The sequence below is a fragment of the Bradyrhizobium sp. USDA3010 genome (assembly GCF_056429065.1).
The window spans coordinates 113,045-166,613 of the sequence record NZ_JBWJZD010000017.1; the positions used below are offsets into that span (position 1 = coordinate 113,045).

Here is a 53,569-nt window from a genome sequence, read left to right on the forward strand (position 1 = left end):
TCCGTCGCCGCACGGCTCGTACTGGAAGGAAGGCATGAAGCTCGGCTACCAGGACGTGGGTTCGGCGACGCTTCTGAAGTCGACCCCGGTTGACCGCCGCAAGGCGGCCTGGCTCTATCTGCAGTTCATCGTGTCCAAGACGACGAGCCTGAAGAAGAGCCATGTTGGTCTCACCTTCATCCGTGAATCCGACATCTGGGACAAGTCGTTCACCGAGCGCGCGCCGAAGCTCGGCGGCCTGATCGAGTTCTACCGCTCGCCCGCGCGCGTGCAGTGGACTCCGACCGGCAACAACGTGCCTGACTATCCGAAGCTCGCTCAGCTCTGGTGGCAGAACATCGGCGATGCGTCGTCCGGTGCGAAGACGCCGCAAGCTGCGATGGACGCGCTCGCCGCGGCCCAGGATTCGGTGATGGAGCGTCTTGAGAAGTCAGGTGTGCAGGGTGCCTGCGGACCGAAGCTGAACAAGAAGGAAACCGCCGAGTTCTGGTACAAGAAGGCCGAGAAGGACGGCACCATCGCTCCGCAGCGCAAGCTTGCGAACGAGAAGCCGAAGGGCGAAACGATCGACTACGACACGCTGATCAAGTCGTGGCCGGCGACCCCGCCCAAGCGCGCCGAAGCGAAGTAAGGCGGCAAGGCGTACCAGCCCGCCATCCGCAGACTGCAAAAGGCCGGGAGCAATCCCGGCCTTTTTTGCTGGATCTGTGGCTGTGGAGACCGGTTCAGGATTGTGCTCAAATGACGCGATGAGATCATCATGCGTCTCCTTGTCATCGCATCATGATCGGGGAGTTTCGTCATGCGCATGACTTTTCGCTGCGACCCGCGGCTTGCCGATCATCTGCCGCGGCCGTTCCCGGCCCGCACCGCGTTGCCCGATTGGCTGCGTGCGATGCCGGCGAAGGCGCATTCCGACATCCACGACCGCGAGATCCGCACGGTCAAGCAATGCCCGCCCTTCGTCGATGCGATGGCCCATGGGGTCATGATCCCGCTGCCTTGCGATGTCAGGGTCGAGCGCGGCGCCTTCGCCTGGGATTGGGACATTCCGGAGCCGGCAACGCAGGGCCATCCGCGCGCGCCGCTCAGCTTTCATCCCGTCGCGCAATTCGCCGGCGCGCCGTTCGCCAACGGGCAGGCTGCGCTGAAATTCAACAGCTTCTGGACCATCGAGCTCGAGCCCGGCTGGTCGCTGTTCGCGACCCATCCGGTCAATCGCGACGACCTGCCATTCCGCGTGATCTCGGGGCTAGTCGACGCCGACCGGTTTCACGACGGCGGGATCAATTTCCCGGCGGTCTGGACCCAGCCTGATTTCGCCGGCGTGTTGCCGAAAGGGACGCCGGTCGTGCAATGCTTCGCAGTGCCGCGCGCGGCTCCCGAACTGGTGTTCGAAGCGTTCGACGATGCGCACCGTGAAGCCTATTCCAAGGTCGTCGGCGAGGTGTTGGCCGCACCCAATGTCTATCGCAAGCATTTCCGCGCCAAGCGCGGCCGGCTAGTGACCTAGCGCCGCACGCAGCGCGCGCTCATCGAGCCACAGCCGGCCGTGCGGGGCCGAGGTCAGCGCCATCGCGATCGATCCGAACAGCTGTGGACGCAAGGCATAGGCGCGCGCGAAGGCCTGCATCGCGGCGTCGGGCTCGCCGATCTCCTGCAGCGTGATCCCCAGATTGAGCGCGGCTTCGGCGTAATCCGGCTTGATCTTGAGCGCCTTGCGATAGGCGCGTGCGGCGCCGTCATGATCGCGCAGATCCTGCTTTGCGACACCGAGATCGAACCACACCGAGGCCGGCGCCGCGCTCGCGACAGCGCGCTCGAGCAGGCTCACCGCATCGGCGAGATTGCCATCTTCCCAGGCAAGCCGGCCGAGCCTCGCATTGGCTTCCTGATGCTCGGGGATGGCCTTGAGGATCGCCTCCCAGGCCTCGCGGGCCTGCACCTTGCGGCCGGCCAGCTCCAGCGTGCGTGCCTTCTCGACGAAGGCCTCGCGCTGCGGCTTGAGCGCGATGGCGCGGTCGAGATGCGTCAGTGCCGCATCGAATTCGCCGCCGCTGCGGGCGAGGCGCCCCGCGAGCAACCGCGCCGCCGCATTGTCCGGGCGCCGCGCCAGGCTGGTCTCGATATGCCTGCGGGCCGGTGCGATCTCGCCTTTGGCGAACAACACGGCGGCGAGCAGATGGCTCAGCATCGGCTCGCCGGGCTGGCGCGCAAGGCCGCGCTCGCAGAGCTCGATCGCTTCGCCATGCCGGCCGCCGTTGAATGCGGCGGTGGCGCGTCGAACAATATCCTCGGCGTTGTCCTTGCTCATTCCGTGCGCGACCGTCTTCAGGCTTGCTCGATGCGGTCCATGCTATGCGGCGCCGGAACTCATGACCAGCGCTTACCGCGTGGCGCAGTCGCCGGCTGCGGCACGCATCTGCATGTACGCCTGGTGGTGTGCCAGCGTCAGTTCCTGGCTGATATGCGACAGCTCGGTCGCGGCGGCTTCGGCGGCCTCGCCCGCGGGCTGGGCGACGCGCACGAACATCCCGGCCTCGTAGGCGCGAACGGCCTCGCGCCAATCCTTTGATCCCACCAGATGCGCCGCCAGCTCTACCGCATCCAGCATCGCAGCGTTGACGCCCTCACCGCCGAACGGCGACATCAGGTGCGCGGCGTCGCCGAGCAGGGTGATGCCTGGGCGATTGGTCCAATGATGCCCGACCGGCAGCGCGTGGATCGGCCGGAGCGCGAATTGATCACTGCTGGCGCGGAGCAGGTCGAGCAGGGCATCGGCCCATCCGGCGAATGCGCCGAGCAGCGCGTGACGCACCGCGGCCGGCGACGTGACGTCGAACCGCCGCTCGGCCCATTCAACGGGCCCGCGGAAGATCGCATAGCCGCGCAGATGCGCGTTGCCGTTGCGCAGGACCATCAGGCTGCGGCCGGTGCTCTCTGCACCCATCTTGCCGCGGCCGACCAGCTCCGACAGAGCAGGGTGCTGCGTGTCGACATCGTCGATGCCGAACTCGATGAAGGTCAGCCCGCTGTATTGCGGCTGATAGCGCGACACCAGCGGCCGCACCCGGGACCAGGCGCCGTCGGCGCCGATCACGAGATCGAACGGCCCTTCGCGCGCATCGTCGAAGACGAGATCGTAACGGCCGTCATCGCGCGGCGCGACCTCGCGCAGGCCGCGGCCCCAGGCTATGGCATCCGGCGGCAGCGATTGCAGCAGCAGGTCGCGCAGCGCCGTGCGGTCGACCTCCGGACGGTCGCCGGTCATGTCGTCATCCGCGAGCAGCAGCCGGCCATCGCTGGTGTAGAGCCTGCTGCCCTGATCCTCGTAGCGTGCGATACGCAGGAAGCCGTCGGTGAGCCCGGCGCGCGCCAGCGCCAGCTGCCCGCTCTCGGCGTGCAGGTCGAGCGTTCCGCCCTGCGGCCGCTCGGTTGCCGAGCTGTCTTGCTCGAACAGACACGTCTTGATCCCGGCAACGTGCAGCAGGCGGGCGAGCGTCAGACCGCCGGGGCCGGCGCCGACGATGGCAATGCGAATTGGATTCGGACTCATGGACACCACGCTCACAACATGGTACATAGTGGCCTATATAATCTAGATAGGCGCCTATGTAAATGGTGAGATCGTGACCGACTGGGACCTGTTCGATCGTCCGGCGCCGCTGGTCAACATGGCCTCGCGCAGCTTCCTCAGGCTCGGCGAACGGCGCGTGAAGCCGCACGGCTTCAGCATCGGGCAATTGCCGGTGATCTATCTGCTGCGCGACGGCAAGGCGATGTCACAGCGCGATCTGGCCCGCGCCGCCAAGGTCGAGCAGCCGTCGATGGCGCAAATCCTGGCGCGGATGGAGCGCGATGGCCTGGTGCAGCGGAGGCCGATGCCGGGCGATGGCCGCAGCCAGCTGGTGTCGCTGACCAAGGCGGCCAGGGCCAAACTGCCGGCCGCGCGCAAGGCGTTGCACCGCGATCAGGACCGTGCGCTGGCCGGTTTCAGCGCGGCCGAAGCCGCGACCCTGCTCGATCTGCTGCGGCGGCTCAATCGAAACCTCGACCGCATGGTGGCGGAGGAGGTGGAGAGCGGCGAGGCTGCCGAGGCATAGGTATCCAAATGCGTGCGCTCAATGAAGAAAGGCCGGGAGCGATCCCGGCCGTTTCTGTTTTCTCCGTTGTCATCGCCGGGCTTGACCGGGCGATCCAGTACGCCGCGGCGTCTCGATCAATCGCTGGCGTCTCTGGAATACTGGATGCCCCGCCTTCGCGGGGCATGACAGGCTTTGGTGTACGTTACTCCGCCGCTTCGGTCGCCTTCAGCGTCGGATAATCGGTGTAGCCCTTGGCGCCACCGCCGTAGAAGGTTGCCTTGTCCCAGTCGTTGAGCGGGGCGCCGGCCTTGAGCCGCTCGACCAGGTCGGGGTTGGAGATGAACGGCTTGCCGAACGCGATCAGGTCGGCAGCACCCGCCTCCAGCACCTTCTCCGCCAGCGCGAAGTCGTAGCCGTTGTTGGCGACATAGGCCTGCTTGAAGCGCTTGCGCAGCGAGGCGTAGTCGAACGGTGCGATGTCGCGCGGGCCGCCGGTCGCGCCCTCGATGACGTGGATATAGGTCAGCTTCAGCGCATTGAGCTGGTCGACAATGTAGTCGAACAGCGGTTGCGGATTGCTGTCGGAGACGTCGTTGGCCGGCGTCACCGGCGAGATGCGGATGCCGGTACGGTCGGCGCCGGCCTCCTTGGCGACTACCTTGGAAACCTCCAGCATCAGCTGGGCGCGTTTCTCGATCGAACCGCCATAGGCGTCGGTGCGCTTGTTGGTGCCGTCCTTCGCGAACTGGTCGAGCAGATAGCCGTTGGCGCCATGGATCTCGACGCCGTCGAAGCCGGCCGCCAGCGCATTCGCGGTGCCGCGCTTGAAATCCTCGATGATGGCAGGGATTTCCGACAGCTCCAGCGCGCGCGGCTCGGACACGTCGGCGAAGGTGCCGTTCACGAAGGTCTTGGTCTTGGCGCGGATCGCGCTCGGCGCCACGGGCGCGCCGCCGTTCGGCTGCAGCGAGGTGTGCGAAATACGGCCGACATGCCAGAGCTGGATGAAGATGTGGCCGCCGCGCTCATGCACGCGATCGGTGACCTTGCGCCAGGCCGCGACCTGTTCCTTCGAATAGATGCCGGGGGTGTCCTGATAGCCCTGGCCCTGCTGCGAGACCTGGCTCGCCTCGGTGATCAGAAGGCCGGCGGAGGCGCGCTGGCCGTAATAGTCCACCGCGAGCGGGCTTGGCACGAAGCTTCCGGGTTCGGCGCGGTTGCGCGTCAGTGGCGCCATCACGAAGCGGTTCGGCAGCGTCAGCGGGCCAAGCTTGTAGGGCTCGAGAAGTTTGGTCGGTTGGCTCATGTGAAATGGTTCCAGACAATGACGGATGAGGAGAGATTTGTGCATTGCCGCGACGAGCGCAATGGCCGGGATATGCTCAGTTTGCAGGCTAGCCACGCACGATTCCGCCCATGTGGCCGGCATCGAGGAACAGGGTGTGCGCGTTCACATAGGAGGATTCATTCGAAATCAGGAACAGCGCAGCATAGGCGACCTCCCAGCCAGTGCCCTGGCGGCCGAAAGGCACTGTCACGGCGCGGTCCGATCGCCTGCGGCTGGCATCGCGGCCCATCGGCGTGTCCATGAAGCCGGGCGCGATCACATTGCAGCGAATGCCCTTGTCCTCGCCGGCCCGCGCGATCGCCCGCCCAAGCGCGATCTGCGCCGCCTTGGAGGATTCATAGGCCGGGTTGCGCCCACCGGCGCGCTGGCTCGCCATCGAGGAGATCAGGATGATCGCGCCGCCCGGCGCCATCACCTCGAGCGCCTGCTGCGCGAACAGCATGTGGCTGCGCACATTGACGGCGTAGTCGCGGTCCCAGGCTTCCGCCGTCATCTTGGGCAGCGACAGGCCAGAGGAAATGCCGACATTCAGCGCCAGCCCGTCGAGCCCGCCGAGCTTTTGCGCGCAGCGTTCGACCGCGGGCGCGATCGCCGCGACGTCGGAGACATCGACCACATCGGTGAAGGCCTTGCCGCCTTCGCTTGTGATCTGCGCGACGGTGTCGTCGGCGGCGTCCTTGTTGACGTCGAGGCAGGCGACCGAGGCGCCTTCGCGTGCGAACAGCACGCTCATCGCGCGGCCGTTGCCGATCGGCGGCGCTTCATCCACGGTTGTGCGCTGTCCCGCGCCGACCACGATGATGCGCCGTCCGGCGAGGCGGCCGTGATTTTTCGCAAGCCCCAGCGATTCCGCATGCAGCGAGGCTGCGGGATCGATGGCTTTCGGCGCATGGGTGGTCGACATGGCGTGCTCCCTGACGTCTTGTTGTTGTCAGGGAGCAGTAGCACGGCCGGGCGTGCGAGGCGACGTGTCGCGCCGAAGCCTTGGCGAGAGGTGAGAAAATCCCGCCGCGGGGAATATCGCGTCAGCTCACGCCGAGGAAATCGCGCTTGCCGATCTCGACGCCGTTGTGGCGCAGGATGCCGTGCGCGGTGACGGCGTGGAAGTAGAAGTTCGGGAACGAGAAGGCGCTGACGAATTGCTGGCCCTTCAGGGTCATGGTGCGCTCGGCGCCGATCGGGAAGGTGACGTCCTTGGCGTCGGCGCCGTCGAACTGCTCCGGCTTGAACGATTTCACATAGTCGATCGTCTTCGCCAGCCGCTGTTTCAGTTCGCCGAAGCTCTTCTCGGTGTCGGGCGTCGACGGCACCTCGCTATGGGTCAGCCGCGCGCAGCCGCGTGCGGCGTGATCGCAGACCAGCTGCACCTGCTTGGTCAGCGGCAGCATGTCCGCATAAAGCCGCGATCCCAGCAGCACCTCGGGCGCGATCTTCTTCGCTTCGCAATGCGCCTCGGCCTTGGTCAGCTCGCCGGTGAGGCTGTTGAGGATCTGCAAGTATGCGGGGACGACGGCGTCATAAAAGGACATGTGGATGCTCTTTGTTCTGATGAAATCCGGATCTGCCGAACGGCGATGCTGCACATGGGGCCGCGAAGGGAAGAATACAACTGCGGACGGCTGTAACACTTGGTCAAATATTCTGCGTATGGTGCCGGATATTGGTCCGTCATCCTGAGGTGCGAGCCTCTTCGGCGAGCCTCGAAGGATGCACGGCCCGGCTGGTGGCCGTCGATCCTTCGAGGCTCGCTGCGCTCGCACCTCAAGATGACGGACCAAGAGTGGGCAGGCCGTTCGGCACGACGCCCCCTACCGCGTCGGCGGCATCGCGGCGTCTGCGGCCGGCTGCGTGCGGCCACCGCCGCGCATCCGCGCCAAGAGCTCCGCGGTCGGCCAGGAATCCGCCGGCAGGCCGTATTTCATCTGCATCGCCTTCACCGCGCTGCGGCTCGCCTGGCCGAGCACGCCGTCGATCTTGCCGACGTCGTAGCCGGCGCGCGCGAGAAGAGATTGCAGCTCCTTGATCTCGCCAAACGGCAGTTGCGCGACCGGCGCGTGCGGCCGCTGCATCGGCGGTGCGCCTGCGATGCGGCCGGCGAGATAACCGGCGGTGGTCGAATAGATCAGCGAGTTATTCCACTCGGTGTAGGCGGCGAAGTTTGGATAAGCGAGGAAGGCTGGTCCCATCCGGCCCATCGGCAACAGCAGCGAGGCCGGCATCTCGTCATTCGGCAGAGCCTTACCGTCGGTCAAGCTGACGCCGAGGGCTGCCCATTTCGAGCGCGGCAGCTTGATGGTGAGGTCGGCCTGGTCCCACGGAAAGTTTGCGGCCTGCGGCACGCGCACCTCCTGCAGCCACGGTTCGCCGCGCCGCCACTTCAATCCGTTGGCGATGTAGTTCGCGGTCGAGCCGATCACGTCGGGGCCGCTGGCGAGCAGGTTGCGATGGCCGTCACCATCGTAATCGACGCCATAGTTGAAATAGTGCGTCGGCAGGAATTGCGTCTGGCCGAGCTCGCCGGCCCATGAGCCGATCATCTCGTCGGGCGTCAGGTCGCCGCGCTCGATGATCTTCAGCGCCGCGATGGTCTCGCCCTGGAACATCTCCGAGCGGCGGCAATCATAGGCCAGCGACACCAGCGATTTCAGCGTCGGCAGATTGCCCATCTGGACGCCGAAATCGCTCTCCAGTCCCCAGAACGCGGCGATCACCGCCGGCGGCACGCCATACTCCTTCTCGGCGCGCGCGAACGCGGCCGCGTAGGTCCGGATGTATTGCTGGCCCTGCTGCATCCGGTAGTTCGCGGCCATGCGGCCGGCGAACTGGGTGAAGATCTGCCCGAACACGCGCTGGCCGCGGTCGCGGTTGACGATGCCCTGGTCGTAAACCAGGTAGGGCGCGGCCTCCGCGATCGTGCGCTGCGAGACGCCGGCGGCGACCGCCTTCTGCTTCAGCTCGGCGAGGAAGCGATCGAAACTCTGCCCGTTGTGGCAGGACGCAGCCCTTGGCGAAGCCACCGCGGCCGGGCGCGGCCTGACCGGAGCGGAGCCTGCGGGATTGGGCAGTGGCTGCTGCGCCTGACCCAGCGAGGAGAGCGCCAGCGCCCCCGCGATCGCTGCGATCATGATCGGGGCGCGGAGGGAGGATGCTGGCATCGATGTCACCGGCTGGGATAGGGGGATCAAGGCGCATCCTGCATACACCAGGGCGACACCGGGCAACAACGGGGGTGCCGCTGTTAGACCAATTGGGCTTCGGCAGGTTGAAGAGCCGCCGCTATGATCCGCAGGTGATTCGCGGGCAGGGGTGTCGGCGGATCGATCACGCCCGGAGGGACCCATGTGGAGTTTTCTCGAGCGTCTGTTGGATTCGTCGACGTTTTCGCCACACGGCATCTGCCTGTTGTGGGAGCCGGAGCTGATCTGGCTGCACGTGATTTCAGACGCGATCATTGCCGCTTCGTATTTCTCGATTCCGTTTGCGCTGGCGATCCTCGTCTCCAAGCGGCGCGACTTCCAGTTCGGCTGGATGGCCTGGCCGTTCGCCGCGTTCATCCTTGCCTGCGGCCTCACCCATGTGTTCTCGATCTACACGCTGTGGGTGCCGATCTACGGCCTCGAAGGAATCGTCAAGGCGCTCACCGCTGTCGCCTCGATCTTCACCGCGGTGCTGCTCTGGCCGCTGATCCCGAAAATTCTGGCGATCCCGACCGAGCAACAGCTGCGCGAGGCGCATGTCGCGCTCGCCGAAGAGGGCCGGCAGCGCCAGCGGTCGGATTTGCTGCTCGAGCGTTTCCGCGAGGCCGAGGTCAATGAGAGCAAGATCCGCCAGGCGCAGAAGATGGAAGCGGTCGGCCAGCTCACCGGCGGCATCGCGCACGACTTCAACAACATCCTCACCGTCATCACCGGCACCATCGACATCCTGGCCGAGGCGGTCGCCCACAACCGCCAGCTCACCGAGATCACCAGTCTGATCCGCGACGCCGCCGAGCGCGGTGCGTCGCTGACGCGGCATCTGCTGGCCTTCGCGCGCAAGCAGCCGCTGCAGCCGAGCGATGTCGACGTCAATGCGCTGATGCTCGACACCATCGAGCTGCTGCGGCCGACCATCGGCGACCATGTCGATATCGATTTTCGCCCTATGCCGGATTTGCCGCGTGCGCTGGTCGATTCCAACCAGCTGGTTACCGCGATCATCAATCTGGCGCTGAACGCGCGCGATGCGATGCCGAAGGGCGGCCGACTGCGGATCGAGACCTGTACCGCCGAGCTGAAGCCATCAGACGTGCACGGCCATGACGGACTTGCCGCCGGCGACTACGTCGCGATCGCGCTGATCGACAACGGCCAGGGCATCGCGGAAGCCGATCTGGCAAAGGTGTTCGAGCCGTTCTTCACCACCAAGGACGTCGGCAAGGGCACCGGCCTCGGGCTTTCCATGGTCTACGGCTTTGTCAAGCAGTCCAACGGCCACATCGCGCTCGACAGCGAGGTCGGCCGTGGCACTAGGGTGATGCTCTATCTGCCGCGCGCGGCGGTGCTCTCGCCGGCCGTGTTACCCGAGCGGCGGCAGCCGGAGCTGCGCGGCGCGCAGGAAATCGTGCTTGTCGTCGAGGACGACAGGCTGGTGCGCTCCTACGTGCTGACCCAGATCGAGAGCCTCGGCTACACCACGCTGTCGGCCAACAATGGCGGCGAAGCGCTCGCCGTGCTCGACAGCGGCGCGCCGGTCGATCTGTTGTTTACCGACGTCATCATGCCCGGCGCGATGAACGGGCGCGACCTCGCCACCGAAGCGCAGAAGCGGCGCCCCGGCCTGCGCGTGCTGTTCACGTCGGGCTACACTGATGACGCCATCGACCAGGACGGCAAGCTCGAGCAGGGCATCCTGTTCCTGGCCAAGCCCTACAGCCGCGCCCAGCTCGCCCGGATGCTGCGGGTCGCGCTGCGCGAGCAGGAGACCGCGCGCGCGCAGGAGCCGGCGGAGTAGGCAGGCTTGCGTAGCCCGGATGAGTGAAGCGATATCCGGGGGCATTGTTCCCGCATGTCGCTTCGCTCATGCGGGCTACGGACTCATCCGGGCTACGGCAATCGACATGACCAATCGGTAATCCGCACCGCGTCGCTGCGACGCACGCCTTCCCCTTGCGGCTTCAGCGGCAAAATCCCTACCTCAGCGGCGTCAGTTGTGGCAGCATTCCGCTCGCCGTGAGGGAACCACGATGAATTATTTCCGCACCGCGCTCCTGCTTGCCGGCCTCACCGCGCTGTTCATGGGCGTCGGCTATCTGATCGGCGGCGGCACCGGCGCCGTGATCGCGCTGATCGTCGCGGCTGCGACAAACCTGTTCACCTACTGGAATTCCGACCGCATGGTGCTGTCGATGTACGGCGCCCATCAGGTCGATGCGCGTTCGGCGCCGGACCTTTACAATCTCGTCGCCGAACTCGCGCAGCGTGCCGCGCTGCCTATGCCGCGTGTGTTCGTGATGGACGAGGCGCAGCCGAACGCGTTCGCGACCGGCCGCAATCCGGAGAACGCCGCGGTTGCCGTCACCACTGGCTTGATGCAGCAGCTCAGCCGCGAGGAGCTCGCCGGCGTGATCGCGCACGAGCTTGCGCACATCAAGCACCACGACACACTGACCATGACGATCACCGCGACGATCGCCGGTGCGATCTCGATGCTGGCGCAGTTCGGCATGTTCTTCGGCGGCAACCGCAACAACAACGGCCCCGGCATCGTCGGCTCGATCGCGATGATGATCCTGGCGCCTCTCGGCGCCATGCTGGTGCAGATGGCGATCAGCCGCACCCGCGAATACGCCGCCGACAATTTTGGCGCGCGCATCGTCGGGCAACCGATGTGGCTGGCGTCCGCGCTCGCGAAGATCGAGAATTCAACGCATCAGGTGCCGAACATGGAAGCCGAGCGCAATCCGGCCACCGCGCACATGTTCATCGTCAACCCGCTATCGGGTCATGGCGTCGACAACCTGTTCGCGACCCACCCCTCGACCGCGAACCGCATCGCCGCGCTGCAGCAGCTCGCCGCCGAACTCGGCACCCAGACCGCGCCACGCCCGGCCGGCGCCAGCTATCCGCCGCGCAGCCCGTGGGGCGGTGCCTCGGGCCAGCGCGGGCCATGGGGCTAGGGCGAGATGAGGCTAGGCTGAATAGCAGCCGCAAGGCGGTGTGCTCCCTCGCCCCGTTCTTACGGGGAGAGGGTTGGGGTGAGGGGCTGTCTCCGCATATTCGGTGATAGCTATATTTGCGGAGACTCCCCCTCACCCGGACCGCATCTGACGATGCGTTCCGACCTCTCCCCGTACGCGGGGCGAGGTGAAGTGAATCGCGCCGCTACGCGCTCGCGGCGTCCAGCCGCTCGACCTGCCCCTTGCTCAGCTCGAGCCTCGCCGCAGCCACAAGCGTCGCGACCTGCTCGGGCTTGGTGGCGCTGGCAATCGGTGCGGTGATGCCGGGCTTGGCCATCAGCCAGGCGAGCGCGACGGCTGCGAGTTCGGCGCCGGTTTCCGCGGCGACCTCGTCGAGACCGGCGAGAATCCGCCTGCCGCGCGGGTTCATGTATTTCGGAATGCTGCGCGCGCCGCGCGGGCTCTTGGCGAAGTCGCTCTCCGAGCGGTACTTGCCGGTCAGGAATCCGGCGGCGAGGGAGAAGAACGTGATCACGCCGACGTCGTTCTCCACACAGATGCGTTGCAGCGCGCCTTCGTAGCTCGATCGCTCCGCCAGGCTGTATTCCGGCTGCATGCTCTCGTAGCGCGGCAGCCCGTTGGCTTTGGAAATATCCAGCGCGCTCTTGAGCCGCTCCGCCGAGAAATTCGAGGCGCCGATCGCCCTGATCTTGCCGGCCTTGATCAATTTGTCATAGGCCGCGAGCGTCTCTTCCTGCGGGGTGGTCTCATCGTCCTTGTGGGACTGGTAGAGGTCGATGGTGTCGGTCTGCAGCCGCCGCAGCGAGTCCTCGACGGCGCGCGCGATGCAGTCCGGCTTCAGCCCGACATTGCCGCCTCCCATGTCCATGCCGACCTTGGTGGCGAGGATGATGCGGTTGCGGTTGCCGCGCGCCTTCATCCATTTGCCGATGATCGTCTCGGACTCGCCGCCTTGATGGCCAGGCACCCAGCGCGAATAGACGTCGGCCGTATCGAGGAACGTCAGTCCATGCTCCAGCACGGTGTCGAGCAGGCGAAACGACGACGCCTCGTCCACCGTCCAGCCGAACACATTGCAGCCGAAGCAGAGGGGAGGGACGGTGAGGCCGGAGCGGCCGAGCGCGCGATGCTTCATGAGTGTTCTTTCTCTTGTTCTTGACGGGAGGCGCGGGACACTGAGGCAGAACGAGCTTGGTTGCAAGACGCCGGTCGGCATCAAGGGCATCGGGAACGGGCAGCGCTGCCGGCCGAGCCTGGCCGGCAGCGCTGTGTATCAATGTCGTGTGTCAATCCTTCAATTGACAGGCCGACGGATTGCCGCCGGGCTTCCGCTGGCGATTCCCCGCTACTTGCGTTCGACGAAGATCGCCTGGCAGTCGGCACTGCTGATGTTCTCGGCGGTATGGGAAACCACAATTGGCCCGGCAAACGCCGTGCCGGCCTTGCTGGGACTGTCGCGGGTGGACCCGTCGGCATTGTGCAGGCGAATGGTACAGTCGGTCAGCGGATAGACCACGAACGGCACCGGGTGAGAATGCGGCTTGTCCGTCGTGCCCTTCTTCCAGGTCGCGGCAATGACGCGGAAGTTCTGATCCTCGAAGATCACCTTGTAGGTTTCGGGATCGCCCTGATAGCTCGGCGGAGTATCCGCGGCCGCGCCCGCAGAGACTGCCGCAAACAATCCAACAATCGAGAAACCCAATGTACGAAAATTCATATCGGAAAGCTCCCTATTCCAATCAGGCTAAACGCTCGGCAATGAGCGCAGCGGAGCCTTAGCACGGGATTGGTATCGCGCCGAGACTCATTGCGTCCTCCCGCACCAGCGGGGCATTATTTTGCGAATTCGGGCGGCGTAACGCGAGGTCGCGCGGATATCGCGGGCGACGGCGCTTGGCCGAGGCCTGCGTCTGCTCAATCGCGCTCGGGACCGGCAGGCGATATGGCCCGCCGGCGAACATGCATTGGTCGGACGACACGGTTCTGATCGCAGCTCATGGCCGCAGCGGCAAGCTGGTCACCGCGCGCCATGGATGAACGCTTGCATCTCCTCCAGCGTCAACTTGCCGTCTTTGTTGGCGTCCATTGCCTTGAAGATCCGTTCGTGAGCGGCCTGGAACTCCTGCAGCGAAATGGTCCCGTCGCCGTCGGCGTCCATCAGCGCAAACATCATGCGCATCATGACAGGTGACGCCATCATGCCGTGCCCCATCATGTGTCCACCCATCATGCCTTCGTGCCCCATCATGCCCGCGCCGTCGTGGTCGATGGGATGCGATTGCATTTGTTGGATGTCCGGCCGGTGCATCTGATCCTGTGCCGAGGCAGCGACGGTACCGTAGGCCAGGATGAGCGCAGATGTTAGTCCCAAGATGTACCCGTGCATTGAAACCTCCGCGAAAGGGTGGCCGCCGTGCGATCATTGTGTCACGACGATGTAATTGTATCACTTGCTAGCAAAGTGACCGATCACAGTGTTTGCGATGGCTCAAATGATATGAACCGGCGCCATTGCGGTGTCCGGTTTGCGACAGGGGCAGCAGCTATCGGAAGCGGCGGCGTCCCCGAGCTCGTGCGGCCATCGATCGCGCTTGCTCTTGCTTCAGGTCAGGCAGGCTGTCCTTCGGTGCGCAACAAACCTTCGGGGTGACCGGCGCGCAGCTCAGGAACGCGATTTCATTTGTCCGGCATTTGATGTAGTTTGTGCGGCAAGCTGCCATCGGTCGCGCCGAAATCCGAAGAATGAGCGGCAGCGTTACTGGCCATCGGCAGGCCATTTCTCTTGCATTTTCATTCCGAAATCTTCTGCCCGGGCCGCGCCCGGGTGCATGCCCTTTTCATTCCAGCCAATCGGAGCAATTGCCATGCATTTCTGCTTCTCGGGTGAATATACGCCGCGCGCTCTCAACAGCATCATGGAGAATCCGACGACCAATCGATATGAGGCTGCGCGGAAGTTGATCGAGTCGGCCGGCGGCAAATTGATTTCGATGTACAGCACGGCGGCCGATGGCCCCGGCGTGATGGTGATCTTCGACGTGCCCGATCCGAGTGTCGCACCCGCGATCAGCGGCGTGGTCTTGGCGGCCGGCACCATGCAGAATGTGCGGCTGGTCCGGCTGTTCACCCAGGATGAGATCAAGGTGGTGCGCCAGCACGCGGGCAAGCTCAAGGCCGCCTACTCGCCTCCGGGAAGCTAGCAGGCACGGACGACGAAACGCGGCGCAGATCGATCTGACGACCGCGGTCACTCGCGCGCGGCGGCGCTTCGCAGCGTCCCGCGTGGAGACGAGGGCCGTTGAGTGCCGCCGATCCGGGGCGTTCAACGGATGGGCAGTCGCTCGGGCGGATGTCGCGCGCGCATGCCGGCTCGCAAGCCCCGGCCGGTTGTGCCGTCGCATGACGTCCGCCGCCTCGTTCAGCACGGCGCGCCTCATCCTGCGTCGAGTCCTCTTCATCCGCCTTTGAGTGCGGTGTATGTACAGACGTTGCCGGTGATTTGCGTGGCGGCGTCGAAGGGCGGGCTTGGGGTCTGCGGGGTTGGGGTCTGAAGGTGCATCACTTGGTTTCGATGTTGGGTGCGGCGTCGACGGCGCGCGCGAAATTGCCTGTACGCACGGTTCGGCTGGCTTGCGGTATTGCGATCGGCTGCGCCGTGATTGGCTTCACGCCGCAGTGGGCGGCGGCGCAGGTGCCATTCTCCCCGTTTCAACCGGTGCGACAGATGGAGGCTGCGAAGCCGCTGGCGCGTGATGTCACTGGTCCGCCGGCCGCCAGCCAGCGGCTCGACGGCACCGCATTCTTTGTCGACGATCTCGGCCACATGCTGACCGCGCGTCACGCGGTCGCGGATTGCGCCCGCATCGTCGTCAGCAAGGAGGGGCGGGCCGTCGCGGCGCGCGTGGTGGCGCTGGCCGCGAGCGACATCGCATTGATCAAGGTGCCGCGCACATTGGGTCTCGCAGCGGTCTTCCCGCGCGCCAATACGTCCGTCGCCAACGACATGGTGTTTGCCGAGGCCTATGACCGCCTGAAGCCGATGCTCGCGGATGGCGGATCGCTCGGCAATGCGTTCGTCGATACCACCCTGCGCGATCCCGAGCACCTTGTGCTGCGCTCGAATGTCACCTTCGGCACCAGCGGCGCGCCGGTGCTGGATTCCCGTGGCCTCGTCGAAGGGGTGGTGAGCCGCAGGACCACGATCGATCGCGTGCTGGCGGTCGATGCCGTGCACGCCAAATCCTTTCTTGCCGCGCATGGCGTACGCTTCCAGGAGGACGACCGGCCGCAGATGAGCGGCACCGCCTCCCGCGCGCATCGCGCCGCCAGCATCTCGGCACGCGTCACATGCCTGCAACAATGAACGATTAGTTGCTGCAAGCGCCAATACTCTGGCGTTGTCCTGTCAGCCGGCTGTCCGCGGTCAACCCTTGTCCAGAACCATTCTCATCTTGCGGGGCACGCTCGCGCTCTCGTTCGGCCTCTTGATCCTGTCCCCAGCGCCGGGCCACGCTCAAGACGCCAACTTTCGCAATCCGGAACAGGCGCCGCCGTCATGGGCGCAGTTTGCCAAGCTGGTCAAATACCGGTTCGAGGAATGGATCGCGGCCGACGAGACGGTTGCCAATCGCTTCCGCAACTGGGTCATCGAGCATTCCGGCAAGGAGAACGGGCCGCCGCCGACGCTCGTGGTGCGGGCCTGGCTCAATCCGGACGGCACCGTCGAGCGCGTCACGTTTCCGGCGCTCAATGACGCCGGCGCGACCGAGGACCTGCGCACCATCCTGAAGCGCGGCAATGTCGGCGAGGCGCCGCCGCCCGAAATGTTGCAGCCGCTCAACCTGCGCTTCTCGCTCAATCTGCGAAAGCCCTGAGCAACAAATTCGGTGTCGTCCCTGCGAAAGCAGGACCCATAACCACAAATGCCTGTTGTTGTGCGATACGTAATCCACGAGTCCCATTTACAATGCTTGCTGCGGAGTATGGGTCCCGGCCCCCGTGCGCAACCGCGCACCAGGCCGGGACGACGCATGGGGTGAACACCATGGCCAAACAACAGATCGGACGTTCACGGCGTGCCGTCATCGGCGCCGCCATCGCAGGAATTCCCGCGACACTTCTGCTGCGAACCGCGACGGCTTCCGACAAGATGACCAAACCGCAGGCCGAATATCGGGACACGCCGAACGGCATCTACTCCTGCGGGCTGTGCACGCTGTTCGTCGCGCCCGACGGCTGCAAGGTGGTGGAGGGTGCCATCAGCAAGGACGGCTGGTGCAAGGCCTTTGCAGCGGTGGATTGAGTCTTGCGCCTGCAGGGAACGTAGCGTCGCGTCACAGCTCCCGTGCATTCGAGAATGCGAACGACGACACCCGCCGCGTGGTCTCGTCCAGGATCAGGCTGCGCGTGATCGGCGGCTCGGCACGCTGGCTGCAGTTTTCGCGCTCGCAGAGCCGGCAGTTGACGCCGATCGGCGTGCCCTCGACCTTCTCCAGATCCATGCCGGTCGCATAGACGAGCTTGGCCGCATGACGGATCTCGCAGCCGAGCCCGATCGCAAAACGCGGCTGCGGCTGCGGATAGGGCGCCACCGGCCGCCGCACCGTCTGCGCGATCGAGAAGTAGCGCGTGCCGTCCGGCAGCTCGATCACCTGGCTCAGCAGGCGGTCGGGCATGTCGAAGGTCGAATGCACGTTCCAGAGCGGGCAGGTGCCGCCGAATTTGGAGAACGGGAAGGTGCCGGAGGAAAACCGCTTCGACACGTTGCCGGCATTGTCGACGCGCAGCAGGAAGAACGGCACGCCGCGCGCGTTCGGCCGCTGCAGCGTGGTGAGGCGGTGGCAGACCTGCTCGAAGCCGGCATTGAAGCGCTGCGCCAGCACGTGGACGTCGTAGCTCAAGGCCTCGGCCGCGGAATGAAATGCCTGATAGGGCATCATCGCGGCCGCCGCGAAATAATTGGCGAGCGTGATGCGGTACAGCCGGCGCGCGGTGTCGTCGAGCGGACCGGCGCGGCTGACGATCGCGTCGATCGCGGCGCCGCATTCGACAAAGCCGATCTGCAGCGCGAGCTGGAAGCTGCGGCCGGCACTGTCGACCAGTTCGGAGATCAAGAGCTGACGGCGATGGCGGTCGAAACGGCGCAGCGTCTCGCGCATCACGTCGACCGGCATGACGCGGGTGACGATCGAATGTTTTTCGCGCAAGCGCGTGGCGAGTGCCGTGAACAGGCCTTCGGTCGGCACGTTGAGCTCGTCGCGCAGATTTTCCGCCGCGGTCTCGAGCTCCGGGAAATAGTTGCGGTTGGCCTCGATCAGGTCGCGTACCCGCTCGATCGGGTTGGCGTCGAACTGCGAGCCTTCGCGATCGGCCATCTGCGCCGCCACCAGCGTCTCGCCGCGGCGCGCCTCGGTATAGGCGGCGTAAAGCCGCTGCAACGCATGCGTCACGCCGGGGCACAGCTCGGCGAGGTCGCGCAGTTCCTGCTTCGGCAGGTCGATCTGGCGGAACAGGGGATCGGAGAAGATCTCGTTGAGTTCCGCGAAGAAGCGGTCCTCGTCTGCGGTGGCGAGGTCACGCAGATCGAGGTCGTAGGTCTCGGCCAGCCGCAGCAGGATCTGCGCCGTCACCGGGCGCTGGTTGCGCTCGATCAGGTTGATGTAGGAGGGCGAGATGCCGAGCCCCTCGGCGATCTGGGTCTGCGACAGCCCCAATTGCTGGCGGATCCGCCGAAAGCGCGGACCGACGAACAGTTTCTTTCCGGACTCGCCCGGCATGACAGCTTTCCTGACCCATTTTGTGACAAAATTTACAAATCGACATTTATTACAAGTTCAGATGTTACATGGCATCACAAATAAAAAACAAGGCACTGTACGAACTTCCGGTTTTCGCGTTTATCTCCTGACACGCGCTTCGCGATGCTCTGTCAAGAATGTCGATATGACGAGCAGGTCGCGGGGAACAGAATTCAGGCGGCTGAGCAAGGGCAGCAGGATTTTTTAGAGGAGACTGACGATGAGCAAGGGCAGCAATTTCTGGGTGATCGGCGGCGAGTTCGGCTCGATGAACTTCCACAAGCTCGTCGAAGGCTCCGCCCAGGTCCGCGGTCCGTTCAAGACCCGCAAGGAAGCCGAAGAGTGCTGGAAGGAAGTCTCGGAAGAGAGCCGCCACAAGGCCGGCGTGCGCTTCTCCATCGTCGAGGAGCCGTCGCGGGTTTCGGCCTGACACCAAAATTAGCAGAGCCAAGAAACGTCCAAGGACGGCGGCCCCATCCGGTTCATCCGGGTGGGGTCGACCGCTTTTGGGACAGGGCCGGGATCATCTGGGGATAAGTGGCCACCTAAGTGCTTGGGAACCAACGTGCTTTGCGGACGTCATGGTTGCTGATAGGTTAATGGGTAAGGCAACCCGTCATCACGAGGCCGTAAGGCATGTCCGATCCGCAGAACACCAGCAGCGAGGCGCGCGAGATGCGGCCGACGCTGCGAGAGGCGCTGCGGCGGGCGCGGATCGAGGCGGCCGATCGCACCGGCGTCGTCGTCGAGTTGCGCGATGCCGAGGTGGCTCGGCTCGAGATCCTCAACGACGCGCTCGATCCCTTGTTTGCGCAGGTGCCGGAGAAGGTCGATCTGTTCGACCGCGGCATCAGCCAGGGCGAGACGCCGCGGCTCTGGATTGACGTCGTCGCGCATGTGCTGATGGGCCGCGACAAGCGCATCTACCGCTTTGTGCAGGACACGAGATTCGGCCGCATCGTGCTTGCCGAATCGCACGACGTGGCCGTGATGGTCGATGCGGTCACCGACTATGTCGCGCGGCGCATGATCGAACGCGAGCATGCGATGGTGGCAACGCCGCTTCCGGTTGCCGAGCCGCCGGCTCCGCCGCCCGTGCCGGTGGGGGCGCCGAAGCGCCGCGGCGGGATCGGCATGTTCGTGCTCGGCTTCGTCCTGGGCGCGCTGGCGCTGTTCGGCTTCGCGCTGCTGGCGAGCTTGCAGAACTTTTAGAGCATGATCCGGAAAAGTGCGAAGCGGTTTTCCGAAAGAGATCACGCTCAAATAAGGGAAAGGCGGGGGGCACCGTGGTCGTAACTCCGGCCTCGGCATTTTTCGGCATCCTGGCGGCGGCCGCGGTGGTTGGCAGCGCCGTGCTGTTCGGCAAATGGCAGACGCTGCGGCGCGCCGAATATATCCGCACCTTCAAGTGGCCGGCGGGCCTGTTGGCCCGGCTCGAGAAGCATCACCCCGGCTTCGCCCGCAAGGACAGCGCGCTGGTGTCGCGCGGCCTGCGGCAGTTCTTCCTCGCCTATCTGATGAGCGGCAAGCGTTACGTCTCGATGCCGTCGCAGGCGGCCGACGACCTCTGGCACGAATTCATTCTCTACACCCGCGAATACGACGCGTTCTGCCGCCGCGCCTTCGGCAGTTTCCTGCATCACACGCCCGCGGTCGTGCTGGTGAAGGAGCGGCGGCGGAGCAATGAAGGGCTGCGGCGGGTCTGGTGGTACTGCTGCAAGTACGAGAACATCGATCCCGTCAGGCCGACACGGCTGCCGCTGTTGTTCGCGCTCGACGCCAAGCTCAGCATCGCGAACGGCTTCATCTATCACACCGACTGCGAGGCGCTGCGCCGCAGCGGCATCGGTGGCAGCAGTCCCTATTGCGGCGGCGATTTCGCCGACTCGTCGATCGATGGATCGTCGGCGGGTTTTGGCGATGCCGGCAGTGACGGAAGCCATGGCGGCCATGGTGGCGACGGAGGTGGCCACGGCGGCGGTGATGGAGGTAGCGGCGACAGCGGAGGCGGCTGCGGTGGTGGGTGTGGCGGCGGGGGCGGCGATTAGGATAGCCGCACTTGCTTCAGCTTGCGAATGCCGTCGTCAGCGCCGATGCCGCGCACGGTCTGCTCGCAGCGCCAACCATTGCCGTCGCGCTCGATCGAGAACAGATTGTAAGCCGCCGCCGGATAGTGCTTGCGCGCCAGCGCCGATGCCGACGGCACGCCGATCGCGGGGATCTTCCGCTCGGGGCCGTCGAACCACATCGTCGAATGGATGTGGTCGTGGCCATGCAGCACCAGCTCGACGCCGTGCCGCTTGAGCAGCGCCAGCAGCTGATGCGAATCGGTCAGCCGCTTGGCGCGCCCGTCGGAGTGGAGCGGGTGATGCACCAGGAGGACACGGAAGGCCTCCTCCCGCGACAGCTGCGCGAGGATCGTATCCAGCGCGCCGAGTTGGGCATGGCCGAGCCAGCCGGTCGCCATCAGCGGCGGTGTCGGCACCGCCGAGGAGACGCCGATCAGCGCCACCGGCCCGCGGCGGCGCACGAACGGAAAATGCGTCGCCGCGCCGTCGGCGTCGCCGCGCAGATAGTCGCCGAAGTGACTGACGAAGTGATGCCGGGTCGCGCGCACATAGGCGTCGTGATTGCCGGGGACCACGGTGACGTCGGCCGCGCTGCCGACACCCTCGAGCCATTGCCGGGCCGGATTGAACTCGGCATCCAGCGCCAGGTTGACGAGATCGCCGGTCACGGCGACGTGGTCCGGCTGCTGTGCCTGCATGTCCGACACCAGCGTGTCGAGCACGTCTCGGCGATGATATTTGTGACGGTTGCGCGTCCAGTTCAGGTAGCCGAAGGCGCGCTTGCCGGCGAGATCGTGCAGCCGCGCCGCCGGCAGCGGCGGCAGATGCGGATCCGACAGATGCGCGAGACGGAACACCGCCATCACGCGATTCCCTTCGGATTGTCGGTGAAAAGTGGCCGGCAGCCGGTCATGTCGTGCTATCCCGAACGTCCTGCCCTGTATTGGCAAGAGCTGCGCAAGCGCGCAAGGATCAAAGCACGGATCAAACACCATGATGTCGAGGGTTCAGTGACGGTCCTGCTCGATTTACGCAAGCGCTACGAGCCGCAGATCAGGTGGGTGTTTCATTTTTATTGGCGGCTGGCCCGCAGCATGACGCTCGGGGTCCGCGCCGTGGTGCTCGACGCCAACAACAAGGTGTTCCTGGTCAAGCACAGCTACGTCCAGGGCTGGTATCTGCCCGGAGGCGGGGTCGAGGTTGGTGAAAGTTTTATCGAAGCGCTGCGGCGCGAGCTCGAGGAGGAAGGGCGGATCGAGCTCGACGGCACGCCGGTATTGCACGGCATCTTCCACAACAGCCACGTCTCGCCGCGCGATCATGTCGCGGTCTATGTCGTCAGGAACTACCGGCAGGACCGGCTGCCGAAGCCGAATCGCGAGATCGTGGCCTGCGGCTTTTTCGACCCGGCTGATCTGCCCGATGACACCACTCCCGGTACGCGGCTGCGGATCGCGGAGGTGCTCGAGGGCAAGCCGCCGCCGGCGACATGGCGGTGATGGACCGCGCCCGCGCCAGATGCTATTCCGCGCTCCACAATGACAGAACTGTCCCTGACCATCCTGCCCGAGACCCCGAAAGACGCCCAGGCGATCGAGCGCCTGCATGAGCGCACCTTCGGGCCCGGCCGCTTCGCGCTCAGCGCCTACCGGTTGCGCGAGCATGTCGATCATCTGCTCGATGTTTCCTTCACGGCGCGGATCGGCACGCTGCTGGTCGGTTCGGTGCGTCAACTCCCGGTCACGATCGGCGATACGCCGGCCCTGATGCTCGGGCCGTTGACGGTCGAGCCGCCGTTCCGCAGCCGCGGCGTCGGCCGCGCGCTGCTCGAGCGTGCGATCAACGACGCCCGCGCCAAGCGCCATCGGCTCATCGTGCTGGTCGGTGACGCGCCGTATTATTCGCGGGTTGGCTTCAAGCCGGTCCCGAAGGGACGGATGACGATGCCCGGCCCGGTCGACTACAGTCGCCTGCTTGTCATGGAACTGGTCGACGGCGCTGCCGAGGGCGTATCCGGGCCGATCCAGCCGGACTGGAGCAAGGCGATCTGACATCCGCGCGAGCGTCGCCCGGAACGGTTGCGCGCTGTCGGAAACTGAAGCACAGTTGAGGCAAGCGCCGGGACAAGACCGGCGCATGTCAAATCAACAGGGAGAGTGCGCGTCATGATCAAGGTCAGTGTGATGTATCCGAACAATCCAGGCGCACGCTTTGATCACGACTATTATCGCGACAAGCACATGCCGCTGGTGAAGGCGCGCCTCGGCGACGCCTGCAAATACTACACCGTCGACAAGGGTCTCGCCGGCGGCGCACCGGGGACGCCCGCAACCTATGTCGGAATGTGCCACATCTTCTGCGACTCGGTTGAGGCCTTCGCGGCCGGTATGGGCAAGCACGCCCAGGAGATCATGGGTGACATTCCGAATTACACCGATCTGCAGCCGGTGATTCAGATCAGCGAAGTCGTCGTCGGCCACTGACCGCGCAGGGGTTAGAGCATCGATCCCTCTGCCGCGTGCGGCAGAGGGATACGTGTCTCAGAACTTCAGATTGGCGAAGGCCCGCACGCCAAGGCCCGGCATCAGCACCTCGTCCTTGGTGTAGGACACCGAGTTGCGGATGTTCTGGTTCAGCAGATTGTTGCCGACCAGGCCCAGCGTCATCTCGCGCGCGCCGATCCAGGACGAATTCAGCTTGGTGTTGTAGGTGATCTCCGCGTTCAGCAGGTTGTATCCCGCGGTCGGGGTCTCGCCGATGACCGCGATGTCGTTCTGCGCAAACGCGTGCACCAGGTTGATCCGGGTGAACCAGTTGCTGTCGCGCCAGTAGACGCCGCCGCCAAGCCGCACCGGCGGAATCCGCGGCACGTTGCTGCCGTCGGTGAAGGTGGCGCGCACCACGTCGAACTGGTTCTCGATGCCCCAGATGCCGCCGTTGAGCGGGCCGATGTCGAGCTGGCTCTGGAATTCGGCGCCGCGGAAGATGGCATCGCGCTGCGCGTATCTCGCCTGGTTCAGCTCAAGCTGGTCTGGATTGGCTATGTCCACGCAAGCCGCACTGTCGCACGTGTTGCCAGTCAATTGGCGGTAGATAAAGCCGTTGAACTTCGTGTAGTAGCCGGTGAGTTCGAATCGCAACGGCCCCGTCGCCCGGCGTAGTCCGACCTCGATCGATTTTGCCGTCTCGATGCCGAGATTGGGATTGCCGATGTCAAAGGTGGCGGTCGCATCATGGGCGCCGCGTGAAAACAGCTCCGCCGGTTTCGGCGCGCGTTCGACGTACTGACCGGTAATGCTCGCAACCAGATCCCACGGCAGGTTCTGGATCAGGCCAATGCTCGCACTTTTCGGCGTGAAGTGCACATTGCGCGGCGTGGCTGGACCAATACTGGCAGGGTCGATGTTGACGTCGAACACGTCAGGTATGAATGCCGGCGTTGTCCCGGAGAGGTTAATGTGCTCGATGCGTGCGGCGATCTGCGCCTTGGTGGTCTCGCTGAATTTCAGCTCGTTGAAGACGTAACCGGCGACCCTGTTGTTGTTGTTAGGGTCCCACAATCCGTTGAGCGGGCTGCCTGGATCGTCCGGACTTGGGGCGGTCAATTCCTGATGGCCGGCCTGCAGGCCGAACGCCGTCGTCACGGCCGCGAAGCGCGCGTTGAATGGCATCATTTGCACTTCGAGCCGGGCTTCCTGCTCTTTGTTGGTAAAAGTCTGCCGCACGCCGTCGGTCGACAGATCGGCAGGGACAGCAAGCCCGAGCTCGTTGTGGCGATAGTCGGTCGCGCCGACCCAGAACCGCACGGCGTCGATCGCAGCCGCATCGGGACGGTACTCGCCCTTGACCGCGATCTTGGTCTGGTGCGCGTCGATCCGGGTCTGGTGATCGGCGCCGTCGATCCCGGGGATGTGGTACAGCGAATCGTTCTGGGTGATCGCTGCGCCGATATAGCCGCCCTGGAAGAAATAGGAGGCGCCGACCGAGGCGCCGTCCGACTGTGTCGCGGAGTTCGGCTGGCGGCCGTTCACCGGTCGCGTCTGGTCGAACAGATACGGATAGCTCGGGATGCTGTAGTCGCTGGTGGTGCGGCCATAGACGTCGGCATGCACCGCGACGTTATTGCCGCCGGCGTCGAGCAGCATGCCGCCATCGACGCCGCGATTGACCGAACTGATTGAGGTACGGGTCTCGACATTGAGGCAACCCGGACTGCCGGCACCGGCCAGCGGCGCCTTCACCGGCAGCCCGTAGGTCTGGAACGGCGCTGCCGCACAGGTCGGCATTGCGTCGGGGATCCTATTGTTGGTGGCGCTGACCACGCCGCCGATCGAGGTCGAGCCATAGCGCAGCGCGGCAGGTCCCCGCACCACCTCGACCTGGTTGGTCGAGAACGGATCGATCGGGACGAAATGATCTTCGCCGAGATCGGAGGCACCGCCGCCGCCGAGTCCATTCTCGACGATGCCGACGCGGTTGACGTCGAGGCCGCGGATGATCGGCCGGCTCGACGCGCCGGGGGCAAAACTCGAGCCGGTGATACCGGGCTTCGAGAACAAGAGGTCGCCGAGCGTGGCAGCGCCGGAGCGTCGCAGTTCCTCGTTCGGGATCACGGTGACGGTTGCGAACTGGTCGGTGACGATGGGGAGCACGCCCTGCTGCGGTGCCGGCGCCGGTGCGGCGGGCGCAGGTTGTGCGGCGGCGGCGCGTTCGCGGTTGCGGCTAGGTGCGGCCCGGACCACGTGGGTCGGGGAGCGCGTTGGCGTGGTGCGGTGGCGCTGGATCGGGCTTGGTGCCGTCACGGTGATGTCAGGGAGTTGTGTCGGCGTGTCGTCGGCCAGTGCGCCGCTATGCATCGCGGCCAGCAATAGCCAACTCGCGCCCCCGATGTGGAATGCTCGTGTCCTGTGAAGTGTCATTGTCCCGATCCAGCCCCGTCGTAATGACGGATCGATTCCGATTTGCCCCGCGGGAAGCAGGCTGCGTCTGTGACGCGGCCGCCCGCTCAGGGCGTGCAGCAATCAGTCGATGTCAGGACAGGGGAGGTGCGCGGGAGTGGAAGGCCGTAGGTGCCGATTTCAGATGGACGAATTCGGCATTGGTGGTGCGGAACAGAAGCTCGACGGCTTCCGGCAGCAACAGCACCGGCGGCGCCGTAAACAGCATGCTGCTCGCGAGCGAGATGACGGTGCAGATCGCGCAATGATCCGCCGGATCCCGGCCGTTGTCATGCTTGGCGGGCGGCGCGGTCCCGGTCACCTGGACCGCGAGGTCCGGCGTCGCCGAGGTCCCGATGTAGGCGAGATCGAGTAGCGACAGGCCGGTCTGGACCGCGGGCGCCGCTTGCGCGGCCGCAATGGGGTGGAAGTGCCCGAACGACAGCACGAACTGGACGGCGAGCGCGAACAGTGCCAGCCGCGAGCCAGTCTTGATGCGTCTCCGGAACCACTTCATGCGATAGCGCCCACCCAGTCGGGAGCGCGCGAAAACCCCGGCGGTCCCGATGTTACATTATAACATCGGATGGCGGATGCGATGTCAACCAACGTTCAGACACACTGTGTCGATGTGTTGCCGGTGTGTGTTTGCCGCAACGCAGACGCCAGCCCAACCGGGCTCAGCGTCCCTCACGCAGCCAGGTTGCCGCGAATGCGCCGAGCAACAGCAGCAGGCCGACCAGGCCGGCGAACATCGGCAGCACGCCGACGCCCTTGACCACGCTGGCGTCGCGCATCTTGACGCCGAGCCAGCCGTCGCCGCGGAAGATCGTCGACGCGCGCACCGGTACGATGCGCGGCATGTCGAGGCTCGATCCGTCGACGATGCGCCGTGCGTCGCCGCCGGTCGCCTGCGCCAGCGGCTTCAGCATGTCGGTGGTCGAGGTGACTTCCGAGAATTCCTTCGGGTTGGTCGGGCCGACATTGATCAGCGCCTTCAGCGTGCCGTCGGTGGCCTGCCACAGACCGAGCTCGCTCGCGGGCAACGTGGCGCGCCACTCGCCGGGATCGCCTGCGGTCAAGGTCAGTTCATGCGTGGCGCCGCTCGGCGACGTGACGGTGACCGGCGCGACGGTGTCGGCCATGGTCTGCCGCACCACCATGAGATCCTTGCCCTGCACCTGCATGCGCAGCGCCTCTTCGTCGAGGTCGGGCTGCTTCATCAGCCAGTGCGACACCCGCCGCAGCAGATCGAGATGCGGTCCGCCGCCTTCATAGCCGCGCGCCCACAGCCAGATCTGGTCGGAGAGCAGCAGCGCGACCCGACCCTCGCCGAACCGCGACAGCAGCAGCAGCGGCTTGCCGTCGGCGCCGGTCATGACCGGCGGGTTGATCGCGTTGCGGGTGTCGACGGTGCGGAAGAACCGGCTCCAATGCGGCGGCTCGGCATTCGAGCCCTCCAGCCCGCGTGTCACCGGATGGCGTTTCCCGGCATCGCTCAGATGCGCGTAGAACGGCTTCTCGGTCACGCCGACCGGCTCGGCCGGCAGCACCGAATCCAGCGGCGTGCGCCAGATGCTGGTGGTCGAGGCGTAATCGGGACCGGCCGAGACCAGCACCGCGCCGCCGGAGCGGACATAGCGCGCGATGTTGTCGAAATAGGCGATCGGCAGCACGCCCTGGCGGGCGTAGCGGTCGAAGATGATCAGCTGGAATTCGTTGATCTTCTGCTGGAACAGCTCACGGGTCGGAAACGCGATCAGCGACAGCTCGTTGATCGGCGTGCCGTCCTGCTTCTCCGGCGGACGCAGGATGGTGAAGTGGACGAGATCGACGCTGGGGTCGGACTTCAAGAGATTGCGCCAGGTGCGCTCGCCGGCATGCGGTTCGCCGGATACCAGCAGCACGCGTAGCTTGTCGCGCACGCCGTCGATCGCAACCACGGCGCGGTTGTTGACCGGCGTCAGCTCGTTCTCGAGCGGCGAAGCCTCGATCTCGACGATGTTGGGCCCGGCATGCTTGATGTCGATGTCGACACTCGAGGTCTGGCCGCTGCTCAGCGTGCGCTCGTTGATCACCTCGCCGTCGCGGCGGATCGTGACCTTGGCGCGCTCGCCGGTGACGCCCTGGTCGTCGAGCCGGTAGGTGATGGTCTGGGTCTGGCCGACGATGCCGAAGCGCGGCGCCGCCGTGATCGCGATGCGGCGGTCGCGCTCGTCCTTGCGGCCGGTGATCAAGGCGTGCACCGGTGCCTGGAAGCCGAGCGCCTGGGCGTTGGCGGGAATATCGTGCACGCGGCCGTCGGTGATCATGAACGCGCCGGCGACGCGCTCGACCGGAACATCCGACAGCGCCGACGTCAGCGCGCCGAACAGCTTGGTGCCGTCGGTTTCGCCGTCGGCCTGGCCGGCCTCGACGACCCGGACCTCGAGGCCCTTGATCTGCTTCAGGCTGTCGACCAGCGCCTGCCGCGCCTTGTCGGTCTCCTGGTTGCGCGTGCCGAAATTCTGGCTCGGGCTCTTGTCGATCACCACGGCGGCGACCGAGGTCAACGGTTCGCGGTCCTCGCGGGTGAAGGAGGGATTGGCCAATGCGAGCAGGATCAGCGCCAGCGCGGCGACACGCACCGCGGCGCCGCGCGCGCGTGACAGCAACAGCAGTGCCGCGATGACGACGATCGCGCCGAGCGCGATCCACAGCACGATCGAGGGAACCAGCGGTGTGAACGCGATACCGTAGTTCATGGCTTGCTTCTATTCGTTGTGAGCATGATCTGTTCGGAAAACCGGTTCCCACTTTTCCGGATCATGCTCATTGTCCCAGCCGCTCGATCAAGGCAGGCGCGTGCACCTGATCGGCCTTGTAGTTGCCGGTCAGCGTGTACATCACGATGTTGACGCCGGCGCGGAAGGCGAATTCGCGCTGGCGCGGCTCGCCCGGCGTCAGCGGCAGCATCGGCTGCCCGTCGGGACGGATCGCCCAGGCGCCGGCGAGGTCGTTCGACGTGATGATGATCGGCGAGACGCCGTCGCCGCCGCGTGCCGGGCGCTGCGCGGCCTCCTCGTCGTCCTCGCGCGGCAGCGCCTCGACCCAGGTCTGGCCCGTGTTGAAGCGGCCGGGGAAGTCGCGCAGCAGATAGAACGTCTTGGTCAGCACGTGCTCGCGCGGCACTGGCTCGAGCTCGGGCACGTCGAGGGTCGACAGCAATTCGCGCAGCGTCTGCATGCCCGGCGTCTGCGACGCGCCATTGTCGCCCGGCGGCGCCTCGACAGCGTCGCGGGTGTCGAAGATCACGGTGCCGCCCTGCTTCATGTAGGCGTCGATCTTGTTGATGGCGTCCTGCGCCGGCTTCGGCGCGCCCGGCACGATCGGCCAATAGATCAGCGGAAAGAATGCCAGCTCGTCGCGCGCGGGATCGATGCCGACGGGATCGCCGGCTTCCAGCGCGGTGCGCTGCCCAAGGAACAGCGTCAGTCCGGACATCCCGGCCTTGACGATGGAATCGACGTCGGCATTGCCGGTGACGACATAGGCCAGCCGCGTCTGCGACACCGCCTTGATGGCGAAGTCGTCGCTGCTGGCGTTCTGGGCGCGCGTCGGTGACGGCACCATCGTGGCGGCAAGGACGAAGGCCAAGGCAAGCACCGCCGGCGCGGCGCGGCGCCGGATCAGCGCGGCAAGGCCGCCGCCGAGCATCGCCACCACGATCGCATCGAGCAGGAACAGCGCCAGCGCCGTCGACAGCATGATGCCGCGCAGGTCACGCGGCTCGGTATTGGTGTAGGTCGCATGCTTCGCGCGCAGGCCGGAGGTGTCGAGCGGCGCAATACGGTCGGCGGAGGCGAGCGTGTTGACCGCGATCGGGCTCTCGGCGGTGCCGTAGAAGCCGGGCGGATGGTCAGCAGTGCCGCGGTCGCGATAGTCCGCCGACATCGGCTTGGCGGTCGAAGGCGGCGGGCCGAAGGCGCCGAAGCCGTCCAGCGTGCGCAGCGGCGCCACCGTCTCGGCGTTGGGGTCGCTGGCGACGCCGGGGCCGGGCTTCGAGGTGTAGCCGGACATGTCGATCAGCCGGCGCAGCATCTCGACGAAGGTGCCGGACATCGGCAGATCGGACCAGCGCATGTCGGCGCCGACATGGAACAGGCTGACCACGCCTTTGCCGCGATGCTCGCCGGTGACGAGCGGCGTGCCGTCTTCCAGCGAGGCCCAGCTCTTGGTCGCGAGCACGGCGTCGGGCTCGGCCAGCACCTGGCGACTGACGGTGATGTCCTTCGGCACGGTGAGGCCAGTGAACGGGCCGTCGGCGGCGAACGAGGCCATGTGTTGCGGCTTCTCCCAGGTCAGGCTGCCGCCGAGCGTGCGTCCGCCGCGGCGCAGCTTGACGGGAACCAGGTCGTCATCGGCCTGGGCGAGGCGAGGGCCTGCGAAGCGCACCAGCACGCCGCCTTGCTCGATCCAGGCATTGAGCCGGTCGCGGATCTCCGGCGACAGCGTGCCGACATCGGCCATCACGATCATCGGCAGCCGCTGGTCGAGGAATTGCCCGATCACCTGCTGCGGCGCGCCGCGATCGCCGAGCCTGACGTCGGCGAAGGGCGACAGCGCGCGGGAGAGATAGAAGGTCGAGGCCAGCAGCGGCTGGGCGGTGTCGTTGCTCGCGCCCGAGACCACGCCGATGGCGCGGCGGCGCCAGCGCCGGTCGAGCAGCTGCACGGCGCCGGCCGAATGCTCGCCGGAGATTTCGAGCCGCGCGATGTCGTTGCGCAGTTCGACCGGAAGATCGAAGGCGGCTTCGGTCTCGCGCTCCTGCGGGCCGAATGCGTAGCGGGCCTCGCCGATCGGCGAGCCCTTGGCGTCGACCGCGCGCACCGTACCAGCCGCGATGCCGCTCTCGGTGCGTAGCACCTTCACGGTCATCTTGGCGGCGGCGTTCTCGGCCGCGACCAGCGCCTGCGCGGACTGCGCGCCGCCCGAATAGATCGTCAGATTGCGGCTCTCGATCACCTTGCCGAGACCTTCGGTGAATTCGCTGCCGCGGCCGGTGTCGACGCCGTCGGACAGCCAGGCGATGTCGCAGTCGCCGGTCGATTTGAGGAAACGGTCCAGCGTCGCCAGGGTTTCAACGCGATCGATCGAGTAGGGTTTTGGCGCAAGCTGGCGCAGCGCGACGCGCGCGGCGCCGGCCGGCATCAGCGTGATGTCCCGCGTCGGCTCGGACAGCGGCACCAGCGCGACGCCGCGGCGGTCGCTGTCGGCATTGGTGACCAGCTCGTCCGCGGCCTTGATCCGCGCATCCCAGCTCGAGGCCGCGCTCCAGCCGTCGTCGAGCAGGATCACCAGCGGCTGCTTGCCGGCGGCAACGCCGGTCTGCGGATTCCAGATCGGTCCGGCAGCGGCGAAAATGACCAGCGCGGCGGCGGCGAGCCGCAGCAGCGTCAGCCACCACGGCGTGCGCGACGGCGTCTCCTCCTTGGGCGCGATGTCGAACAACAGCCGCGTCGGCGGGAATTCGATCCGGCGCGGCCGCGGCGGCATCACGCGCAACAGCCACCACAGCACCGGCAGGCTGACGAGCCCCAATAGCAGCAATGGTTCGGCGAAGGAGAGCGGGAGGCCTGCGATCATGCGCTGCGTCCCGCCTTGACGGTTGAGCGGCCGCCGCCCTTGTTCACCATCATGCCGGCATGCAGGAACAGCAGCAGTTCGGCCGCGGAGCGGCTGGTGGTGTGGGTCGAGAACAGCCAGTCGAGCCGGTTGGTCTCGGCACGGATCTGATCGCGATGCAGCGCGACGCGCGCGACATAGTCGCTCGCCCAGCTCTCGGCGCGACCCGCGGTGATGACGCTGCCGGCCTCCGGCTCGACGAACTCGACGCGGCCCGAATAAGGGAAGGTCTCTTCGGCGGGATCGACGACCTGGATCATGGTGCCGTGCGCGCCGGAGGAGGAAAGCCCGCCCAGCATCGCCGTGATCTCCGCGATCGGCGACCAGAAATCCGACAGCACGACGATTTCGGCCAGCGACGACGGCGCGAAGGACGGCGGCAGGCTCGCGCGCGTCGTCTCGTCGTGCAACATCGCTTCCGCCATCTTGTCGATCACGTTGAGGCTTGCGGTCGGGTTCAGCAGGCCGGGAATGCCGACGCGTTCTCCGCCCGCAACGAGCAGCTCGGCAAGCGCGAAGGCGACGATCAGTCCGCGCTCCAGCTTGCTGTCGCGGGCTTCGCGCGAGGCAAAGGCCATCGAAGGCGAGCGGTCGGGCCAGATCCACACCGTGTGCGCGGCCTCCCACTCCTGCTCGCGGACATAGAGATGGTCATCGCGTGCCGAGCGGCGCCAGTCGACGCGCTGCGACGGCTCGCCGGAGACGAAGCGGCGATATTGCCAGAAATTCTCGCCCGAGCCGGCGCGGCGGCGGCCGTGCAGGCCATGGATGACGTTGGCGGCGACGCGGCGGGCCTCAAGCACAAGACGCGGCAGCGATGCGGCGAGCGTTCGGCTTTCGCCATCGGCACGTCGAACCGCCAGGATCTCCTCGTTCCGGTGCCTGTTGTCTGCCGCCATCAACCGATCCGCGTCTTCAACTGCTTGATCACGTCAGGAATGGTGCGACCCTCGGCGCGCGCCGAGAAGGTCAGTGCCATGCGATGCTTGAGCACGGGCTCGGCGAGATCGAGCACGTCGTCGATCGACGGTGCGAGCCTTCCGTCAAGCAGCGCGCGGGCGCGGACCGCGAGCATCAGCGACTGGCTGGCGCGGGGACCGGGTCCCCACGCGATCAGCTTGCCGGCCTCGCCGCCCTCGGTGCCGGGGCGCGCGGCGCGCACCAGCGTCAGGATCGCCTCGACCACGGAATCGCCGACCGGCAGGCGGCGCACCAGGCGTTGCGCCGTGATCAGCGTCTCGGCGTCCATCGACGCCTTGGCGAGCGTCTCATCGGCACCGGTGGTTTCGAACAGGATGCGCCGCTCGGCGTCGCGATCGGGATAGTCGACGTCGATTTCCATCAGGAAGCGGTCGAGCTGCGCCTCGGGCAGCGGATAGGTGCCTTCCTGCTCGAGCGGGTTCTGCGTCGCGAGCACGTGGAACGGCTTCGGCAGATCGTGCCGCGCGCCGGCAATGGTGATGTGCTGCTCCTGCATGGCTTGCAGCAGCGCCGACTGGGTGCGCGGGCTGGCGCGATTGATCTCGTCGGCCATCAGGAGCTGCGCGAACACCGGACCCGAGATGAAGCGGAACGAACGCTTGCCAGCCGAGCTCTCGTCGAGCACTTCGGCGCCGAGAATGTCCGACGGCATCAGGTCGGGCGTGAACTGGATGCGCTTGGCGTCGAGCCCGAGCGTGACGCCGAGTGTCTCGACCAGCTTGGTCTTGGCGAGGCCGGGCACGCCGATCAGCAGCGCGTGGCCGCCGGACAGGATCGTCACCAGGGTGTTCTCGATCACCTGGTCCTGGCCGAAGATGACCGTGGCGACCGCTTCCTTGGCAGCCTTGATCTGGCCCGCGACCTGCTCGGCCGAGCGGACGATCACATCTTCCAGTTTTTCGACGCTGTCTGCACCGGCCATTCGATCCGCTCCTTCTTGACGATGCGCTCGATTCTCGCATCGTCACCACATGGACCGCATGCTAAACCTATGCGAAGGCCATGTATTCGTTGAATTAAACTATCCCCACCTTATCGGTATTTCAGGGTATGAACGGCATCACGATGTGGCGAGAATGACATCCCGACCACATCTCAGGATACGTGCACCAAATGTGCCAGATTGAGGGTTGGAAACTTCAGGGCAAACAATGGCGAAGCAAGGGCAGAGCGATTCCGGCAGTGAAACTACGGGGCTCGAAACGAAGGCCCTCGGAGGCAAGGGCCTCGAAGGGCTGACCACCGCCGCCAATCAAGCCGCGGCATCGGCTCCGGCCGGACGCAAGGGCCTGCCGCCGGTTCATCTATGGAATCCGCCGTTCTGCGGCGATCTCGACATGCGAATCGCGCCCGACGGCACCTGGTTCTACATGGGAACGCCGATCGGACGCCCCGCGCTGGTGCGGCTGTTCTCCACGATCCTGAAGCGCGAGGACGGCAAGCACTTTCTCGTGACACCGGTGGAGAAGGTCGGCATCCGCGTCGACGACGCGCCGTTCCTTGCGGTGGAAATGCAGACGGAGGAAGACGCGCGCGGCCGTTTGCTCCGGTTCCGCACCAATGTCGACGACTGGGTCGATTGCGAGAAGGGCCACAGCCTCAGATTCGAGGCTGCCGAGGATGGCGGATTGACGCCCTATCTGCATGTCCGCGCCGACCTGTGGGCGAAGGTCACCCGCGCGCTCTACTACGATCTGGTTGACATGGGCGAGGAGCGGATGGTCGATGGTCGGGAGATGTTCGGCATCGAGTCCGGCGGCGAATTTTTCGCGATGGCCGATGCCAGCCAGGTGAGGGGCGCACTTTGAACGAGCCGTTGCTGAAGGTGAAGCCGGCGACGATCAGCTCGACGGAATTCTTCGCGCGAGCCCGCACGCGGCTCGATTTCGAAGTGCCGCCGGGTCTGGTCGATCCGAATATCATTCCGCGCACCGGAGATTCCGGCAACGATCGCATGCTCGAGATCGTGGCACAGGAGCAGCCGGTGCGGCCGGCGGCGGTACTGATCCCGGTGGTCGATCATCCCGAGCCGACCGTGCTGTTGACGCAGCGTTCGCCCAATCTGTCGAGCCACGCCGGTCAGATCTCGTTTCCCGGCGGCAAGATCGACGCCACCGACGCCTCGCCGCTCGATGCAGCGCTGCGCGAAGCCTGCGAAGAAGTCGGGCTGAAGCGGGAATTCATCGACCCTGTCGGCTATCTCGACCTCTATGGCACCGCGTTCGGCTTCCGCATCCTGCCGACGGTCGCCAGGGTGAAGCCGGGATTTACCTTAGAGATCAACGAGGCCGAGGTCGTCGATGCGTTCGAGGTGCCGCTCGCTTTCCTGATGAACCCCGAGAACCATCAGATACACACCAAGGAATTCCGCGGCATGGACCGGTCCTACTACGCGATGCCGTTCGCCGAGCGCTACATCTGGGGCGCGACCGCGGGCATCCTGCGGGTGCTGTATGAGCGGATCTACCTGTCATGATCCGCACGGTGTTGACCGAGGTCGGAATCTTCCTGATCCCTTTCGCGGTCTATGCCATCTTCCTCATCGCGACGCGGTCCGGCGTGACGCTGCCGGCATCCTGGCCGCTCGACATGATCGCGAAGCTGACGCTGGCGGCGCTGGTGCTGGTCATCGTGAGCTTCGTGCTGCTCGCCGAATTGACCGGCGCGCCGCCGAACTCGACCTACGTTCCCGCCCATATCGAGAACGGCAGGCTGGTGCCGGGAGCTGAGAGATGAGCGAGGTGCGCCTGTTGTCCGACGCGCCATGGCTCGCTTCGGGGCCTGCGGCGCGCGTGCTCGGCCTGCTCAATGCCGACGGCGAGGAAGCGCGGGTGATCGGCGGCGCCGTGCGCAACGCGCTGATGCGGATTCCGCTCGCCGACATCGACATCGCCACCACGGCAGTGCCGGAGGAGGTGATCCGCCGCGCCAAGCGGGCAGCCATCAAGAGCGTGCCGACCGGGATCGAGCACGGCACGGTGACCCTGGTCGTGGACGGCCATCCCTTCGAGGTGACGACGCTGCGCGAGGACACCGAGACCTATGGCCGCAAGGCCAAGGTGGCGTTCGGGCGCGACTGGGTGCGCGACGCCGAGCGGCGCGACTTCACCATCAACGGCCTGTCGGTCGACGCCTCCGGCGTCGTGCACGATCACGTCGGCGGCCTCGCCGACATCGAAGCAAGGCGAGTGCGCTTCATCGGTGATCCCGCGCAGCGGATTGCCGAGGATTACTTGCGCATCCTGCGCTTTTTCCGCTTCCACGCCGCCTATGGCGCAGGCGAGGTCGATCGCGCCGGCTATCTCGCCTGTATCAGCGGGCGCGCCGGGATTGCCGGCCTCTCGGCCGAGCGCATCCGCATGGAGATGCTCAAGCTCGTGGTCGCGAACGGCGCCGCCGGCGCGGTGGTCGCGATGGGCGATGGCGGATTGCTGCTGCCGCTGTTCGGCGGCGTCGCCTATACCGGGCCGTTCGCGGCGATGATTGAGATCGAAGGGTTGATGGGGCTCGCGCCGAGCGCGACGCGCAGGCTCGCCGCCCTGACGGTCGCCGTGACCGAGGACGCGCGGCGCATCGCAAGCCGGCTGCGGCTCTCCAACGCCGAGGCCAAGGCGCTCGATTCGATGGGCCATCGCTGGTGGCGCCTGCCCGGCATGGACGAGGCGCGTGCCAAGCGCAGGCTCTACCGGCTCGACGAGGAGCCGTATCGCGACCGGCTGCTGCTCGCCTGGGCGCGAACCGGCGCGGACCGCGACGTCGATCAGTGGCGCGCGCTCGCCACGCTGCCGCAACGCTGGCGCGCGCCTCACTTTCCCTTGAGGGCGTCGGATTTCATCGCGCGCGGGATTGCCGAGGGACCGGCATTGGGGCATGTCCTGACCTTGGCCGAGGATGCCTGGCTAGCCGCGGATTTCCCGCTGGATCCGCAGGTGTTGTCTGGCATCGCCGACCAGACCGTTTCCCGCTTCACCCGCGACCATCGGCTTTGAATTTCCTCTCCGGCTTCGCAGACATCTCGCTCCTGCAAATTCTGCTCGTCGCAGCCGTTGCCCTGTTTGCTTCCGTGATCGGAGGCCTCGCCGGGTACGGCACCGGCGCGTTGATGCCGCTGGTACTGGTGCCGATGGTCGGCGCCGAGCCGGTCGTGCCGATCATCGCGATCTCGTCGATCTTCACCAATTCGAGCCGTTTCGTCGCCTTTGTCAGATTTGCCGATCGCCGCAAGGCGATCATCGTGATCGCGGCCGCGCTGCTCTCCACAGCGCTCGGCGCTTACGGTTACACACGGCTCAGCAGCGCCGGCGCTTCGCTGGTGATCGGGAGCATGCTGATCCTGAGCGTGCCGCTGCGTCGGCTGTTGCGCAAGCATAGCGTCAGGATCGGCGAGCGGGGACTTGCGGCAGGCGCCGTCGGCTATGGCGTCGTGGTCGGCGGCACCGCGGGCTCCGGCGTCATCCTGCTGTCGCTGTTGATGGCGGCGGGGCTCGAAGGCGCGGCCGTGGTCGCGACCGACGCGGTGATTTCACTCACCAGCGCCGCGGTCAAGATTTCGGTGTTCGGGCTGACCGGCGTCATCACCGCGCAGGTGCTGGCGCTTGCCTTGCTGATCGGTCTGGTCGCCATTCCTGGCGCGTTCCTGGCCAAGGCCTTTGTCGCGCGGATGCCGGTGCATGTCCACACCGCGATCCTCGACGCCGCGGTGATCACCGGCGGGGCGGTGATGATCTCGAGCGCGCTGCGCGCGCTCTGACGGGAGGCGAGGGGGATGCCGCCGGCGGCTTGCCGGGCAGCATCGCCAGGGAAATCTTACGCAGCCTTGCGCTTCTTCTTGCGGTCGCCGTCCTCGTCGTCCTCTTCTTCCTCGTCGTCCCCGTCATCCTCTTCGTCGTCGTCTTCCGGATCGATCTCGGCCGATTCGAGTGCGACGAGCGGCAGGGTTTCGCGAAACAGATCGCCGTCCGTTCCCATCCACAGGCACTGGACCTTGTCCTCGTCGACCTCGACCACCGTGATCGGATGGCCGCCGGATTTCAGCATGACGACATCGCCTGGTTTCAGTTCCATGATTTTCCCTCCGCGCTGGATGACGCGGACGGCAAGCTAGCGGCCGGTGATGACAGTCCGATCACGGCCGACGTTCTGCGCGGTGGATTTTGCTGTGAAAACAGAAGCTCCGTTATTTGCGCGCGGCCGGAACCAGTTCGGTCAGCGAGCGGATGATGCGGTCGGGCTTGATCGTCGATCCCGGCGGCAGCCCGACACCGTGCACGTCCATCCAGATCGCGTAGATGCCAAGCCGCTGCGGCGCCACGACTTCCCACTCCAGATTGTCGCCGATCATCCAGGTATCAGATGCGGAGACACCGAGTGCCTGCATCGCGTGCAGATAGGCGCGCTCCTCGGGCTTGCCGAAACCGTGCTCGCCCTCGATCTGGATGTGATCGAAGCGATGGCCGAGCGCGAAGCGCTCGACCTTGGCGCGCTGCATGTCGGCGGCGCCGTTGGTGACCAGTGCGAGCTTGATGCCGAGCGCCTTGAACGCATCGATCGCTTGATGCGCGCCAGGGAAGACGAACATCTCCTCCTCGCGATAGGCGGTGAAGCGATCGGCGATGCGGTGCGCGAGATCGTCCGGCAGCGCACGGTGGCCGGCCGCCGCAAGCTGAGCGAAGCCGCCCTTCACGGTGAGCCGCCGCGCCTCGCCGAGCTTGATCCGCCAGATCGGCTCGGCGGTCGACCAGAATTGCCGTGCAGAAGCCAGCAGCGCGGTTGCGACCTGATCCGGGGGCAGGGGCGCCAGCTCCGCGGCGAATTCGGTGGCGATCGTGTTCCAGGCGATCTCGGGGCGTCCATAGGCCGACAGGATGGTGTCATCCATGTCGATCAGCATCGCGCGCGGCAGGTTCATTACGGCCATTTCACCTCCGGCGGCAGCGACGACAGGATCGAATCGACATTGCCGCCGGTCTTCAGGCCGAAGATGGTGCCGCGATCATAGAGCAGGTTGAACTCGACATAGCGCCCGCGGCGGATCAGCTGCTCATCGCGATCCTCCGCGCTCCAGGCGGCCTTGAAATTGCGTCGCACCAGGTCAGGATAGATCTTCAGGAAGCTGCGCCCGACGTCCTGGGTGAAGGCGAGATCGGCCTCCCAGTCGCCGCTGTCGTGCCAGTCATAGAAGATGCCGCCGATGCCGCGGGCTTCCTTGCGGTGTGGCAGATAGAAATAGTCGTCGCACCATTTCCTGTACTTGTCGTAGTCGGCGACGCCGTTCGGACCGCTGCAGGCCTCTTTCATCGCGGCATGGAAGGCGACCGTATCGGGGTCGTCCTGGGTGCGCCGCCGGTTCAGCACCGGCGTCAAATCGGCGCCGCCGCCGAACCAGGCCTTGGTGGTGACGACGAAGCGGGTGTTCATGTGCACGGCGGGTACGTTCGGATTGCGCAAATGCGCGATCAGCGAAATGCCGGAGGCCCAGAACCTCGGATCATCGGCGGCGCCGGGAATCTGGGCGCGGAATTCGGGAGCGAACTCGCCATGCACGGTCGAGCAGTGCACGCCGACCTTCTCGAACAGCCGGCCCTTCATGATCGACATCACGCCGCCGCCGCCGGGCTTGCCGGTATGGTCGGTGCGATCCCAGGGGGTGCGCACGAACCGGCCGGCATTGCCGGGATAGAGCGCTGCGGGGGCATCGTCCTCGAGCTTCTCGAAGGCCGCGCAGATGTCGTTGCGCAGCGCCTCGAACCAGCCGCGTGCACGCGCCTTGCGGTCCTCGATGATGGCGGGGTCTGTTGGCAGCATGGCTAACCTTGCGGGCCGAAATAGGTGCAGCTCTCGTTGCAGCTGTCGCGATGGACGCTGACGCGGGTCAGCTTGCCCGCGTGTTGCAGTCGCTCCCAGATGAAGCGTGAGAGATTCTCCAACGTCGGCACGCCGATCGCCTCGATCTTGTTGAGGAACTTGTGGTCGAGCGTCTTCTGCACCTCGGCCATGGCGCGTTCGAGCAGGCCGAGATCGACCACCATCCCGGTTTTCGGATCGGGTGTGCCGCGGACGGTAACCTCGGCTCGAAACGAGTGACCGTGGATCTCCTCGCTGGCGGTGCCAAAGGTCGTTCCGGATAGCGCATGCGCAGCCTCGAACCGAAACGCTTTCGTCAATTCCCACATCTCGTTCAACAATCCAGTTCTGTCTCAGAGCATGATCCGATTGAATCGGATCATGGTCTTATCTTTTGTTTGGTCGCGTTTTCTTGACGCGAACCGGCTTCCACTTCGCTCGAAAACGCTCCAGTCATCTAATGCCGAGCGTCTTGTGCGTCTGCACGCTGAGGCGCCATTGCGGGTGCTTCAGGCAGTATGCGATCGCCCGCTCGGTATTCTCGATCACGTCGGGGCCGTCCATCGGCTGCAGCGAGAAGCGCTCGAAGGCGAGTCCGGCGAAGTCTTCCGGCGCGTTTTCCGGCTGCGGATAGACCAGCTTGAGTTCGTGCCCCTTGCGCACCACGAGCTCGGATGCGGCCTTGGGGCTGACGCAGATCCAATCGAGCCCGTCGGGCGGCGCGATGGTGCCGTTGGTCTCGATCGCGATCGCAAAGCCGTGGCCGTGCAGGGCCGCGATCAGCGCCGTGTCGACCTGCAGCAGCGGTTCGCCACCGGTCAGCACCACGTAGCGGTCGGCTTCGCCCCCGGTCCATTGCGCGGCAATGGTGCCGGCAAGCTCGGCCGCGTCCGCATAGCGGCCGCCGAGGGTGCCGTCCGTGCCGACGAAATCGGTGTCGCAGAACCGGCAGACTGCGGCGGCGCGGTCCTGCTCGCGGCCGCTCCAGAGATTGCAGCCGGCGAAGCGGCAGAACACGGAGGCTCGGCCCGCATGGGCGCCTTCGCCCTGCAGGGTGAGAAAGATCTCCTTGACTGCGTAGCTCACCAAAAATCCCTTAAGTTACCGAACCGGCAGTTCCTGAACCGGCAAGTCCTGAATTCGTCTGCCGCAGCGCTTCTCCGACTGCCATGGCCGCGGTGACCGCCACATTGAGCGAGCGCAGGGACGGCTTGATCGGAATCAGCAGCCGCGCATCCGCGGCGGCCACGACCGCCTCGGTCACCCCTGCCGTTTCGCGCCCGAAGAGCAGGACATCGGAGGCCATATACGCGAAATCAAGGTAGGATTTCGCCGCCTTGGTCGTGAACAGGACCAGCCGGCATCCGGCCTCGGACCGCCATTCCTCGAATTTCGACCATGAGTCGTGACGCTTCAACCGCACATGGTCGAGATAGTCCATACCCGCCCTGCGGAAATTCCGGTCCGAGGTGTCGAACCCTGCCGGTTCGATGATATGGGCTGCCACGTCCAGGCAGGCGCAGAGGCGCAGAATCGTCCCTGTATTCTGGGGGATGTCGGGCTGGAACAGCGCGATCTGCATGGTGCGGGCGGCCTGTGAAATCCGGATGAAATTGTCTCAATAAAACATCGCTCGGCGCGGATTTCGTGCATTGCACGTGTGCGAGCCGATAGCGGGCTTGCGCTCGTCCGGCAAGGGTGCCAATAGAACGATTCTGGACTGCTGTTCCGCCATTTGGGGTGGGGAATAGCAGTTTTCTGCCGCCGCGGGGGCCGCGGGCGCCGGCAGCCTTTCTTGGGGCGCGTTCTGCGTCTCCGGGGCGGTTCCACCGGCTGCAGAAAAGAAAGGGCTAGGAATCGTGACGACAGCGTCTTCGGCGGACCATCCGACACGCCGTGATTTTCTCTTTGTTGCAACCGGAGCTGCCGCCGTCGTCGGCGCAGCCGCGACCGTTTGGCCGCTGGTTGCCCAGATGAACCCGGATGCCGCGACGATCGCGGCCGGCGCGCCGATCCAGGTCGATCTGACGCCGATCGCCGAGGGCCAGGACATCAAGGTCTTCTGGCGCGGCAAGCCGATCTACATCAGCCATCGCACCAAGAAGCAGATCCAGGAAGCCCAGAGCGTGGCGCTCTCGAGCCTGCCCGATCCGCAGCCCGACTCGGCCCGCGTCAAGGCAGGCCATGACCAGTGGCTGGTCGTGATCGGCATCTGCACGCATCTCGGCTGTATCCCGATCGCCCATGAGGGCAATTACGACGGCTTCTTCTGCCCCTGCCACGGCTCGCAGTACGACTCCTCCGGTCGTATTCGCCAGGGGCCGGCGCCCGCCAACCTGGCGGTGCCGCCCTACGCCTTCCTTTCCGACACCAAAATCCAGATCGGCTAAGTCCCGGACCCTCCGGGACTTCGGCTTCCCCTTGGACCCATCGCGTCGTTTTTCTTCTTCAGGATCGCATCAATGAGCGGACCATCTGATTTTCAACCGAGCAACCCCGCCTTGAAGTGGATCGAACGGCGCCTTCCGATCTTCGGCCTCGTCCACTCCTCGTTCGTGGCCTATCCGACGCCGCGCAACCTGAACTACTGGTGGACTTTCGGCGCCATCCTTTCGATGATGCTGGCGCTGCAGATCCTGACCGGCGTGATCCTGGCGATGCACTACACGCCGCACGCCGATCTCGCCTTCAAGTCGGTCGAACTGATCGTCCGCGACGTCAACTACGGCTGGCTGCTGCGCAACATGCATGCCTGCGGCGCGTCGATGTTCTTCTTCGCGGTCTACATCCACATGTTCCGCGGCATGTATTACGGGTCGTTCAAGGAGCCGCGCGAGGTGCTGTGGATCCTCGGCGTCATCATCTACCTCCTGATGATGGCGACCGGCTTCATGGGCTATGTGCTGCCGTGGGGTCAGATGAGCTTCTGGGGCGCCACCGTCATCACCAATTTGTTCTCGGCCGTGCCGTATTTCGGCGAGAGCATCGTGACCCTGCTGTGGGGCGGCTATTCGGTCGGCAACCCGACGCTGAACCGCTTCTTCTCGCTGCACTATCTGCTGCCGTTCGTGATCGCCGGCGTGGTCGTGCTGCACGTCTGGGCGCTGCATGTCGCGGGTCAGAACAACCCGGCCGGCGTCGAAGCGAAGACCGAGAAGGACACCGTGCCGTTCACGCCCTATGCGACGATCAAGGACGCGTTCGGCGTGTCGTGCTTCCTGATCTTCTTCGCCTGGTTCATCTTCTACATGCCGAACTACCTCGGCGACGCCGACAACTACATCCCGGCGAATCCCGGCGTGACCCCGGCGCACATCGTGCCTGAATGGTACTATCTGCCGTTCTACGCGATCCTGCGCTCGATCCCGAACAAGCTCGCCGGCGTCGTGGCGATGTTCTCGGCGATCATCATCCTGTGCTTCCTGCCCTGGCTCGACAGCGCACGGACCCGGTCGTCGAAGTATCGTCCGCTGGCCAAGCAGTTCTTCTGGATCTTCGTGGTGGTCTGCATCCTGCTCGGCTATCTCGGCTCGCAGCCGCCGGAAGGCATCTATGTAATCGCCGGGCGCATCCTGACGGTGTGCTACTTCGCCTACTTCCTGATCGTGCTGCCGCTGCTCGCCCGCATCGAGACGCCGCGCCCGGTGCCGAACTCGATCGCCGACGACGTGCTGGCGAAGAGCAAGGGCAGGGCCGCGACCGCAGCCTCGGTGATGCTCGCGATGGTGGTGGCTGGCAGCCTGCTCGTCGGCGGCACCCAGAACGCCAAGGCGGAGGAGGGTGGCAATGCGCCGCCGGCCCAGAAATGGTCCTTTTCGGGTTGGTTCGGCACCTATGACCGCGGCTCGCTGCAGCGTGGCCTGAAGGTCTACAAGGAAGTCTGCTCGGCTTGCCACGGCCTGTCCTACGTCGCGTTCCGCAACCTCGCCGATGCCGGCGGCCCCGGCTATTCCGAGGCGCAGGCGGCTGCGTTCGCGTCCGAGTACAAGATCAAGGATGGCCCAAACGACCAGGGCGAGATGTTCGAGCGTCCGGGCCGCCCGGCGGATTACTTCCCGTCGCCGTTCCCGAATGAGCAGGCCGCGCGCGCGGCCAATGGCGGCGCGGCGCCGCCGGACCTCTCGCTGATCACCAAGGCGCGGTCCTACAAGCGCGGCTTCCCGCAATTCGTGATCGACTTCTTCACCACCTATCAGGAGCAGGGACCCGACTACGTCGACGCCATCCTGCAGGGTTTTGAGGACAAGGCGCCGGCCGGTGTCACGATTCCGGAAGGCTCGTACTACAACAAGTACTTCCCCGGCCACGCCATCAAGATGCCGAAGCCGCTGTCCGACGGTCAGGTGACCTTCGACGATGGTTCGCCGGCGACGGTTGCGCAGTATGCGCATGACGTCACCACCTTCCTGATGTGGGCCGCCGAGCCGCACATGGAAGAGCGCAAGCGGATCGGCATGCAGGTGTTCTTCTTCCTGGTCGTGTTCGCGATCTTGATGTACTTCACCAAGCGCAAGGTCTGGGCCGACGCTCACTGACCTCAGGTATGGTATCGCGCGTTTGAAAAAGCCCCTTCGGGGGCTTTTTTGTTTGCTCCCGTCATTGCGAGCCGTTGGCCCGCAATGACGGCTAATTGATTGCTTCCTGGCTGTAGTGCGGACAAAATGCCGGCCAATCGGCCGGCAAACATTGCGGAGGAACTCCATGGGTACCAGCATCAACTTCAAGCGTCCGGACGGCAAGGAAGCGTCGGGCTATCTCGCCAACGCCGCGCGCGGCAACGCGCCCGGGGTCGTCGTGATCCAGGAATGGTGGGGGCTGCAGGACCAGATCAAGGGAATGTGCGACCGCTTCGCGCGGGCCGGTTTCGATGCGCTGGCGCCCGATCTCTACAAGGGCAAGGTGGTGCCGTATCACGACACCGACGCGGCCGGCAAAGAGATGAACTCGCTCGACTTCATGGACGCCACCACGCAGACGGTGCGCGGCGCCGCGCAATATCTTGGCAAGAACGGCGCCAAGGTCGGCCTGACCGGCTTCTGCCTCGGCGGCGCGGTGACCATCATCGGCGCTACCAAGATCCCGGAGCTGACCGCCGGCGTGGTGTTCTACGGCATTCCGCCGGAGCAGGCGGCCAAGCCGGCCGACGTGAGAATTCCACTCCAGGGCCATTTCGCCACCAAGGACGACTGGTGCACGCCGGCACTGGTCGATGGTTTTGAGAAGGCGATGAGGGCCGCCGGCAAATCGCTGGAGCTGTACCGCTATGACGCCGAGCACGGTTTCGGCAACGAGCAGCGCCTGTCGGTGCACGACCGCCAGTGTGCGGAACTGGCCTGGGACCGGGCGACGGACTTCTTCAGGAAGCATCTGGGGTAAGCGGCGTTCGCGATCACCATCCGTCGTCCCGGCGAGGGCCGGGACCTATACGCTGCGGCCGCGGCAATGGGCACGCTGGTAGTCATCTCGCCAATAACCACGCCCTGTGGTTATGGGTCCCTGCTTTCGCAGGGACGATGGAGAACTAGTTCTCCGCCTTCACCCCATCCCACCACGGGCAGGTCCCCGACATCAGCTTGAAATTGCCTTCCAGCACCTGCACCGGGGCGCGCTTGCCTTCCGAGGCAGCGCGCATCCGCATCTCGCGCGCGACGGCGCGGTCCTCCGGCGATAGCCAGACGCGCTCGTGGCCCCACAGGCTCGGGCCGTCATGCATCTCGAACGGCGTCCAGTTCGCGGGATCGATCTCGCGGCCGCCCCAGCCGCACTCGACCATGAAGGCTGACGGCGACTTGGCGTAGAACGATGTCATCAGATCGTTGGTGTGGCGGCCGAGCGTGACGTTGACCCGGTCTTCCTTCATCGCGATGTCGTAGGCTTGGCCGACATCGTCGAGCGAGAACAGCTCGACCATCAGATGGTGCATGCCGTTGCTGCCGGTCTCGATCAGCGCGAGCGAGTGATGGCGCGCATTGACGTGGAAGAAATAGGCGCGGAACGGTTTTTCGATGTAGTCGCTGAGGCCGAAGCCGAGCACGTCGACATAGAAGCTCATGACGGGTGCGATGTTCTCGACGGTCAGCACCGCGTGGCCGAGCCCGAGCGCGCCGGTGCGAAAGCCGGAAATGGATCGTCCCGGCCGGAACGGCGTGTCGTCGATCTCGGGGCCATGAAACGCCTCCAGACGGTTGCCGGCCGGGTCCTGGAACGAGATCAGGCCGCGGACCCGCCTGCTATCTGCGAGCGCCGGCGGCTCGGCGGTCACGGCGACGCCGGCGCGCTCCAGCCGCGCCGCCAGCGCGTCCAGCGCCGCGGCATCCGCCACCTCCCAGCCGAAGAACCTTGTCCCGTCGCCCTGCGCGCGGTCGATCACGATGCGCTGCTTGCGGTCGTCCATCCGGAAGGCGAGCAGCGCGTTGCCGCGCTCGATCGCTTGCAGCCCGACCAGGCCGGTGCCGAACTGCCGCCAGTCGTCGAGCGCGTCGGAGCCGAAGCCGGCATATCCGAGACCCAAAATCGCCATCTGCGCCTCCATCATCTGTCTGTTTTTTGGGCGGCCGACCGGCCGCCATTTCGTCAAATCCTACGCGGTTTCCGGTCCCTTCAAACCCCGAAAATGCCGTCCACGCGGGCGTCCAGGATTGGGGGAGGGGTGTCGGGCCATCCCTTGACACGGCCCGCGCCGGGTGGTGAGTAGCGGCCATGAGCACCGTTGCCAGTCCATCCCGTCGTTGGTGGCCCACCTTCTCATAGGTGGCCGGTGCGTTTTCATTTCTCAAAAACGTCGAAGGTCGCCATCGCAGTGCGACGGTCCCTTCGTTTGTCCTGTGTGGCGCTCTCTTCCCAAGTTTCGTAAGAGGATCACATGAACAGGACAGTCTTCTCCCTGCCGGCTCGAAGCGAATACCTCACCAATGGCGGCCTCGCGGTCGCGCGCGTGGTCGAGCAGTTCACCGGTGGCGCCAATCGCCTCGACGACCTGATCGCGCTCTTGGACCGCCGCCGCGGCGTGGTGCTGTCCTCGGGCACGACAGTGCCGGGCCGCTATGAGAGCTTTGACCTCGGCTTTGCCGATCCGCCGCTGGTGCTGGAGACCTCGGGCACCGATTTCTCGTTGCAGGCACTGAACCCGCGCGGCGAGGTGCTGATCGCCTTCCTCGGCGACGTGCTGCGCGAGCCCTGCGTCGTGATCACGGAGCGCAGTGCAACGCGGCTCGCCGGTCATATCATCCGCGGCGCCGCGCCGGTCGAGGAAGACCAGCGCACCCGCCGCGCCAGCGTGATGTCGCTGGTACGCGACATGGTGGCGGCGTTCACCTCCAATGCCGATCCGCTGCTCGGCCTGTTCGGCGCCTTCGCCTATGATCTCGTGTTCCAGATCGAGGATCTCGTGCAGAAGCGTGCCCGCGAGGCCGACCAGCGCGACATCGTGCTTTACGTGCCGGACCGCCTGTTGGCCTATGACCGCGCCACCGGCCGCGGCGTGGCGCTGAATTACGAGTTCTCCTGGAAGGGCAAATCGACCGCCGGCCAGTCGCACGAGACCGCGCCGAGCGTTTACGCCAAGACCGGGCGGCAGGGCTTTGCCGATCACGCCCCGGGCGAATACCAGGCGACCGTTGAAGTGGCGCGCGCGGCGTTCGCCCGCGGTGATCTGTTCGAGGCAGTACCAGGGCAGCTGTTTGCCGAGCCCTGCGAGCGTTCGCCGGCGGAGGTGTTCCAGCGGCTCTGCCGCATCAATCCGTCGCCCTATGGCGCGCTGATGAATCTCGGCGACGGCGAATTCCTGGTCTCCGCGTCGCCCGAGATGTTCGTGCGCTCCGACGGCCGCCGGGTCGAGACCTGCCCGATCTCGGGCACCATCGCGCGCGGCTCGGACTCGATCGGCGATGCCGAGCAGATCCGCAAGCTGTTGAACTCGGAGAAGGACGAGTTCGAGCTCAACATGTGCACCGACGTCGACCGCAACGACAAGGCGCGCGTCTGCGTTCCCGGCACCATCAAGGTGCTGGCGCGGCGGCAGATCGAGACCTACTCAAAGCTGTTTCATACCGTCGATCACGTCGAGGGCATGCTGCGGCCGGGCTTCGATTCGCTCGACGCCTTCCTCACCCATGCCTGGGCCGTGACGGTGACCGGCGCGCCGAAATTGTGGGCGATGCAGTTCGTCGAGGATCATGAGCGGTCGCCGCGGCGCTGGTACGCCGGCGCGATCGGCTGCGTCAATTTCGACGGCAGCATCAACACCGGCCTCACCATCCGCACCATCCGCATGAAGGACGGTCTCGCCGAGGTGCGCGTCGGCGCCACCTGTCTATTCGACTCGGATCCGGCCGCCGAGGACCGCGAATGCCAGGTCAAGGCCGCGGCGTTGTTCCAGGCGCTGCGCGGCGATCCGCCGAAGCCGCTGTCGGATTTCGCGCCTGACGCCACCGGCTCGGGCAAGAACGTGCTCTTGATCGATCACGACGACAGTTTTGTACACATGCTGGCCGATTACTTCCGCCAGGTCGGCGCCAACGTCACCGTGGTCCGGCACATCCATGCCCAGGACATGCTGAAGCAGCGCGGATGGGACTTGCTGGTGCTGTCGCCCGGGCCGGGTCGCCCGGAGGATTTCGGCATCGCGAAAACCATCGACACCGCGCTCGAGAAGAAGCTGCCGATTTTCGGCGTCTGCCTCGGCGTGCAGGCGATCGGCGAATATTTCGGCGGCCAGCTCGGCCAGCTCGGCCAGCCCGCGCATGGCCGGCCGTCGCGCGTCCAGGTGCGCGGCGGCAGGCTGATGCACAACCTGCCGAATGAGATCGTGATCGGCCGCTATCACTCGCTCTATGTCGAGCGCGACAGCGTGCCCGAGGTGCTGGCGGTGACCGCGACCACCGAAGACGGCGTCGCGATGGTGATCGAGCACAAGACCCTGCCGGTCGGCGGCGTGCAATTCCATCCGGAATCGCTGATGTCGCTCGGCAACGAGGTGGGCCTGCGCATTGTCGAGAATGCATTCCGGCTTAACCCGGGGGCAAATTGATTTGGACCGTCATTGCGAGCGCAGCGAAGCAATCCACACCCCCTCCGCGGAGAGGTGGATTGCTTCGTCGCTTGCGCTCCTCGCAATGACGATGCGGAAAAAGGCGAGAGACCAATGACCTTCGACCACGACATCAAGGCGACCGTTCGCACCATCACGGACTACCCGAAGAAGGGCATCCTGTTCCGCGACATCACGACGCTGCTCGCCGATGCCCGCGCCTTCCGCCGCGCGGTCGATGAGCTGGTGCATCCCTGGGCGGGGGCGAAGGTCGACAAGGTCGCGGGCATCGAGGCGCGCGGCTTCATCCTTGGCGGCGCGGTGGCGCATCAGCTCTCCGCCGGCTTCGTGCCGATCCGCAAGAAGGGCAAGCTGCCGCACACCACGGTGCGGATCGCCTACTCGCTGGAATACGGCATCGACGAGATGGAGATGCATGCCGACGCCGTGCAGCCCGGCGAGCGCGTGATCCTGGTCGACGATCTGATTGCGACCGGCGGCACCGCGGAGGGCGCGGTGAAGCTGCTGCGGCAGATCGGCGCCAATGTGGTCGCCGCCTGCTTCATCATCGACCTGCCCGACCTCGGCGGCGCCGCCAAGCTGCGCGCGATGGACGTTCCGGTGCGCACGCTGATGGCGTTCGAGGGGCATTAGGCCACTCTCTCCAACTCGTCGTCCCTGCGAAAGCAGGGACCCACAACCACAGGGTATCGTTATGACGCTGCGCCGGGGCCACAGCCGCGCGTCATCGCGTTAGGGGTCCCGGCTCGCGCGAAGCCCGTCATCGGGCGCGCGTTCGCGCGACCCGTTGGCTTGGCCGGGACGACAGTCATCCCCGCAGCAGCAGCATGCTCAGCTCGAGATCGCGGAACGTGGTGTAGTTCTTCCGGATCCACTGATGCAGCTCGGTCGATGAGTCCCTCTCCTGGCGCAGATAGCCGGTGAAGGAGAAGGTCAGCCGGTCGATATAGGTCTTGAGGAATACCGGCAGGGCGCGGAAGCGCAGCACCCGGCTGGCGGTCATGATGGGCGGGAGCTCGCCGCGCACCACGAACTCGTTGTCGATGACGACGAGCGCGTTCGGCGGGATCATGCCCTGCAGCGTCTGGTAGCCGTGCACCGAGGCGCGGTCGGTATCCGCCACATACAGGATCACAGGCGAGACGCGGCGGCGCAGCGCCTCCTTCATCAGCCCGATCTGGTCGACCATTTTGAAGAATTCGTCGAAGGCGTGGTAGCCGAGGTCGATCACCTTGGCGATGCCGTCATTGACGATGACGCGGTCCATCAGCTGCATCTTGCCGTAGGTGTCGATCACGTCGGCGGTTTCGGTGATCCGCGGCAGATAGTCGAGCAGCGACGGCTCCTTCAGATTGATGTCGTAGCAGACGACGTCGCCGTTCTTGAGCAGCAGGAATTCGCCGAGCAGCCGCGCGATCAGCGTCTTGCCGACCTGCGGGCGGGGCGAGCAGATGATGTAAACGGGCGTGGACGACATCGCCCGCTATATCAGGCCAAATTTTCGCCCAATCCAGCCCCATCGCCGCCCCCCGGCGCGATTTTTTTCGCTGCCCCCGGGCGCGACCTTTCGCTGCCCGGCGGGACTTTTCGCTGCCTTTGCGCGCGACTATTTTTCGCCCTTGGCCGACTTGGCGCCGACCAGGTCGGTCAGCTTGATCCGGTCGAACTCGCTCCAGACATTGGCGAGCCAGTGCCGGACATAGCCGCGCAGCACGAAGGAGTAGTTGGCGGCGTCGTCGTTGATGCCCTTGTTAGCGACGAATTTCAGGAAAGGAACCGAGGAGACCTCGACCTGCTCGTAGGCCATTTCGTTGAGCTTCGGGATGGTGAGGTCCACGGCATCCTTGATGCGGTGGAAGTAGGAATTGTAGGTCGCCTGATCCCATTGGAAGAACTGGGTGTCGTTGATGAAGTTCTTCACCAGGAAGTACTTCGCGCCGTTCATGAAGTTGGCGGTCTCGGCGATCTCGTCCAGCGAGGCGATCGACGGGCCGAGGATGTGGAACACGGCGAAGGTGATCTGGCCGGAGCGCGCCGCATCGAGGAAGCCGATGTCGCGCAGCGAGGCCAGCGCGGGCGACAGCAGGCCGGCGCGGACGTCGATCACGGTGACCGAGGAACCGGCGTTCAGCGTATCGAAGATCTTCATCTGGTCCGCGGTCGTCGTCATGTCGACGATCTCGGTGATGTCGGGATGGAAGCGCTTCAGCGTGCCGCGCGGTGACTCGGTGTCGAACGCCCGGGTCTGCACATTGTTGGCACTGAAATAGTCCAGGAGCGTCCGCGAGACGGTGGTCTTGCCGACCCCGCCCTTGTCAGCGCCCACCACGATCACAACCGGCTTTGCCATGGAAGTCCCTTAAAGCGCGCTCCCGACCGCGATGGCGATCGGCAAGTCCCCACACTGCTTTGGGCGCGAACATGGCAGAAACGAGGGAGAATTCAATTCCTTAAGGTGCCCATGACCGGCTTGGTGGGGATTTCCTTAATGGACTGAGTGGTCTAGGGCACGATCAGCGGTGCCGGCCCCAGGGGCCTTGAAGCGGGCCTTGAAGCGGGCCTTGCAGAGGACCCAGCGGTCCCAATGGTCCCTGTGCGGGGCTGGTGCCCGGGAGCGGCGGCGGATTGTTCGGTTGTGCAGGCGGCGTGTCGCCCCACGGGCCGTGGGTGACAGGCGGAGGCTGGTCGCCCGCCGCGGACGGCTGGTCCTGCGTTCCCGTCGCGTCCGATGTCTCATCCGGCAGCGCCAACGGTCCGGGATCGTGGCCGCCGGCGTATTTCACCAGGGCATCGACCCGGGACTTCACCGACGGATGGGTGGCAAACAGGTCGGCAAAACCCTCGCGCGGATTGTCGACGCAGAGTTCCATCACCGCCGAGGTGGCGCCCGGCAACTCGCCGCGGTTCTCGATCTTGCGCAGCGCCGAGATCATCGCATCGGGATTCTTGGTCAATTCGACCGAGCCGGCATCGGCGAGGAATTCGCGCGATCGCGACAGCGCGAGCTTGACCACCTGCGACAGCAGCCAGGCCAGCACGATCAGCGCGACCGCGATGATGATGACGACGATCGCGCCGCCGCCCGAGCCCTTGCTGTCGCGGTCCGACGAGGATGATGACGATGAGGAGGATGACGACGACGACCAGCCGCCTCCGCTGCGGCTGCCGCCGCTCCACGACAGATTTGTGAACAGGCGGAAGAACAGCTCGCCGAAGAAGCCGACCACGCCGGCGATGATCACGGCGACCACCATCAGCTGCACGTCGCCGTTCTTGATGTGGGTGAGCTCGTGGCCGAGCACGGCCTCGATCTCTTGGTCGTTCAGTGCCCTCAACAAGCCCGTGGTGACCGTGACGGCGTATTGCCGCGGGTTCAGCCCGGTCGCGAACGCGTTCAGCGCCGGGCTGTCCATCACCTTCAGCTTCGGCATCGGGATGCCGCGCGAGATGCAGAGGTTTTCCAGCAGATTGTAGAGCCGCGGCTGCTGCTGGCGCGTCACGCTTTCGCCGCCGGTAACGGCGTCGATCATCTTCTGGTGGAAGAAATAGGCGATCACGATCCAGGCCACCGCCGCGATCGTCACCCATGGGAAGGCCGAGACCAGATCGCGCGAGGCATGAGCCAGATAATAATCGGCCGTGCGGCCGCTATCGGTCATGACCTCCGCGACCAGCGCGCCGGCATAGACCAGCACGTAGATCAGCAGGAACAGGCCGGCGAGCAACAGCATCGAACGAAACTTGTTCGATGCGATGTGCGTGTAGAGACCATAGGCGGCCATGACGGAGCAGCCTCTCGCCGGCGCGCGTTGCGCCTCAGAACTTCACGCTCGGTGCCGCCTCGACCTCCGTGCGGCCGGCGCCGAGGTCGAAGAAATCCTTGCGGGTGAAGCCGAACATGCCGGCGAACAGTGCGGCCGGCATCTGCTGGATGCCGGTGTTGTATTCCTGGACCGCGTTGTTGAAGAAGCGGCGGCTGGCGGCGATCTTGTTCTCGAGATCGGAAAGCTCGGAGGCGAGCTGCTGGAAATTGGCGTTGGCCTTGAGGTCCGGATAGGCCTCGGACAGCGCGATCAGCCGGCCGAGCGCGCCGGAAAGCTGGTTTTCCGCCGCCGAGACCTGCGCCGGTCCCTGCGCCGAGATCGCCGAGTTGCGCGCCTTGATGACGTCGTCGAGCGTGCCGCGCTCGTGGGCGGCATAGCCCTTCACGGTCTCGACCAGGTTCGGGATCAGGTCGTGGCGCTGCTTGAGCTGCACATCGATATCGGCAAAGGCCTGGCTGACCCGCTGGCCGAGCGCGACGAGGCGATTGTAGGCGCCGAACGCAAACAGCATGAGAAGGACGATGACGCCGATAACGATCCAGCTGGTCGACATGACAGGGCAGCTCCTGATGGACGAGACGGCGGCACCGTAGCCCAAGATGGGGGCGCAGGGCAGCCCGCCGCGAAAAGGTGGGCAATCGTTGGTCGGAACAGAACCAAGATTGGTTCAACATTCGCCGGGACGACGCAAATAGCTAAACCGCATCGCCCCAGCGCCAGCGCCGGGCGCGGGCGTAATCGGCCTTGGCGCGGCGGGGCACCTTGGCGACGACGACGCCGTCCGGCGTACAGAGCTTGGCCGCAACCTCGACCTTGCCGACATCCGGCTGCGCCAGCACGCGCGATGGCCTTCTCTCAACCCGCGCGCGGCTCAGCGCGACATAGGCGAAGCGCTCGTCCTCGAACGGGGCATCGGCGCCCTTGACCTGCTTGTGCGCGCGCGAGCGTTGCAGGCGCTGCGAGAAATGGCACCAGTCGGGCGCGACCAGCGGGCAGCCGCCGTCATGCGGGCAGGGGGCTATGACATGCGCGCCGGCGGCGATCAGGCGGGCGCGCAATGCGATGATCCGCGCATAGCCCGCGGGCGTGCCGGGTTCGACGACCAATAACGTATCGCCGGTTTTGGACCACAGCGCATCGGCCAGTGCCGAGCGCTCGTTTTCGCCGAGCTCGCCGATCATGTAGCTGGCGACGACGAGATCGGCCGGGTCGGCCTTGTCCAGCAGGGCGCGAGCCTGGCCGAGTTCATAGTTGATGTCGTGCAGGCGTGTGGTGCCGTGAAACAGCCCCTCGGCGAGCGTTCGCAACGCGCCGTTGGCATCGAGCAGGGTGAAGCCCTTTAGCGACGTGAACGTCTCCGCGGCCGCCCAGGTCGCGGTCCCGGGGCCGGCGCCGACATCGAGCAGGCTCGCCGGCGCGAAGTCCGGCCGGATCTCCGTCAGCGCATTGAGGCTCGCCACCACGGCGGCATAGGTCGCCGGCATCCGCGCCAGCGCGTAGGCCAGCGCATCGGTTTCGGTCCGGATCGTCCCGGAGCCGCCGCCCTCGCGATAGGTCTGCGAGATCACGACGGCGCGGCCGGCGGCGTCGCTGCGCGAGCGGCCTTCGAGCCTGGCGTTGAGGGCGGCGCGCAGTTCGGCGGGGAGATCGGGTGAAGTCATGGTTCGCCGTCATCCTTGTAAGTCTCGAATCGCCGGATCGGCTAGAATGGCCGGCGCGGTGACGGACGGGAGACCGCTTCATCCCAGGGCATCGAAGCCCGAACCTCAGCGCGGCGCCCCGTCCGTTGTTCCA

Annotated in this window: 54 protein-coding genes (1 of these 54 only partly in view); 25 read left to right on the top strand and 29 right to left on the bottom strand. The window is 65.6% G+C overall.

The window, feature by feature from the left end; translation table 11 throughout:
* Both AC066Y_RS24520 and AC066Y_RS24525 read left to right on the top strand, forming a co-directional pair.
* Nucleotides 1-631 carry the final stretch of an ABC transporter substrate-binding protein gene (locus tag AC066Y_RS24520; RefSeq protein WP_478276154.1) on the top strand. Its footprint begins 1,112 nt before the window's first position, so only the last 631 of its 1,743 coding nucleotides appear in the window; its start codon lies beyond the left edge, outside the window; the stop codon is at nucleotides 629-631.
* Between the two features lie 171 nt (nucleotides 632-802).
* Nucleotides 803-1,513 carry a hypothetical protein gene (locus AC066Y_RS24525; protein ID WP_456659515.1) on the top strand — a complete coding sequence of 237 codons (711 nt, stop codon included), beginning with the start codon at nucleotides 803-805 and terminating at the stop codon, nucleotides 1,511-1,513.
* Here AC066Y_RS24525 and AC066Y_RS24530 read toward each other — a convergent pair.
* Both AC066Y_RS24530 and AC066Y_RS24535 read right to left on the bottom strand, forming a co-directional pair.
* Nucleotides 1,502-2,314, bottom strand: a complete 813-nt coding sequence (locus AC066Y_RS24530) for a tetratricopeptide repeat protein (RefSeq protein ID WP_478276110.1) — start codon at nucleotides 2,312-2,314, stop codon at nucleotides 1,502-1,504. The genes AC066Y_RS24525 and AC066Y_RS24530 overlap by 12 nt on opposite strands.
* 72 nt (nucleotides 2,315-2,386) lie before the next feature.
* Nucleotides 2,387-3,556 carry an FAD-dependent oxidoreductase gene (locus tag AC066Y_RS24535; RefSeq protein WP_478276111.1) on the bottom strand — a complete coding sequence of 390 codons (1,170 nt, stop codon included), beginning with the start codon at nucleotides 3,554-3,556 and terminating at the stop codon, nucleotides 2,387-2,389.
* Nucleotides 3,557-3,629: 73 nt separating this feature from the next.
* On the opposite strand from AC066Y_RS24535, the gene AC066Y_RS24540 reads away from it, so the two are divergent.
* Nucleotides 3,630-4,103, top strand: a complete 474-nt coding sequence (locus AC066Y_RS24540; protein WP_478276112.1) for a MarR family winged helix-turn-helix transcriptional regulator — start codon at nucleotides 3,630-3,632, stop codon at nucleotides 4,101-4,103.
* A gap of 184 nt (nucleotides 4,104-4,287) precedes the next feature.
* Here the strand turns inward: AC066Y_RS24540 and AC066Y_RS24545 are convergent, their stop codons facing one another.
* From AC066Y_RS24545 to AC066Y_RS24560, 4 genes are all read right to left on the bottom strand, one after another.
* A complete protein-coding gene (locus AC066Y_RS24545) occupies nucleotides 4,288-5,391 on the bottom strand; it encodes an alkene reductase (protein WP_478276113.1) in 1,104 nt (367 codons plus the stop codon).
* Nucleotides 5,392-5,479: 88 nt separating this feature from the next.
* The gene (locus tag AC066Y_RS24550; protein WP_478276114.1) at nucleotides 5,480-6,337 is read right to left on the bottom strand and encodes an SDR family NAD(P)-dependent oxidoreductase; all 858 of its coding nucleotides are present in this window, start codon (nucleotides 6,335-6,337) and stop codon (nucleotides 5,480-5,482) included.
* Between the two features lie 121 nt (nucleotides 6,338-6,458).
* The gene (locus AC066Y_RS24555) at nucleotides 6,459-6,962 is read right to left on the bottom strand and encodes a DUF1993 domain-containing protein (RefSeq protein WP_092124521.1); all 504 of its coding nucleotides are present in this window, start codon (nucleotides 6,960-6,962) and stop codon (nucleotides 6,459-6,461) included.
* Nucleotides 6,963-7,241: 279 nt separating this feature from the next.
* Complete coding sequence (locus AC066Y_RS24560; protein ID WP_478276115.1) at nucleotides 7,242-8,588, bottom strand: lytic murein transglycosylase; 1,347 nt, start codon at nucleotides 8,586-8,588, stop codon at nucleotides 7,242-7,244.
* Nucleotides 8,589-8,772: 184 nt separating this feature from the next.
* Between AC066Y_RS24560 and AC066Y_RS24565 the strand changes: the two genes are divergently transcribed.
* Complete coding sequence (locus tag AC066Y_RS24565) at nucleotides 8,773-10,425, top strand: ATP-binding protein (RefSeq protein ID WP_478276116.1); 1,653 nt, start codon at nucleotides 8,773-8,775, stop codon at nucleotides 10,423-10,425.
* Nucleotides 10,426-10,657: 232 nt separating this feature from the next.
* Nucleotides 10,658-11,590 (top strand): zinc metalloprotease HtpX, encoded by a 933-nt coding sequence (gene htpX, locus AC066Y_RS24570; RefSeq protein ID WP_478276117.1) that lies wholly within the window; start codon nucleotides 10,658-10,660, stop codon nucleotides 11,588-11,590.
* Between the two features lie 205 nt (nucleotides 11,591-11,795).
* Here htpX and AC066Y_RS24575 read toward each other — a convergent pair whose 3' ends face one another.
* The 3 genes from AC066Y_RS24575 to AC066Y_RS24585 form a co-directional block, all read right to left on the bottom strand.
* Entirely contained in the window at nucleotides 11,796-12,746 is a 951-nt protein-coding gene (locus tag AC066Y_RS24575) for an aldo/keto reductase (protein ID WP_478276118.1), read from the bottom strand.
* A gap of 210 nt (nucleotides 12,747-12,956) precedes the next feature.
* A complete protein-coding gene (locus AC066Y_RS24580) occupies nucleotides 12,957-13,328 on the bottom strand; it encodes a cupin domain-containing protein (RefSeq protein WP_478276119.1) in 372 nt (123 codons plus the stop codon).
* A 300-nt stretch (nucleotides 13,329-13,628) separates the two neighbouring features.
* Nucleotides 13,629-13,997: an EF-hand domain-containing protein gene (locus AC066Y_RS24585; protein ID WP_456758295.1), complete on the bottom strand. Its 369-nt coding sequence runs from the start codon at nucleotides 13,995-13,997 to the stop codon at nucleotides 13,629-13,631.
* A gap of 478 nt (nucleotides 13,998-14,475) precedes the next feature.
* On the opposite strand from AC066Y_RS24585, the gene AC066Y_RS24590 reads away from it, so the two are divergent.
* The 4 genes from AC066Y_RS24590 (at nucleotide 14,476) to AC066Y_RS24605 (ending at nucleotide 16,913) form a co-directional block, all read left to right on the top strand.
* Entirely contained in the window at nucleotides 14,476-14,811 is a 336-nt protein-coding gene (locus AC066Y_RS24590) for a GYD domain-containing protein (RefSeq protein WP_456758294.1), read from the top strand.
* A 371-nt stretch (nucleotides 14,812-15,182) separates the two neighbouring features.
* Nucleotides 15,183-15,974 carry a S1 family peptidase gene (locus AC066Y_RS24595; protein WP_478276155.1) on the top strand — a complete coding sequence of 264 codons (792 nt, stop codon included), beginning with the start codon at nucleotides 15,183-15,185 and terminating at the stop codon, nucleotides 15,972-15,974.
* 67 nt (nucleotides 15,975-16,041) lie between these two features.
* Nucleotides 16,042-16,485 carry a hypothetical protein gene (locus AC066Y_RS24600; RefSeq protein ID WP_478276120.1) on the top strand — a complete coding sequence of 148 codons (444 nt, stop codon included), beginning with the start codon at nucleotides 16,042-16,044 and terminating at the stop codon, nucleotides 16,483-16,485.
* A gap of 170 nt (nucleotides 16,486-16,655) precedes the next feature.
* The gene (locus AC066Y_RS24605; protein WP_478276121.1) at nucleotides 16,656-16,913 is read left to right on the top strand and encodes a high-potential iron-sulfur protein; all 258 of its coding nucleotides are present in this window, start codon (nucleotides 16,656-16,658) and stop codon (nucleotides 16,911-16,913) included.
* A gap of 31 nt (nucleotides 16,914-16,944) precedes the next feature.
* On the opposite strand, the gene AC066Y_RS24610 is transcribed toward AC066Y_RS24605, so the two are convergent.
* Entirely contained in the window at nucleotides 16,945-18,387 is a 1,443-nt protein-coding gene (locus tag AC066Y_RS24610; protein WP_212315602.1) for a helix-turn-helix domain-containing protein, read from the bottom strand.
* A 241-nt stretch (nucleotides 18,388-18,628) separates the two neighbouring features.
* On the opposite strand from AC066Y_RS24610, the gene AC066Y_RS24615 reads away from it, so the two are divergent.
* The 3 genes from AC066Y_RS24615 (at nucleotide 18,629) to AC066Y_RS24625 (ending at nucleotide 20,456) form a co-directional block, all read left to right on the top strand.
* Nucleotides 18,629-18,838 (top strand): DUF4170 domain-containing protein, encoded by a 210-nt coding sequence (locus tag AC066Y_RS24615; RefSeq protein ID WP_016839740.1) that lies wholly within the window; start codon nucleotides 18,629-18,631, stop codon nucleotides 18,836-18,838.
* 206 nt (nucleotides 18,839-19,044) lie between these two features.
* Complete coding sequence (locus AC066Y_RS24620; protein WP_478276122.1) at nucleotides 19,045-19,620, top strand: hypothetical protein; 576 nt, start codon at nucleotides 19,045-19,047, stop codon at nucleotides 19,618-19,620.
* Nucleotides 19,621-19,694: 74 nt separating this feature from the next.
* Nucleotides 19,695-20,456: a glycine-rich domain-containing protein gene (locus AC066Y_RS24625; protein WP_478276123.1), complete on the top strand. Its 762-nt coding sequence runs from the start codon at nucleotides 19,695-19,697 to the stop codon at nucleotides 20,454-20,456.
* On the opposite strand, the gene AC066Y_RS24630 is transcribed toward AC066Y_RS24625, so the two are convergent.
* Nucleotides 20,453-21,340 carry a metallophosphoesterase family protein gene (locus tag AC066Y_RS24630; protein WP_478276124.1) on the bottom strand — a complete coding sequence of 296 codons (888 nt, stop codon included), beginning with the start codon at nucleotides 21,338-21,340 and terminating at the stop codon, nucleotides 20,453-20,455. The genes AC066Y_RS24625 and AC066Y_RS24630 overlap by 4 nt on opposite strands.
* A 147-nt stretch (nucleotides 21,341-21,487) precedes the next feature.
* Between AC066Y_RS24630 and AC066Y_RS24635 the strand changes: the two genes are divergently transcribed.
* From AC066Y_RS24635 to AC066Y_RS24645, 3 genes are all read left to right on the top strand, one after another.
* A complete protein-coding gene (locus tag AC066Y_RS24635) occupies nucleotides 21,488-21,976 on the top strand; it encodes an NUDIX domain-containing protein (protein WP_478276125.1) in 489 nt (162 codons plus the stop codon).
* Nucleotides 21,977-22,015: 39 nt separating this feature from the next.
* Nucleotides 22,016-22,528 (top strand): GNAT family N-acetyltransferase, encoded by a 513-nt coding sequence (locus AC066Y_RS24640; RefSeq protein WP_478276126.1) that lies wholly within the window; start codon nucleotides 22,016-22,018, stop codon nucleotides 22,526-22,528.
* 114 nt (nucleotides 22,529-22,642) lie between these two features.
* Nucleotides 22,643-22,960, top strand: a complete 318-nt coding sequence (locus tag AC066Y_RS24645; protein WP_029083699.1) for an EthD family reductase — start codon at nucleotides 22,643-22,645, stop codon at nucleotides 22,958-22,960.
* Between the two features lie 57 nt (nucleotides 22,961-23,017).
* Here the strand turns inward: AC066Y_RS24645 and AC066Y_RS24650 are convergent, their stop codons facing one another.
* The 6 genes from AC066Y_RS24650 to AC066Y_RS24675 form a co-directional block, all read right to left on the bottom strand.
* Complete coding sequence (locus tag AC066Y_RS24650) at nucleotides 23,018-25,396, bottom strand: TonB-dependent receptor (RefSeq protein ID WP_478276127.1); 2,379 nt, start codon at nucleotides 25,394-25,396, stop codon at nucleotides 23,018-23,020.
* Between the two features lie 112 nt (nucleotides 25,397-25,508).
* On the bottom strand, nucleotides 25,509-25,931 hold the full coding sequence (locus AC066Y_RS24655) for a DUF2946 family protein (RefSeq protein ID WP_478276128.1): 423 nt from the start codon (nucleotides 25,929-25,931) through the stop codon (nucleotides 25,509-25,511).
* Between the two features lie 163 nt (nucleotides 25,932-26,094).
* Nucleotides 26,095-28,158 (bottom strand): hypothetical protein, encoded by a 2,064-nt coding sequence (locus AC066Y_RS24660; RefSeq protein ID WP_478276129.1) that lies wholly within the window; start codon nucleotides 28,156-28,158, stop codon nucleotides 26,095-26,097.
* Nucleotides 28,159-28,225: 67 nt separating this feature from the next.
* Nucleotides 28,226-31,036 carry a DUF4159 domain-containing protein gene (locus AC066Y_RS24665; protein WP_478276156.1) on the bottom strand — a complete coding sequence of 937 codons (2,811 nt, stop codon included), beginning with the start codon at nucleotides 31,034-31,036 and terminating at the stop codon, nucleotides 28,226-28,228.
* Nucleotides 31,036-31,977, bottom strand: a complete 942-nt coding sequence (locus AC066Y_RS24670; RefSeq protein ID WP_478276130.1) for a DUF58 domain-containing protein — start codon at nucleotides 31,975-31,977, stop codon at nucleotides 31,036-31,038. Before AC066Y_RS24670 ends, AC066Y_RS24665 begins: the two co-directional genes overlap by 1 nt.
* A complete protein-coding gene (locus AC066Y_RS24675) occupies nucleotides 31,977-32,981 on the bottom strand; it encodes an AAA family ATPase (protein ID WP_176533166.1) in 1,005 nt (334 codons plus the stop codon). The genes AC066Y_RS24670 and AC066Y_RS24675 overlap by 1 nt, the downstream gene beginning before the upstream one ends.
* A gap of 229 nt (nucleotides 32,982-33,210) precedes the next feature.
* Between AC066Y_RS24675 and AC066Y_RS24680 the strand changes: the two genes are divergently transcribed.
* From AC066Y_RS24680 to AC066Y_RS24700, 5 genes are read left to right on the top strand one after another with little or no spacing between them, the layout of a single operon-like run.
* Entirely contained in the window at nucleotides 33,211-33,867 is a 657-nt protein-coding gene (locus AC066Y_RS24680) for a DUF1285 domain-containing protein (RefSeq protein WP_478276131.1), read from the top strand.
* Nucleotides 33,868-33,899: 32 nt separating this feature from the next.
* Nucleotides 33,900-34,535 (top strand): CoA pyrophosphatase, encoded by a 636-nt coding sequence (locus AC066Y_RS24685; protein WP_456763037.1) that lies wholly within the window; start codon nucleotides 33,900-33,902, stop codon nucleotides 34,533-34,535.
* Nucleotides 34,532-34,795, top strand: a complete 264-nt coding sequence (locus AC066Y_RS24690; protein WP_478276132.1) for a DUF6111 family protein — start codon at nucleotides 34,532-34,534, stop codon at nucleotides 34,793-34,795. Before AC066Y_RS24685 ends, AC066Y_RS24690 begins: the two co-directional genes overlap by 4 nt.
* Nucleotides 34,792-36,048 (top strand): CCA tRNA nucleotidyltransferase, encoded by a 1,257-nt coding sequence (locus AC066Y_RS24695; protein ID WP_478276133.1) that lies wholly within the window; start codon nucleotides 34,792-34,794, stop codon nucleotides 36,046-36,048. The genes AC066Y_RS24690 and AC066Y_RS24695 overlap by 4 nt, the downstream gene beginning before the upstream one ends.
* Nucleotides 36,045-36,809, top strand: a complete 765-nt coding sequence (locus AC066Y_RS24700) for a TSUP family transporter (protein WP_478276134.1) — start codon at nucleotides 36,045-36,047, stop codon at nucleotides 36,807-36,809. Before AC066Y_RS24695 ends, AC066Y_RS24700 begins: the two co-directional genes overlap by 4 nt.
* 56 nt (nucleotides 36,810-36,865) lie before the next feature.
* On the opposite strand, the gene AC066Y_RS24705 is transcribed toward AC066Y_RS24700, so the two are convergent.
* The 6 genes from AC066Y_RS24705 to AC066Y_RS24730 form a co-directional block, all read right to left on the bottom strand.
* The gene (locus AC066Y_RS24705; RefSeq protein WP_478276135.1) at nucleotides 36,866-37,123 is read right to left on the bottom strand and encodes a YodC family protein; all 258 of its coding nucleotides are present in this window, start codon (nucleotides 37,121-37,123) and stop codon (nucleotides 36,866-36,868) included.
* 112 nt (nucleotides 37,124-37,235) lie between these two features.
* The gene (locus AC066Y_RS24710) at nucleotides 37,236-37,976 is read right to left on the bottom strand and encodes an HAD family hydrolase (RefSeq protein WP_478276136.1); all 741 of its coding nucleotides are present in this window, start codon (nucleotides 37,974-37,976) and stop codon (nucleotides 37,236-37,238) included.
* Nucleotides 37,967-38,863 carry an oxygen-dependent coproporphyrinogen oxidase gene (hemF, locus tag AC066Y_RS24715; RefSeq protein WP_478276137.1) on the bottom strand — a complete coding sequence of 299 codons (897 nt, stop codon included), beginning with the start codon at nucleotides 38,861-38,863 and terminating at the stop codon, nucleotides 37,967-37,969. The genes AC066Y_RS24710 and hemF overlap by 10 nt, the downstream gene beginning before the upstream one ends.
* Before the next feature lie 2 nt (nucleotides 38,864-38,865).
* A complete protein-coding gene (locus AC066Y_RS24720; protein ID WP_092126881.1) occupies nucleotides 38,866-39,231 on the bottom strand; it encodes a 6-pyruvoyl trahydropterin synthase family protein in 366 nt (121 codons plus the stop codon).
* Nucleotides 39,232-39,355: 124 nt separating this feature from the next.
* Nucleotides 39,356-39,988 (bottom strand): 7-carboxy-7-deazaguanine synthase, encoded by a 633-nt coding sequence (gene queE, locus AC066Y_RS24725; RefSeq protein WP_478276138.1) that lies wholly within the window; start codon nucleotides 39,986-39,988, stop codon nucleotides 39,356-39,358.
* A gap of 10 nt (nucleotides 39,989-39,998) precedes the next feature.
* Nucleotides 39,999-40,484, bottom strand: coding sequence for a tRNA (cytidine(34)-2'-O)-methyltransferase (locus AC066Y_RS24730; protein WP_478276139.1), 486 nt, complete (start codon nucleotides 40,482-40,484; stop codon nucleotides 39,999-40,001).
* Between the two features lie 277 nt (nucleotides 40,485-40,761).
* On the opposite strand from AC066Y_RS24730, the gene petA reads away from it, so the two are divergent.
* The 3 genes from petA (at nucleotide 40,762) to AC066Y_RS24745 (ending at nucleotide 44,278) form a co-directional block, all read left to right on the top strand.
* Nucleotides 40,762-41,292 carry a ubiquinol-cytochrome c reductase iron-sulfur subunit gene (gene petA, locus AC066Y_RS24735; RefSeq protein ID WP_478276140.1) on the top strand — a complete coding sequence of 177 codons (531 nt, stop codon included), beginning with the start codon at nucleotides 40,762-40,764 and terminating at the stop codon, nucleotides 41,290-41,292.
* A 72-nt stretch (nucleotides 41,293-41,364) separates the two neighbouring features.
* Nucleotides 41,365-43,437 (top strand): cytochrome c1, encoded by a 2,073-nt coding sequence (locus AC066Y_RS24740; protein WP_478276141.1) that lies wholly within the window; start codon nucleotides 41,365-41,367, stop codon nucleotides 43,435-43,437.
* A gap of 166 nt (nucleotides 43,438-43,603) precedes the next feature.
* Nucleotides 43,604-44,278 carry a dienelactone hydrolase family protein gene (locus AC066Y_RS24745; RefSeq protein ID WP_092126885.1) on the top strand — a complete coding sequence of 225 codons (675 nt, stop codon included), beginning with the start codon at nucleotides 43,604-43,606 and terminating at the stop codon, nucleotides 44,276-44,278.
* Nucleotides 44,279-44,423: 145 nt separating this feature from the next.
* Here AC066Y_RS24745 and AC066Y_RS24750 read toward each other — a convergent pair whose 3' ends face one another.
* Nucleotides 44,424-45,422 carry a VOC family protein gene (locus tag AC066Y_RS24750; protein WP_478276142.1) on the bottom strand — a complete coding sequence of 333 codons (999 nt, stop codon included), beginning with the start codon at nucleotides 45,420-45,422 and terminating at the stop codon, nucleotides 44,424-44,426.
* Between the two features lie 342 nt (nucleotides 45,423-45,764).
* On the opposite strand from AC066Y_RS24750, the gene AC066Y_RS24755 reads away from it, so the two are divergent.
* A complete protein-coding gene (locus AC066Y_RS24755) occupies nucleotides 45,765-47,930 on the top strand; it encodes an anthranilate synthase component I (RefSeq protein ID WP_478276143.1) in 2,166 nt (721 codons plus the stop codon).
* 114 nt (nucleotides 47,931-48,044) lie between these two features.
* Nucleotides 48,045-48,584 (top strand): adenine phosphoribosyltransferase, encoded by a 540-nt coding sequence (locus tag AC066Y_RS24760; RefSeq protein ID WP_092124551.1) that lies wholly within the window; start codon nucleotides 48,045-48,047, stop codon nucleotides 48,582-48,584.
* Nucleotides 48,585-48,759: 175 nt separating this feature from the next.
* Here AC066Y_RS24760 and AC066Y_RS24765 read toward each other — a convergent pair whose 3' ends face one another.
* The 5 genes from AC066Y_RS24765 to AC066Y_RS24785 all read right to left on the bottom strand — a co-directional run bounded on the left by AC066Y_RS24765 (nucleotide 48,760) and on the right by AC066Y_RS24785 (nucleotide 53,436).
* Nucleotides 48,760-49,428: a P-loop NTPase family protein gene (locus tag AC066Y_RS24765; RefSeq protein ID WP_478276144.1), complete on the bottom strand. Its 669-nt coding sequence runs from the start codon at nucleotides 49,426-49,428 to the stop codon at nucleotides 48,760-48,762.
* 129 nt (nucleotides 49,429-49,557) lie between these two features.
* The gene (locus AC066Y_RS24770) at nucleotides 49,558-50,301 is read right to left on the bottom strand and encodes a P-loop NTPase family protein (protein ID WP_212315557.1); all 744 of its coding nucleotides are present in this window, start codon (nucleotides 50,299-50,301) and stop codon (nucleotides 49,558-49,560) included.
* Between the two features lie 163 nt (nucleotides 50,302-50,464).
* Nucleotides 50,465-51,733: a M48 family metallopeptidase gene (locus tag AC066Y_RS24775; protein WP_478276145.1), complete on the bottom strand. Its 1,269-nt coding sequence runs from the start codon at nucleotides 51,731-51,733 to the stop codon at nucleotides 50,465-50,467.
* Between the two features lie 34 nt (nucleotides 51,734-51,767).
* On the bottom strand, nucleotides 51,768-52,328 hold the full coding sequence (locus tag AC066Y_RS24780; RefSeq protein WP_478276146.1) for a LemA family protein: 561 nt from the start codon (nucleotides 52,326-52,328) through the stop codon (nucleotides 51,768-51,770).
* Between the two features lie 142 nt (nucleotides 52,329-52,470).
* Nucleotides 52,471-53,436 carry a small ribosomal subunit Rsm22 family protein gene (locus tag AC066Y_RS24785; protein ID WP_478276147.1) on the bottom strand — a complete coding sequence of 322 codons (966 nt, stop codon included), beginning with the start codon at nucleotides 53,434-53,436 and terminating at the stop codon, nucleotides 52,471-52,473.
* Nucleotides 53,437-53,569: the final 133 nt, after the last annotated feature.

What these genes read in the sequence shown, in the direction of transcription:
- AC066Y_RS24525 (WP_456659515.1), top strand. Translation starts at nt 803, where the DNA reads ATGCGCATGACTTTTCGCTGCGACCCGCGGCTTGCCGATCATCTGCCG.
- AC066Y_RS24530 (WP_478276110.1), bottom strand. Translation starts at nt 2,314, where the DNA reads ATGAGCAAGGACAACGCCGAGGATATTGTTCGACGCGCCACCGCCGCA.
- AC066Y_RS24535 (WP_478276111.1), bottom strand. Translation starts at nt 3,556, where the DNA reads ATGAGTCCGAATCCAATTCGCATTGCCATCGTCGGCGCCGGCCCCGGC.
- AC066Y_RS24545 (WP_478276113.1), bottom strand. Translation starts at nt 5,391, where the DNA reads ATGAGCCAACCGACCAAACTTCTCGAGCCCTACAAGCTTGGCCCGCTG.
- AC066Y_RS24550 (WP_478276114.1), bottom strand. Translation starts at nt 6,337, where the DNA reads ATGTCGACCACCCATGCGCCGAAAGCCATCGATCCCGCAGCCTCGCTG.
- AC066Y_RS24555 (WP_092124521.1), bottom strand. Translation starts at nt 6,962, where the DNA reads ATGTCCTTTTATGACGCCGTCGTCCCCGCATACTTGCAGATCCTCAAC.
- AC066Y_RS24560 (WP_478276115.1), bottom strand. Translation starts at nt 8,588, where the DNA reads ATGCCAGCATCCTCCCTCCGCGCCCCGATCATGATCGCAGCGATCGCG.
- AC066Y_RS24565 (WP_478276116.1), top strand. Translation starts at nt 8,773, where the DNA reads ATGTGGAGTTTTCTCGAGCGTCTGTTGGATTCGTCGACGTTTTCGCCA.
- htpX (WP_478276117.1), top strand. Translation starts at nt 10,658, where the DNA reads ATGAATTATTTCCGCACCGCGCTCCTGCTTGCCGGCCTCACCGCGCTG.
- AC066Y_RS24575 (WP_478276118.1), bottom strand. Translation starts at nt 12,746, where the DNA reads ATGAAGCATCGCGCGCTCGGCCGCTCCGGCCTCACCGTCCCTCCCCTC.
- AC066Y_RS24580 (WP_478276119.1), bottom strand. Translation starts at nt 13,328, where the DNA reads ATGAATTTTCGTACATTGGGTTTCTCGATTGTTGGATTGTTTGCGGCA.
- AC066Y_RS24585 (WP_456758295.1), bottom strand. Translation starts at nt 13,997, where the DNA reads ATGCACGGGTACATCTTGGGACTAACATCTGCGCTCATCCTGGCCTAC.
- AC066Y_RS24590 (WP_456758294.1), top strand. Translation starts at nt 14,476, where the DNA reads ATGCATTTCTGCTTCTCGGGTGAATATACGCCGCGCGCTCTCAACAGC.
- AC066Y_RS24595 (WP_478276155.1), top strand. Translation starts at nt 15,183, where the DNA reads ATGTTGGGTGCGGCGTCGACGGCGCGCGCGAAATTGCCTGTACGCACG.
- AC066Y_RS24605 (WP_478276121.1), top strand. Translation starts at nt 16,656, where the DNA reads ATGGCCAAACAACAGATCGGACGTTCACGGCGTGCCGTCATCGGCGCC.
- AC066Y_RS24610 (WP_212315602.1), bottom strand. Translation starts at nt 18,387, where the DNA reads ATGCCGGGCGAGTCCGGAAAGAAACTGTTCGTCGGTCCGCGCTTTCGG.
- AC066Y_RS24615 (WP_016839740.1), top strand. Translation starts at nt 18,629, where the DNA reads ATGAGCAAGGGCAGCAATTTCTGGGTGATCGGCGGCGAGTTCGGCTCG.
- AC066Y_RS24620 (WP_478276122.1), top strand. Translation starts at nt 19,045, where the DNA reads ATGTCCGATCCGCAGAACACCAGCAGCGAGGCGCGCGAGATGCGGCCG.
- AC066Y_RS24630 (WP_478276124.1), bottom strand. Translation starts at nt 21,340, where the DNA reads ATGGCGGTGTTCCGTCTCGCGCATCTGTCGGATCCGCATCTGCCGCCG.
- AC066Y_RS24640 (WP_478276126.1), top strand. Translation starts at nt 22,016, where the DNA reads ATGACAGAACTGTCCCTGACCATCCTGCCCGAGACCCCGAAAGACGCC.
- AC066Y_RS24645 (WP_029083699.1), top strand. Translation starts at nt 22,643, where the DNA reads ATGATCAAGGTCAGTGTGATGTATCCGAACAATCCAGGCGCACGCTTT.
- AC066Y_RS24650 (WP_478276127.1), bottom strand. Translation starts at nt 25,396, where the DNA reads ATGACACTTCACAGGACACGAGCATTCCACATCGGGGGCGCGAGTTGG.
- AC066Y_RS24655 (WP_478276128.1), bottom strand. Translation starts at nt 25,931, where the DNA reads ATGAAGTGGTTCCGGAGACGCATCAAGACTGGCTCGCGGCTGGCACTG.
- AC066Y_RS24660 (WP_478276129.1), bottom strand. Translation starts at nt 28,158, where the DNA reads ATGAACTACGGTATCGCGTTCACACCGCTGGTTCCCTCGATCGTGCTG.
- AC066Y_RS24670 (WP_478276130.1), bottom strand. Translation starts at nt 31,977, where the DNA reads ATGGCGGCAGACAACAGGCACCGGAACGAGGAGATCCTGGCGGTTCGA.
- AC066Y_RS24675 (WP_176533166.1), bottom strand. Translation starts at nt 32,981, where the DNA reads ATGGCCGGTGCAGACAGCGTCGAAAAACTGGAAGATGTGATCGTCCGC.
- AC066Y_RS24680 (WP_478276131.1), top strand. Translation starts at nt 33,211, where the DNA reads ATGGCGAAGCAAGGGCAGAGCGATTCCGGCAGTGAAACTACGGGGCTC.
- AC066Y_RS24690 (WP_478276132.1), top strand. Translation starts at nt 34,532, where the DNA reads ATGATCCGCACGGTGTTGACCGAGGTCGGAATCTTCCTGATCCCTTTC.
- AC066Y_RS24695 (WP_478276133.1), top strand. Translation starts at nt 34,792, where the DNA reads ATGAGCGAGGTGCGCCTGTTGTCCGACGCGCCATGGCTCGCTTCGGGG.
- AC066Y_RS24705 (WP_478276135.1), bottom strand. Translation starts at nt 37,123, where the DNA reads ATGGAACTGAAACCAGGCGATGTCGTCATGCTGAAATCCGGCGGCCAT.
- AC066Y_RS24710 (WP_478276136.1), bottom strand. Translation starts at nt 37,976, where the DNA reads ATGGCCGTAATGAACCTGCCGCGCGCGATGCTGATCGACATGGATGAC.
- hemF (WP_478276137.1), bottom strand. Translation starts at nt 38,863, where the DNA reads ATGCTGCCAACAGACCCCGCCATCATCGAGGACCGCAAGGCGCGTGCA.
- AC066Y_RS24720 (WP_092126881.1), bottom strand. Translation starts at nt 39,231, where the DNA reads ATGTGGGAATTGACGAAAGCGTTTCGGTTCGAGGCTGCGCATGCGCTA.
- AC066Y_RS24730 (WP_478276139.1), bottom strand. Translation starts at nt 40,484, where the DNA reads ATGCAGATCGCGCTGTTCCAGCCCGACATCCCCCAGAATACAGGGACG.
- AC066Y_RS24740 (WP_478276141.1), top strand. Translation starts at nt 41,365, where the DNA reads ATGAGCGGACCATCTGATTTTCAACCGAGCAACCCCGCCTTGAAGTGG.
- AC066Y_RS24745 (WP_092126885.1), top strand. Translation starts at nt 43,604, where the DNA reads ATGGGTACCAGCATCAACTTCAAGCGTCCGGACGGCAAGGAAGCGTCG.
- AC066Y_RS24750 (WP_478276142.1), bottom strand. Translation starts at nt 45,422, where the DNA reads ATGGCGATTTTGGGTCTCGGATATGCCGGCTTCGGCTCCGACGCGCTC.
- AC066Y_RS24755 (WP_478276143.1), top strand. Translation starts at nt 45,765, where the DNA reads ATGAACAGGACAGTCTTCTCCCTGCCGGCTCGAAGCGAATACCTCACC.
- AC066Y_RS24760 (WP_092124551.1), top strand. Translation starts at nt 48,045, where the DNA reads ATGACCTTCGACCACGACATCAAGGCGACCGTTCGCACCATCACGGAC.
- AC066Y_RS24765 (WP_478276144.1), bottom strand. Translation starts at nt 49,428, where the DNA reads ATGTCGTCCACGCCCGTTTACATCATCTGCTCGCCCCGCCCGCAGGTC.
- AC066Y_RS24770 (WP_212315557.1), bottom strand. Translation starts at nt 50,301, where the DNA reads ATGGCAAAGCCGGTTGTGATCGTGGTGGGCGCTGACAAGGGCGGGGTC.
- AC066Y_RS24775 (WP_478276145.1), bottom strand. Translation starts at nt 51,733, where the DNA reads ATGGCCGCCTATGGTCTCTACACGCACATCGCATCGAACAAGTTTCGT.
- AC066Y_RS24780 (WP_478276146.1), bottom strand. Translation starts at nt 52,328, where the DNA reads ATGTCGACCAGCTGGATCGTTATCGGCGTCATCGTCCTTCTCATGCTG.
- AC066Y_RS24785 (WP_478276147.1), bottom strand. Translation starts at nt 53,436, where the DNA reads ATGACTTCACCCGATCTCCCCGCCGAACTGCGCGCCGCCCTCAACGCC.